Origin of the sequence: Collinsella sp. AM40-7AC (assembly GCF_003468125.1) — a bacterium.
Classification (GTDB): Bacteria; Actinomycetota; Coriobacteriia; order Coriobacteriales; family Coriobacteriaceae; genus Collinsella; species Collinsella aerofaciens_O.
The window spans coordinates 1-43268 of sequence record NZ_QSGK01000013.1 but is presented as its reverse complement, the minus strand read 5'-3'; the positions used below and the strand labels follow the sequence as shown (position 1 = coordinate 43268).

General features: G+C 62.0%; 32 protein-coding genes and 1 riboswitch. Of the genes, 17 read left to right on the top strand and 15 right to left on the bottom strand.

What is annotated here, in order from left to right:
- Positions 1 to 363 precede the first annotated feature (363 nt).
- A complete protein-coding gene (locus DW892_RS09525; RefSeq protein WP_187365022.1) occupies positions 364 to 1029 on the bottom strand; it encodes an HAD family hydrolase in 666 nt (221 codons plus the stop codon).
- Between the two features lie 412 nt (positions 1030 to 1441).
- Here DW892_RS09525 and DW892_RS09520 point away from each other — a divergent pair, with 412 nt between their 5' ends.
- Together DW892_RS09520 and DW892_RS09515 are read left to right on the top strand one after the other, a co-directional pair.
- Positions 1442 to 3586 carry a C69 family dipeptidase gene (locus tag DW892_RS09520; protein WP_117767197.1) on the top strand — a complete coding sequence of 715 codons (2145 nt, stop codon included), beginning with the start codon at positions 1442 to 1444 and terminating at the stop codon, positions 3584 to 3586.
- A gap of 223 nt (positions 3587 to 3809) precedes the next feature.
- A riboswitch (cobalamin riboswitch) is annotated at positions 3810 to 3937 on the top strand.
- A 167-nt stretch (positions 3938 to 4104) separates the two neighbouring features.
- Positions 4105 to 8658 (top strand): FIVAR domain-containing protein, encoded by a 4554-nt coding sequence (locus tag DW892_RS09515; RefSeq protein WP_117767195.1) that lies wholly within the window; start codon positions 4105 to 4107, stop codon positions 8656 to 8658.
- 181 nt (positions 8659 to 8839) lie between these two features.
- Here DW892_RS09515 and hypE read toward each other — a convergent pair whose 3' ends face one another.
- The 7 genes from hypE to trxA all read right to left on the bottom strand — a co-directional run bounded on the left by hypE (position 8840) and on the right by trxA (position 15303).
- Complete coding sequence (gene hypE / locus DW892_RS09510; RefSeq protein ID WP_117767193.1) at positions 8840 to 9874, bottom strand: hydrogenase expression/formation protein HypE; 1035 nt, start codon at positions 9872 to 9874, stop codon at positions 8840 to 8842.
- A 48-nt stretch (positions 9875 to 9922) separates the two neighbouring features.
- Positions 9923 to 11035, bottom strand: a complete 1113-nt coding sequence (gene hypD / locus DW892_RS09505; RefSeq protein WP_117767191.1) for a hydrogenase formation protein HypD — start codon at positions 11033 to 11035, stop codon at positions 9923 to 9925.
- Complete coding sequence (locus DW892_RS09500; protein WP_117637955.1) at positions 11035 to 11295, bottom strand: HypC/HybG/HupF family hydrogenase formation chaperone; 261 nt, start codon at positions 11293 to 11295, stop codon at positions 11035 to 11037. The genes hypD and DW892_RS09500 overlap by 1 nt, the downstream gene beginning before the upstream one ends.
- Before the next feature lie 131 nt (positions 11296 to 11426).
- Positions 11427 to 13880 carry a carbamoyltransferase HypF gene (hypF, locus tag DW892_RS09495; protein WP_117767189.1) on the bottom strand — a complete coding sequence of 818 codons (2454 nt, stop codon included), beginning with the start codon at positions 13878 to 13880 and terminating at the stop codon, positions 11427 to 11429.
- 118 nt (positions 13881 to 13998) lie between these two features.
- On the bottom strand, positions 13999 to 14511 hold the full coding sequence (nikR, locus tag DW892_RS09490) for a nickel-responsive transcriptional regulator NikR (RefSeq protein WP_118205863.1): 513 nt from the start codon (positions 14509 to 14511) through the stop codon (positions 13999 to 14001).
- Position 14512: 1 nt separating this feature from the next.
- On the bottom strand, positions 14513 to 14761 hold the full coding sequence (locus DW892_RS09485; RefSeq protein ID WP_006235225.1) for a hypothetical protein: 249 nt from the start codon (positions 14759 to 14761) through the stop codon (positions 14513 to 14515).
- Positions 14762 to 14982: 221 nt separating this feature from the next.
- Positions 14983 to 15303: a thioredoxin gene (gene trxA / locus DW892_RS09480; RefSeq protein ID WP_117767203.1), complete on the bottom strand. Its 321-nt coding sequence runs from the start codon at positions 15301 to 15303 to the stop codon at positions 14983 to 14985.
- Positions 15304 to 15439: 136 nt separating this feature from the next.
- Here trxA and DW892_RS09475 point away from each other — a divergent pair, with 136 nt between their 5' ends.
- On the top strand, positions 15440 to 16015 hold the full coding sequence (locus tag DW892_RS09475; protein WP_117767187.1) for a hypothetical protein: 576 nt from the start codon (positions 15440 to 15442) through the stop codon (positions 16013 to 16015).
- Positions 16016 to 16089: 74 nt separating this feature from the next.
- Here the strand turns inward: DW892_RS09475 and DW892_RS09470 are convergent, their stop codons facing one another.
- Both DW892_RS09470 and DW892_RS09465 read right to left on the bottom strand, forming a co-directional pair.
- Entirely contained in the window at positions 16090 to 17367 is a 1278-nt protein-coding gene (locus tag DW892_RS09470; RefSeq protein ID WP_117767185.1) for a GHKL domain-containing protein, read from the bottom strand.
- Complete coding sequence (locus DW892_RS09465; protein WP_117767183.1) at positions 17367 to 18089, bottom strand: LytTR family DNA-binding domain-containing protein; 723 nt, start codon at positions 18087 to 18089, stop codon at positions 17367 to 17369. Before DW892_RS09465 ends, DW892_RS09470 begins: the two co-directional genes overlap by 1 nt.
- A gap of 293 nt (positions 18090 to 18382) precedes the next feature.
- Between DW892_RS09465 and nadA the strand changes: the two genes are divergently transcribed.
- From nadA to DW892_RS09445, 4 genes are read left to right on the top strand one after another with little or no spacing between them, the layout of a single operon-like run.
- Positions 18383 to 19408: a quinolinate synthase NadA gene (nadA, locus tag DW892_RS09460; RefSeq protein ID WP_117767181.1), complete on the top strand. Its 1026-nt coding sequence runs from the start codon at positions 18383 to 18385 to the stop codon at positions 19406 to 19408.
- A 56-nt stretch (positions 19409 to 19464) separates the two neighbouring features.
- Positions 19465 to 20841: an L-aspartate oxidase gene (locus tag DW892_RS09455; protein ID WP_233540510.1), complete on the top strand. Its 1377-nt coding sequence runs from the start codon at positions 19465 to 19467 to the stop codon at positions 20839 to 20841.
- A gap of 3 nt (positions 20842 to 20844) precedes the next feature.
- Positions 20845 to 21705, top strand: a complete 861-nt coding sequence (nadC, locus tag DW892_RS09450; RefSeq protein WP_055250817.1) for a carboxylating nicotinate-nucleotide diphosphorylase — start codon at positions 20845 to 20847, stop codon at positions 21703 to 21705.
- Positions 21705 to 22250 (top strand): transcription repressor NadR, encoded by a 546-nt coding sequence (locus DW892_RS09445; protein ID WP_117767179.1) that lies wholly within the window; start codon positions 21705 to 21707, stop codon positions 22248 to 22250. The genes nadC and DW892_RS09445 overlap by 1 nt, the downstream gene beginning before the upstream one ends.
- Before the next feature lie 204 nt (positions 22251 to 22454).
- Here DW892_RS09445 and DW892_RS09440 read toward each other — a convergent pair whose 3' ends face one another.
- Positions 22455 to 22640, bottom strand: coding sequence for a DUF362 domain-containing protein (locus tag DW892_RS09440; RefSeq protein WP_006235216.1), 186 nt, complete (start codon positions 22638 to 22640; stop codon positions 22455 to 22457).
- A 658-nt stretch (positions 22641 to 23298) separates the two neighbouring features.
- On the opposite strand from DW892_RS09440, the gene dnaK reads away from it, so the two are divergent.
- From dnaK to DW892_RS09415, 5 genes are all read left to right on the top strand, one after another.
- Complete coding sequence (dnaK, locus tag DW892_RS09435) at positions 23299 to 25191, top strand: molecular chaperone DnaK (protein ID WP_117767177.1); 1893 nt, start codon at positions 23299 to 23301, stop codon at positions 25189 to 25191.
- Positions 25192 to 25193: 2 nt separating this feature from the next.
- Complete coding sequence (locus tag DW892_RS09430) at positions 25194 to 26036, top strand: nucleotide exchange factor GrpE (protein WP_117767175.1); 843 nt, start codon at positions 25194 to 25196, stop codon at positions 26034 to 26036.
- Positions 26037 to 26144: 108 nt separating this feature from the next.
- Positions 26145 to 27110, top strand: coding sequence for a DnaJ C-terminal domain-containing protein (locus DW892_RS09425; RefSeq protein WP_055285310.1), 966 nt, complete (start codon positions 26145 to 26147; stop codon positions 27108 to 27110).
- 72 nt (positions 27111 to 27182) lie between these two features.
- Positions 27183 to 27599 carry a heat shock protein transcriptional repressor HspR gene (locus DW892_RS09420; protein WP_006235210.1) on the top strand — a complete coding sequence of 139 codons (417 nt, stop codon included), beginning with the start codon at positions 27183 to 27185 and terminating at the stop codon, positions 27597 to 27599.
- Between the two features lie 393 nt (positions 27600 to 27992).
- Positions 27993 to 30293, top strand: a complete 2301-nt coding sequence (locus DW892_RS09415; protein WP_117767173.1) for a hydratase — start codon at positions 27993 to 27995, stop codon at positions 30291 to 30293.
- A 211-nt stretch (positions 30294 to 30504) separates the two neighbouring features.
- On the opposite strand, the gene DW892_RS09410 is transcribed toward DW892_RS09415, so the two are convergent.
- A complete protein-coding gene (locus DW892_RS09410) occupies positions 30505 to 31152 on the bottom strand; it encodes a hypothetical protein (RefSeq protein ID WP_117767172.1) in 648 nt (215 codons plus the stop codon).
- Between the two features lie 360 nt (positions 31153 to 31512).
- Here DW892_RS09410 and clpB point away from each other — a divergent pair, with 360 nt between their 5' ends.
- The 3 genes from clpB (at position 31513) to DW892_RS09395 (ending at position 36027) form a co-directional block, all read left to right on the top strand.
- Positions 31513 to 34140: an ATP-dependent chaperone ClpB gene (clpB, locus tag DW892_RS09405; RefSeq protein ID WP_117767170.1), complete on the top strand. Its 2628-nt coding sequence runs from the start codon at positions 31513 to 31515 to the stop codon at positions 34138 to 34140.
- 126 nt (positions 34141 to 34266) lie between these two features.
- Entirely contained in the window at positions 34267 to 34467 is a 201-nt protein-coding gene (locus DW892_RS09400) for a hypothetical protein (protein ID WP_233546911.1), read from the top strand.
- A 207-nt stretch (positions 34468 to 34674) separates the two neighbouring features.
- The gene (locus tag DW892_RS09395; RefSeq protein WP_117767166.1) at positions 34675 to 36027 is read left to right on the top strand and encodes an ATP-binding protein; all 1353 of its coding nucleotides are present in this window, start codon (positions 34675 to 34677) and stop codon (positions 36025 to 36027) included.
- Between the two features lie 44 nt (positions 36028 to 36071).
- Here the strand turns inward: DW892_RS09395 and DW892_RS09390 are convergent, their stop codons facing one another.
- From DW892_RS09390 to DW892_RS09380, 3 genes are all read right to left on the bottom strand, one after another.
- Complete coding sequence (locus DW892_RS09390; RefSeq protein ID WP_117767164.1) at positions 36072 to 37553, bottom strand: hypothetical protein; 1482 nt, start codon at positions 37551 to 37553, stop codon at positions 36072 to 36074.
- A 231-nt stretch (positions 37554 to 37784) separates the two neighbouring features.
- Positions 37785 to 38792, bottom strand: coding sequence for a DUF5692 family protein (locus tag DW892_RS09385; RefSeq protein WP_117767162.1), 1008 nt, complete (start codon positions 38790 to 38792; stop codon positions 37785 to 37787).
- A 63-nt stretch (positions 38793 to 38855) separates the two neighbouring features.
- Positions 38856 to 39518 carry a TetR/AcrR family transcriptional regulator gene (locus DW892_RS09380; RefSeq protein ID WP_117767160.1) on the bottom strand — a complete coding sequence of 221 codons (663 nt, stop codon included), beginning with the start codon at positions 39516 to 39518 and terminating at the stop codon, positions 38856 to 38858.
- A 188-nt stretch (positions 39519 to 39706) separates the two neighbouring features.
- Here DW892_RS09380 and DW892_RS09375 point away from each other — a divergent pair, with 188 nt between their 5' ends.
- Both DW892_RS09375 and DW892_RS09370 read left to right on the top strand, forming a co-directional pair.
- Positions 39707 to 42484: an FAD-dependent oxidoreductase gene (locus DW892_RS09375; RefSeq protein ID WP_187365021.1), complete on the top strand. Its 2778-nt coding sequence runs from the start codon at positions 39707 to 39709 to the stop codon at positions 42482 to 42484.
- A 34-nt stretch (positions 42485 to 42518) separates the two neighbouring features.
- The gene (locus DW892_RS09370) at positions 42519 to 42947 is read left to right on the top strand and encodes a hydrogenase maturation nickel metallochaperone HypA (protein WP_117767158.1); all 429 of its coding nucleotides are present in this window, start codon (positions 42519 to 42521) and stop codon (positions 42945 to 42947) included.
- Positions 42948 to 43268: the final 321 nt, after the last annotated feature.

Genomic DNA, 43268 nt, shown 5'->3' with positions numbered 1-43268 from the left:
CTCCTATCTTTTTAGTGCCCTCGGATTGGGTCATAGTGTCTGTCCGTCCTCTACCTGCGGCGTTCTCGTTGCTGGAAGGTGGCAGTTGGGGACGTTCCTTTTCTGCCGGCAGTTGGGGACACTCCTTGTGCCGACGTTGCATCGAGTGGTCGGGAAAATGCGACCCGGTTTTTGGCCGAATAATGGGTCGCGGTTTCCGGATGGGGTGGGTTGCGGAAACCGCGACCCGGAATATTGCTCTGAAACGGGATGCGGTTTCCCCGATGGGGCTCAACCGGAAAATGCGTCCCAGTTTGAGGCATCAAAACGGGACGCATTTTCCGCGCGGCAGCATCGCCGCGACCGAGCAGCGCGCCAGCTTCGCTACTCGCCCAAGATTAGCTCGGCGAGTTCGTCCTGCGTATCTACCACGTAGTCGGCGCCGGCGGCCTCCAGCTCTGCGCGGCCGCGGAAGCCCCAGCTGACGCCGGCGCTCTTAAGGCCGGCGTTGTGGCCGGTCAGGACATCGACATTCGAATCGCCCACATAGAGCGTGGTTGCCGGATCGGCGCCCAGCTCTTTCATCACATGCAACGTGGCGGGTGCCTCGGGCTTGGGCGGAAATGCGCCCACACGGCCCTGTACCAGCGCAAAGCGATCGGGGCCAAAGTATTTCTCGATAAGCGGGGCTGCCGAAATATGATCCTTGTTGGTGAGCACGGCAAGCTGAACGCCCGCTGTGCGCAGACGGTAGAGCATCTCAATCGTGCCGGCGTAGGGTGAGGTGTGGTCCTCCTTGTGCTCGCCGTAATAGGCCCTAAACTCGGCAAGCGTCTGCTCAAACATACGGCCGTCGCCCGCGTACTCGGCGGGCATAAAGCGCTCGACCAGCTTAAGCATGCCGTTTCCCACCTTGTAGCGGTACTCGTCCACGGCAAACGTGGGCCAGCCGTGCATCTCGCAGGTGTGATTGCCGGCGGCCGCCAGGTCCTCGAGCGTGTTGAGGATAGTGCCGTCAAGGTCAAAGATCACAGTGGAAAAAGCTGCCATAGGTACGCTCCCATCTATATAGCTCACGCAAACGGCAACCATAATAGCGCGTGCCGTTCCAGTCGGGCATGAGCGGGCCGAGTGTCCCCCGTGGGACTGAGGGGGCCAAAAGTCCCCGTTAAAACGCTTAAATGGCCTCTAACAGGTACATTCGGCCCCCTCAGTCCCACGGGGGACACTCGGCCCGCTCAATCTTGCGCACGGGGCTTATCGGCCTGTTCAACCCTGCGGGGAATGCCGCCTGCCAGATGCAAACGACCGGTCACGGGTTGTTACGAGTGCCGTGTCCATACTTCCTTAACACATAAGATAAGCTGATTACTGCATATTCAATCCGATTTACCCAGCTAAAGTGTTTTCATTACGCATATTGTTGGTGGGTAGTTCGGGCTCCGTGTGGAGGGGGGAACGTATGAGGTTACCGGCTTTTGCTAAGAAGGCGTTTAGGGGGGGGGTAGTCGCGGCGCTTGTGCTTGCCATGCCCGCGCCCGCGCTCGCCTGCACGCAGGTTTACATCGGTAAGAACCAGACAACGACGGGCGATACCTATGTCGGCCGCGCCGAGGACTATTCACCTCGCTACTGCAAGACCTTTGGCGTGCAGCAGCCGATCGACAACCCTGTCTTCCGTTCTTTCGAGAACGATTCTGTGCCGGGGACCGGCTTTGAGTACACCTATCAGGGTCGCTCGTATCGTTACACCTATGTTCGTGACAATCCCGATGAGTGGGATGCCCAGGACGACGAGGCAGCGTCCCGCGTGTATTCCGAGGCCGGCACCAACGAGCGCGGCGTCTCCGTTTCCGCGACGCTCACAACGGATTACAACGACGGAATCGATGCTATCGACCCTCTTGTCGACACGGGCATCGGCGAGTATAACCTGGCCGACTACCTGTTGAGCGTTTCGTCCACGGCGCGCGACGGCGTGGAGAAGCTCGGCGCCATCGTCGATCAGTATGGCTCTCAGGGCTGCAACCAGATCGTCATTGCCGACAATACCGAGACCTGGATTTTCGCTCAGCTTTCGGGCCATCAGTGGATTGCCGTCAAGATGGGCGACGACGTGGCGTCCGTTAATCCCAACATCGGCGGCCTGCAGTATAAGGTCGATCTTGACGATGCGAGTCAGTGCCTGCACTCGGCCGATGTCGTGACGCTGCCCGAGTCCAACGGCGTTCTCGTAACCTATGACGACGGCACGCCGAACATCTTCAAGACGTATGGCAAGGAGAATTCGGGTTCGTCGCAGAATACGCGCCTGGCCCAGGGACGTGCTTACTTCGGTGCTGCCCTTGCGCCTCAGACGGACTATACCGTTGATGAACAGGGTCGCGTCACCTCGCTCATCGACCCGCAGCTGACGTTTACGCCGGGCATCAAATCCGATACGTTCACGGCGTTGCGTTCCCTCGCTGCCCGCGGTGAGCAGGATGACAGCCTCAACGCCAATCTCAACAGTGCCCTGTATGCCATCGGCAACAACAGGACGACCGAGAGCAATATCTTCCAGATTCGGTCCGGCCTTTCCAGTGATATCGCCACGATTCAGTGGGAAGCGCTTTCGCGTTGCGAGTTCAGCGTGTACCTGCCCAGCTACTCTGCGCTGTTGACGGAAGTTCCGGCTGACTACTTCCCGGCGTGGAACACGGTGGACGGCACTTATACAGGACGCAAGGACGACGTCGCGCAGGCTTTGGTCGAAAAGGACGGCAAGAACCTCGACTACGTCTTCATGGACATCAACACGCTCGCCTACAACAACCGTGCCTCGATGGGTGAGAACGTGCGCGCCTACCTCGATGTCCTTCAGAAGCAGGTTATCGCCCAGCAGGACGTTGTTGACGGGTTGATGCAGGCAACCCCTGCCGATCAGCGCACGGACCTTGCCAACAAGGCGTTTGCCGCAGTGAGCGAACAGGTCTACAACAAGGCGGCCAAGCTTCTCGATGAGATGCGCGCCTACGTGAATGCGGGAGATACCTCGAGTGCGTTTATGCCGAGCGACTATGACGCCGAGAATGGAACCTCCCGGACCCCGATTATGTACGCGTCCGCTTTTGTTGCTCCCAGCATCACGGCTCAGCCGCAGTCGGTAACGTGTGCTCAGGGCGCTGAGGCCAAGCTGAGCGTTGCCGCGACGGTTGATGACAGCGTGGATGGCTCGGATGCCCAGCTTACCTACCAGTGGTTCGTCAAGGGCGAGGACGGTAACTTCTCTGCCATCGACGGGGCGACGGCGGCTGAGTACGTCGCCGCGACGACCGAGGTCGGTTCAAAGGTGTATCGCGTTGAGGTGACGAGTGCTGCCGGGCTGGTTTCCACGTCCGATGAAGCGACGGTGACCGTGACGCAGGCTGCGCAGGAGGAGCCTGGGCAGAAGCCCGGTCAGAAGACGGATGTGAAGACGGACGTCAAGACCGATACCGCCAAGAAGGCGACCAAGGGAGGGCTTGCCAAGACCGGTGATTCGTCTGTGGTGACCGTGGCGCTTCTGACGGTGGCTGGAGTTCTGGCCGTTATAGGGGCCGTGCTTATCCGCAAGCGTGCGAATTAACCGGAGCGGGTCATAGACGACAGCCCTAACTAAAAACGGTCCCGTACGAGTAATCGTGCGGGACCGTTTGCTCAATCTTGCGGGCAGGGACGGCTCGGTGGACGGCTGGCGATATGGGCTGCCTATAGGCGGTTATCCGGGAGCCATATGGCTCGGATATGGCGGTTTTTGTGTAGTGCATTGACCGATTTACCTGCGGTAACGTACACTTCCTCCGTTAAAAAATAGAAGCCGGAGCACGGGTGCGCGCGAGCGCATAAAGGGGAATCGGGTGAGAATCCCGAGCAAGGCGGTTACTGTGTGCGGGCGTGCCCGCGAGTCAGATTACCTGCCCGTGCTCTTCTCGAAACCGAGGGCCTCTCTGCTTGCCGCTGGATTCCGGTCTACAAGGGGTGCTGCTGAGCGTGCGTTTTGCTGCTGATAGGGTGGCTGGCGTGCGCTTTTGTGCTGCCGGGGTATCGCCTGTCCCGCCTTCTTCGCCACGGCTCTATTGCAGGTTCGCGAAAGAAGGAGAACGGGTGACGCGAAACAACATTATGCTCAAGCGCCTGGGGGCCGCTGCTTTCTCGGTGCTGCTAGTCTGGTCGATGCCGGGTACGTCGGCATTTGCCGAGGGCGTGGCAGAGATCGCTGTGCAGGCGCAGGCCCAGGCCTCGCAGCAGGCGGATGCTGCCGAGAATGCCGACGAGTCGAGTTTCACTTCGGACGAGCAGGCGGGTGCTGAAGGCGCCGAGGCGTCGGCGGACGAGGCAAGATCCGACGTTGCTCCGTCTGCCGATGAGGGGCTTGCCGCCATGCTGAGTGCGGACGAGCAGAACGCCGCCGCGGTGAACGTCGACGATGACGACGCCGATGTTCAGCAGGCACGTGACGTGCGTGTCGCCAAGGCCGGCAAGACTGTGATGGTCTCTTCTGCCGATGAGCTGCCCACCACCATCGAGGCCGGGGCTGTCGTGAAGCTCGCGGCGAATATCAGCCTTGAGGCTGACCAACAGATCGAGACCGTGACCGGTACGCTCGATGGCCAGGGCCATAGCATCGTGCTCAACGGCAAGGCGTTGGCGAAGAGTGTGACCGGTACAGTGCAGAATCTGGGCGTGACGGGTTCGATGTCGATTTCTGGCACCGACGGTCCTATCGCCACCACATGCTCGGGTACCGTGCAAATGTGCTGGTCGACGGCAAGCCCCTCTGACGACAATTGGACTTTCGCTGACGCTGCCGGTCTCGTAGGCACGCTCGATGGCGGTTCGGTGCTCAACTCGTATTACGCCGGCAGCCTCAGCGGCATGCCCCTTGGCGGCTACGGCCTCGTTGCCTGGTATAAGTCTGGCACCGTGGCCAACAATCTGTTCACTGCGGGCGATCAGGCGTGCGGCTACAAGGTTGATGCTTCCTTCGGCAGCAAAATCTCAACCGGCGAGCTCAAGACCCAGGCCTCGGTCGATAAGCTCAGCACCGATGCCCCTGCCACCGGCTTTATCTGGTCTGCGCAGGGCGGCCTTCCCGTGCTGGTTTCGGGCAGCGCCGTGGTCGTCGTGAACAAAGATGCCCTCAAGGCCGCCATCGACGACGCCAGCGCCAAGGTCGAGAGCGACTACACGGCCGAGAGCTGGTCGAAGCTCGCTGAGGCCCTTGTGAGCGCTCAAGACGTCTACGCCAACGATGACGCCAAGCAGGCCGAGGTCAACGCCGCAACCAAGACGCTCACCGATGCCATTGCCGCGCTCGAGAAGCCCAAGCCCACCGAGCCCGTGGCTCAGCCACAGAACGTAGTGCACCTGAGCTCGCAGAGCGACCTCGGAAACAAGTTCAAACCCGCCGACGCCGACGCCTATTACGTTCTCGACAACGACATTACCATCGATGACGAGTACTTCTTTGCCCCCATGGGCATACTCGCGGGCACACTCGACGGCCAGGGCCACATCATCACCTTCGCCAACGGCGGTGGCGTGAAGTCGCTCATGGGCGGAGTTGCCTCCACGGGCGTGGTGCAGAACATCTCATTTGCCGGCAAACTGAAGCAAGCGACGGACGGCAAGGCGTTCGGCCCCCTGGGCAACAAGGTTCAGGGCGCCGTGCTCAACTGCTCCACGAGCGTGACCGGCAAGGGCGTAGCGGGCTTTGCGCGCACGCTCGACGGCGGCATCGTGTCCAACTGCGTTTCGACCTCCAAGGGCACGGCGGGCGCGCTGTTCGCGACCTATAGCGCGGGCCAGCTCGTCAACACCTACTGGGGCGCATTCCTCACCAACAAGATGGGCGCTCCCGCCTCGGCGCTCGTCAACTCCTATGCTGTCGACCCCGCTGACATGGCCACCGATGCCTTCGCCGATCTTATCAACGCCAACTGCGGCGCCAACGGCAGCAGCTGGGGTATCGATAAAAATGGCACGCCGGTCTTTGGCTCGGGCAACAGCTACCAGGCGCCCGAGGACACCACGCCCGAGGACGCCTACACCGTGAGCTTCACGGCCAACGACGGCACCAGCCAGACGGTTGCCGGCCATATGCTCGAGGTTTCGCCTGATGCTGTGGACGCCTACCGCAAACTTGGCGTCTTTGCACTTAAGGGCGTCCCGGCCACGAGCACCATCACCTGGGGCACCGATGACGCCAACCGCGGCAACATCGGCATCAACGAGTCCACGGGAGAGCTCTATGTCTACGACAACGCTACCGGCACGGTGACCGCCACCGAGCACAAGGCCGATGGCTCCGAGCAGACCGTGGCTACCATCAAGATCAAGGCCAAGGCCAAACAGTTCGACGACTTTGAGCTGTGGTATCGTGCCTCCGACGGCACCGTGAGCAACGTGACCGATGGTGCGGCTACCGTCCAGGGCTCCGAGGTGCGCAACCTCGAGATTCGCGTGCATTACGTCGACGCCGATAAGGGCGAGTACGTGCCCGTCTCGTTCAGCCGCTTCCACTTTGCCTCGAGCGATCCTACGACCATCTACAGCAACGACTACTCGGCCTGCTTTTACTTCAAGCATGCCGGCAGTGCCACGATCACCGTTACCCCGCGCGACGCCGCATCTGCGGGCGCCGGCTCCAAGAGCGTGACGCTGACGTCAGAAGCCGTGGCCGCCACGTCCATCTCGATGGGCTATAACGAGGACGGCGCCACCGTCTACCTGCAGGGCCGCAGCCCACTCTCCGAGCGCGGCGCGTTTTTGACCGATCACGCGCGCCCGGTGGTGACGCCCGACAACGCCACCAACCGCGACAACTTTACCGTGACGAGCAGCGACCCTGCCGTGGCAGCCTACACCACCGCGGGCGAGATTGGCTACACGGCGTACAAGGCCGGCGCCACCACGTTTACCGCGACGCTGCCCGACACGGACGCCGAGGGCAAGGCCATCAGCGCGTCGTGCGACGTGACCTATGCCTACCAAAATCCGCTTACGAGCGTGACGGCCGGTACGGGCAGCCTCTACCTCAAGGCCGGCTCGGCGCAAAAGCTCGACCTGACCTTTACCGGTAAGAACGACGCGGATGGCTGGAGCGTGACCGAGCCCGGCCTCACCTGGTCGTTCAAGACGCTCGACGACAAGGACGCCACGGGTATTGTGAGCATCGACCGCAACGAGAAGGGCGCCTGGAAGCACGTCGACGGCGCTCCCGATGACGGCCTGTACGTGGCCTCGAGCGACTACATGGTGACGGCGCTTTCGGCCGGCACGGTGGTCGCGACGGGTACGCCGGTGGACACGACTGCCGGTGCCGAGCCCGTGACGCTTACCATCACCGTGGCCGGTGTGGCCGCGAGCCCCGCCACGAGTGAGTCCGCCTCGGCGGGCATCGATGCTGCCGCTGCGTTCATCGACGCGCGCCGCAGCTCCGACGCCTTCCAGTATGGCGACGAGTGGGAGATCTACGACTTTGCCAAGGCGGGCCGCAAGATCGATTCCAAACTGCTCGATAACTACCGCGCCTCGCTGGCCGAGCACAAGGCCGAGTGGGGGAGTGCGACCTGCGCTCTGACTGAGACCGAGCGTGTGGCGCTTGCTCTCTCCGCCATCGGCGAGGACATCACCGACTATGACGGCGTCAACCTGGTCGAGCTCATCTGCGGCCGCACCGATATGACGCGCGCCAACGAGAAGATCTTCGCACTGATGGCGCTCAATGCGAGCGGCTCGGATGCGCCCGCCGGTTCCGCCTGGACGCGCGCGAGCCTCGTGGACGCCGTCTGTGAGCTCCTCGGTAGCGGCGACGCTGTGGAAGGTACGCGGCTGGGCGACGTGGACCTGACGGCCATGGCGATCCAGGCCGTGGCGCCCTATGCGGGCGACACCAAGGTCGATGCTGCCATCGAGAACGGCCTCTCCTACCTCAAGGGCAGGATGAGCGCGGGTACCTGTGACTTCGGCTCTGCCGAGGCCAATGCCCAGGTGATCCTCGCGCTGCTTTCGCTCGACCGAGACCCGGCCAACCCCGTCAACGGGTTTGCAAATGCTGTGACCAACGTGGTCTGCGCGCTGGACCTGTACCGCGTGGACGGCGGCAACGGCTATGCGCACAGCAAGGGCGGCGCGGCCAACGCCATGGCGACCGAGCAGGCGCTCCGCGCGCTCACGACATATCGTGTCTCCTCGGGAGAGACGATTGCCTGGAAGACGGCCGTGACGGCGGGCAAGGGCTCGAGCAGCAAGGACCCGCAGAAGCCCACGGTGGCGCCGGGCGTCCTGACGCCGGGTGCCGGGTCGGACGGCGGTGCCGGCAACGGGACCGGCGGTTTTGCGGGCGTAATGGCTCCTGTGGCCGCCAAGATGGCCGGTGCTTCCTCGCGCGAGGGCGCCAAGGCAGCTGGCGATTCCAAGGACGAGGCTGAATCCGGCAAGAAGGATTTGACGGAGTCTTCCGTCGCCGGTAAGACAGACAAGAGCGGCAAAAAGTCGGGTACGTCCGGCAAGACCGCCGCGTTGAGCGCCGGCGCCGCCAACAAGGCTGCGGACGCGGGTCCAAACGGCTTTGCCATCGCTGGCGTTGCCGTGGGCATCGTCGGTATCGGGGCCGTCGGCGGCTGGTTTGTCTACACCAAACGCCGCGCGGCGTAGCGAGCCTCTGCCTACCAGGTAAATACTGCAAGGAGTATGGTCTTGCAAAGCGAAGGGCCCTCCTACCGATCAGCTCGGCAGGAGGGCCCTTCCATCTCCCCGCAGTTTGAGTGGGCCAACGTCCCAGTGAAAATGGGCGGGCCGATTGTGGCCGGATGCTGAGCAGCTTGCAGAGCAGCCGCTAGCAAATTCTCGGCAGCTGCTCTCCTACGAGCATGTCGAGGATGCGGGTCGATCCCCAGCCGGTGCGCACGCGCACAGCGGGGCGGGCGTCCTCGGCAAGCGGCAGCACGCGACCGATAATGGCGGCATTCTCGCCGTAGCGGGCGGCGCGCATGGCGGCCAGCGCGGCATCGGCCTGTTCAGCAGGCACCACGGCGACCATCTTGCCCTCGTTTGCCACCTGCAGCACATCGTAGCCGAGCATCTCACATGCCGCCTGCACGTCGGGGCGCACGGGCACGGTATCCTCGTCGATCTCCATAGCAACGCCGCTGGCCTGGGCAAACTCGTTGAGCGTGGATGCCAGGCCGCCGCGCGTGGGGTCGCGGAAGCAGCGGGTGTCGGGGGCAGCGGCGAGCACGTCGGCAATCAGATGATTGAGCGGCGCAGCGTCGCTTCCGATGTTGCTCGAAAACGCCAAGCCCTCGCGCTGGCTCATGATGGCGATGCCGTGGTCGCCTAGCGTACCCGACACCAGGATGACATCGCCGGGCCGACAGTTGGCACCGCTGAGCGCTACGCCCGCGGGCACTTCGCCCACGCCGGCGGTATTGATGTAGACACCGTCGGCCCCGCCGCGCTCAACCACTTTGGTGTCGCCGGTGATGATCGCCACGCCCGCCTCGCGCGCTGTTTCGGCCATGGTTTGCACAATCTGGCGCAGCTTATCCATGGGATAGCCCTCTTCGAGGATAAAGCCGCATGAGAGGTAGCGCACGTTAGCGCCTGAGGTCGCGACGTCGTTGACGGTTCCACATACGGCGAGGCGGCCGATATTGCCGCCGGGGAAGAACTGCGGCGTTACCACAAAGCTGTCGGTCGACATGGCGATTCGCCCGCTTGCGGGCAGTGCGGCGACACCGGCATCGTTGCCTGCAAGCAGCTCGGGCGACCCAAAGGCATCCAGAAAGACCTCATCGATAATGCGCTTCATCATCTGGCCGCCGGAGCCGTGGCCCAGCAGGACGGTGCTATCGGTAACGCTATGGGACATATCGAAAACTCCAATCGTGGGTGGTGCCGGTACGCGGGGGCGTCCGGGCTAGTCGCGGTATCTAAAGTACGCCGCGCAGCTGCCTTCGGAGCTCACCATGCAGGGGCCGACGGGGTGTTCGGGCGTACATGCGTGGCCGAACAGCGGGCAGTCGCTCGGCGTGATGGCTCCGCGCAGCACGTCGCCGCAGCGGCACCCGCGTGGCTCGACCGTCGCCTCAACGGGCACATCAAAGCGGGCGCCGGCATCAAAGCGCGCGAATTCGGGTCGGATGGAAAGACCCGAAGCCGCAATCGGTCCCAGTCCGCGCCACGTGGTGTCGCACGGCTCAAACACCTGCTCGACCAGTTGGCGCGCCACGGGATTGCCGTCTGCATTGACGCCGCGGCGGTAGGCGTTGTCGATTGCGGGCCTGTTCTCGACAACCATCTGGACCAGCGTGCAGATGCCCTGCAGGATATCGACCGGCTCAAACCCGGTGACTACGCCGGGGGTCTCGAACTCATCGACCAAAAACCCAAAGGGTGCCAGGCCTGTGATGGTAGCGACGTGACCAGGCAGGATAAAGCCGTCGATGGTCGTCTCGGGGTCGTTGGAGATCGCACGCAGAGCCGGCGGCGTGGTCTTGTGAGCACAGTAGACCGAGAAGTTCTGGAGCCCGCGCGCGTCAGCCTCCAGGATAGCGGCGGCAATGGTGGGCGTTGTGGTCTCAAAGCCAACACCCATAAAGATGACCGGGCGTTCGGGATTTTGCTCGGCAATGTCGAGTGCGTCGAGCGGAGAGTAGACGATGCGGATGTCGCGCCCCGCTGCCTTTTGCGCGGCAAGCGAGGTGGACGATCCGGGCACGCGCATCATGTCGCCAAAGGTGGTGATGATGGCACCGTCCATGTTGGAAAGCGCGATTGCGTGATCGATGTCGCGGTTGGCGGTGACGCAAACGGGGCACCCCGGGCCGCTTAGCAGTTTGAGTCCCGTCGGCATAATGGAGCGAAAGCCATAGCGGCCAATGCTCACGGTATGCGTACCGCAGACTTCCATAAGGTTGATGCTGCGGTTGCCGACAAGCTCATGAATACGATCGATGAGCTCGCGAGCCAGCTTGGGGTCGCGAAATGCCGAAAAGTCGATACCGGAGCGAACCGGCTGCGCCGCCGCCACTAGTATGCCTCGGCCGGGTTGGTGGCGAGCTGGTCCTCTTCGGCCAGCTCGGTCATGGTATTGACGAGCTCGAGTGTCTCTTGGGCTTCCTGCTCGTCAACAATCTGAATGCCAAAGCCGGCGTGCACGAGAATATAGTCGCCTACCCGTGCCGTCGGCACGAGGCGCAGCGAAACGGGGCGCTCGATGCCCATCATGTCGACGGTCGCCTTAAGGTCGTCGTCGCGTTTGACCACTTTACCGGGAACGGCAAGGCACATAATGTTCCCCTTTTATACGTTTTGCGCTGGATAGGCGCCTAATTATCCATCAGTTGATGGTAGCGCTCGCGGGAGTCACGAGCAAACGCGTTACACCTGTGAGACGGCGGCGCGCAGGCTGGCAAAACAGCCTATCGCAACGCCGTCTGCGCGAGGCGAGCGCGAGCGATGGCGGCCTGACCGTAGGCGATGCAGCCGTCGTTGGCGGGTACAGCGTGGGGGACCAAGACGGCAAGACCGGCGTCTTTGAGTTCGTGGGTAAGGAGCTGAAGCAAAAGCCGGTTCATGAACACACCGCCCGAGAGCGCGACGGTATCGATGCCTTCGTGATCACAGATCTCGCGTGCGATGTGGGTCGTAGCGTGCGTAATGGCGATGTGAAACCCGAGGGCGAGCCGGTCGGCCGGCGCGCCTGCCTCGATTCCATTCAGAAGAGCTTCGATGAGCGGTTGGGGGTCCAAGATGGGGGAGTCGTCGGCAGACGTGAATACGCCTGTATGATTGCCGTCGAGACGAACGGTCTTACCGTCGAGCGCGCGCCAGGCGGCGGCTTCGAGTTCTATGGCGGGTTCGCCCTCGTAGGTTGCCTTGTCGCAGATGCCCAGAATTGCTGCCGCGGCATCAAAGAGACGCCCCATGCTGCTGGTACGCGGGCTGTTGATACCGCGCTCGATCATGGTGGCTGTCACGCTGCGCGTTTGCTCGTCGAGGCTGTCCAAAAGTCGAGCGGTGCCTGGGTGCTCGAGTAGGCCAAGTTCGCTGAGCAGGGCAAAGGCGTTGCGTCGAGCGTCGCGTACGGACGCTACGCCACCGGGTAGGGCCCAGGCGCGCAAATGCGCGGCGCGCTCAAAGCCGCCAAGGCTGGCGACAAGGAACTCGCCACCCCAAATGGTCCCATCGGTACCGGCGCCGGTGCCGTCAAAGGCGATGCCAAGGACGCGCGCGTCGGTTGTAAGCTGGCCCGCGGCGATGGCCTCGGCCATTACGCTCGCGATATGCGCATGATGGTGCTGGATTTCGATAAGCGGCAGACTGTGCTCCCGTGCTCGCTCACGCGCCCACTGGCTCGATAGATAGTTGGGATGCATGTCGCATGCCAGGGCGGCAGGCGTCAGGTCAAAGAGGTTTTCTAGACGTGCGCGGGCGGCGCTCCAGGCATCGAAGGTCGCGCCGTTTTCGACATCGCCGATATGCTGCGACACAAAACAGGCCACATGGCCGTCGGCGTCCTCGCGCGTGAGCGCGATCGTGGCTTTTTGCTGCGGCCCGCAGGCGAGCACGCAGGGTGCAGTGCCGTCGAGCGCCGGCAGCGACAACGGTTGCGGCGCATATCCGCGTGCGCGACGCACAGGCATGACGGTGCCGTCGACCACACGTACCACGGAGTCGTCGTAGCGTGAGAGAATCGCACGGTCGTTGCCAAGTAGCGCGTCGGCGATGCCGGCGGCAACAAGATGTTCCCATGCAAGGGCATCGTCGGTCTCGATAGGTTCCTCGCTCAGGTTTCCGCTGGTCATGACCAGCGCGTGCATGCCATGCGACGAGGCAGCTGCAAGCAGCAGATGCTGAAGCGGTGTATAGGGGAGCATGACGCCGAGCTCGGGTAGATCGTGCGCGACGGATGGCGCGAGTGTAAGGCCGTCGGGGGAATCTCCCTCGCCAACAACACGGCGGCGCAGCAGCACAATGGGGCGGATGCTGCCGGCCAGTAAGTCGCGCTCGGCATCATCGACATGGCACAGGCGTTCAGTATCGGCAAGGCTGCGCACCATAACGGCAAGCGGCTTGTTGCTGCGGCGCTTGCGACGGCGCAGCTCGACCACCGCCTGCTCATTGGCGGCGTTGCAGGCCAGATGGAATCCGCCCAGCCCCTTGATGGCGACAATACCGCCGCTGGCCAGCAGCTCGACACAGCGGTCAATAATGGCATCGCTGGTTTCGCGCGTGTTGCCGACGGCCGGCATCGCCCCCAGACCCTCGAGCCCCATGTCGCCCGCCGCCTCGCGCCAGGTAATATGTGGCCCGCAGTCAAAGCAGGCATCGGGCTGCGCATGAAAGCGCCGGTCAAGCGGGTCGCCATACTCTGCGGCGCACTCGAGGCACATAGGAAAGCAATCCATCGACGTGGCCGCTCGGTCATAAGGCAGCGATCGGATGATGGTAAAGCGCGGCCCGCAGTTGGTGCAGTTGATAAAGGGGTAGTGATAGCGACGGTCGGCGGGGTCGAACAGTTCGCGCAGGCAGTCGTCACAGGTGGCGATATCGGGGGAGATGAGCGTCGTGTGCACGGTCTGATCCTGCGACGCTACAATACGAAAGACCTGCTCATCGTCGGCATCCCAAGCGTCGGGCTCCAGGTCTGCAACAGCGACATGCTCAACGCGGGCCGCGGCAGGCGCGTGCTCCGACAGCGCGGTGACAAATTCGTCGAGTGCCTCGACTGAAGCATGCGCCTCGATGTGCACGCCATCGCCCGCGTTGAGCACCCAGCCGCAAATGCCATGCGCCATAGCCTCGCGATACACAAATGGCCGCATGCCAACGCCCTGCACAATGCCCGTCTCATGAATATGCACATGCCGCATGTGGCTTCCCCTCGTCAAAACCGACCAAAAAGGGACAGGTTTATTTTGGTCGGTAAAACTTCTAAACCTGCCAAAACAAACCTGTCCCTTTATGGCAGGTGCGCTGTGGGAAATCCCGCTACAGCCCCAGGCTCTGCTTGGTGGCGGCGCACGTGAGCTCGCCGTGCTTAACGCCGCGCAGCCCCAGCAACCGGTCGGCCAGCTCGTAGACACGCTCGCCGCGACCCTTGAGCGCCAGAATCTCCAGGCAGTTGTGGTGATCAAGATGCACGTGCATGGTCGATACGATCTCGTCGGTGTAGTCGTGCTGCACTTCGTCCAGACGGCGCGTCAGGTCGCCGGTATGGTGGTCGTAAATCATGGTGAGCGACCCGATAACATGCTCATCGGGCGTACGCATCTGCTCCTTGGCGATCGAGGCGCGAATCAGGTCGCGCACGGCCTCGGAGCGGTTGGCCACGTCGCCGCGGCGCGCGATCTGCTCGTCAAAACGGCGCAGCAGGTCGTCGGGTGCGGTAACCGAAAAACGGACCAGCTCAGAGCCGGAGCCACTACAGTGGCAGCCCGCGTCACCGTCCGCCCCGTGCGGATGCTCGTGCTCGTACCCGCAGCCGTGCTCGTGTTCGGCCACCTTACACCAGCTTCACGGAGCCGACGGAGTTGTGGTCGGCCTCGATGGCTTCCTCGTAGCCCTCGAGCGCGTCATGCGCCTCGTGCAACGCGGCCATGGCGGCCTCGAGCTTGGCGCCGATGCGCTCCATGTCAAAATTCTCGGTCGCATGTAGCAACTGATGGCTCCATTCGTGAGCGAGCTCGATGGTGTCGTCGACCTGTTTGACGCTCATGGCAAGCTGGCTCATGTTCATTCCAACATCATGCATGGGAAATCTCCTTATGCTCGGGGCAATCCAGTGGCTCAGATTCTACTACGCCCGCGCGGGGCGCTACCGCATAAGAAAACGGGTGCGAGTCTGTGTGACCCGCACCCGTTCACTGGGGGCTGTTTGTGACTACCATACTATCCGTGGTTGCACTCGGTGCATCCAGAAGTCCGGCGAGCGGTGCAAAAGCGCTCATAGACGGCGGGTAAGTAACAAGCGTATTACAGATGCTTCTCCAGCAGCGCCTGCAGCCTCGCCTTGGGCAGAGCGCCAACCGAGCGGTCGACCTCCTCGCCGTTCTTAAAGACGATCAGCGTGGGGATGCTCATGACGCCAAACTTCATGGCCAGGTCCTGGTTGTCGTCGACGTTGCACTTGGCCACAGCCAGCTTGCCGGCCAGCTCGTCGGCAACCTCGTCTACGATGGGCGAGAGCGAGCGGCAGGGGCCGCACCACGGTGCCCAAAAATCGACCAGCACGGGCAGGCTGTCGCTAACGACGGAATCGAAGTTCTCGGGGGTAATCTGCTTAATGTCAGCCATGGTGACCTCCATAATGTGACGCGGCTTGGCCGCGTAAAACTCAGTACGACCGTGCTTATACCCAGCCGTCCGCAAAGCAACCACTCGCAGGCGGCTCTTTTATATAATGGTTGGCACGCAAACGATTGGAGAGCGCATGTCCACGTCACAAAGCCAGAAAAAAGAAGCCATCGCCCAGGCGGCCGAGCAGGAGCTCGCATCGCTCGTGGGTCGCGGCGTGCGTATCGCGGGCAACGCGTGCTCGCCGATCGTGCTGGTAAAAGGCGATTTGGACGAGGCCGAGCGTTCGGGTGGCGAGCTTGCCGCCGGCCCGGATGGCGCGGCGTTGCGCAAGGCGCTTGGGGCCATCGGCTACGCGCCCGAGGATTTTTGCGTGCTGGCAAGCGTCGCCGGCGTGGGTGACGGAGCGGTCGCGGTGGGCGAGACGCTGCCGTGCGAGCTGTTCCGTGAGGCGCTTGAGGCTTTGGACCCCGAGGCGGTGCTACTGCTCGACAACAACGCGGCTGACGCCATGCGCGAGACCTACGCCGATATGCTCGTGGCGATCGATGACTTCGACACCGCCATGCTCAAGCCCGGCTTGGTCGCCCATGTGCAGGGTCGCCGCGTGCTCGCGCTCGACGGTTTTGAGGCGGCGCTCACTGACAAAGCCGCTAAGCAGCGCATGTGGGCCTACATCAAGCAGCTGACTCCGGCGGCCGCTCCGCTGTAGCGAGCCCGCGTCGACAAACGACCCCGAGCGGGCGAGCCGTACCCGCGGAACGCAAATCCGTCGCGCCCGCGCCCTTACATCACAGCGCGCAGCTCAAACCGATCGCCGTTAATGCGGAACTGGCAGTTGCCGTTCATGCGCTCGACGGCAAGTTTAATGCTCTTGGTGCCAAAGCCGTGCCCAGTGTGCTGGGCCACGGGCATGCCGTCGACCATGTGCGGCGCACGGCCAAACGTGTTGGAAACTAACAGCAACAGCTGGCCGTCCTCAAGTCGCAGGTCAAGGTCGACGAATCGCTTTCCTTGGGGTGCGGCGCTTGCGGCGGTGATAGCGTTTTCCAAGGCATTTGAGAGCACGCTAAACAGGTCGGCGTCACCTACGTGGACGGTTTCGGGTACGGCGGCGCGCAGGTTGGCGGTAATGCCGTTTCTATTGATATCTGAGTTGAATGACGAAAGCGCGATGTTTACGGTCTCGTTGGCGCAGAAGCGGCGTACGGCGGTGCGGTCGCCGGCTTCGCAGAGCTCATCGATGCGTTTGAGCGCCTCGTCGGTGTGGCCCTCCTCAATTAAAGTGGCCAGGCCGCGTAGGAAGTGGCGCATATCGTGGCGAAGAATCGACAGCTCGCGCCCAGATTGACGCCAAGCCTCGAGCTCTTTGATGGCGGCGCTGTCGCGGGTTTCGAGCATCCAACGCTCTCGCTCGGCGGTTTCCTTTTCTTCGTATTCGCGCAGGTAAACGGCAAGAAACATAAGATAGAAGGCACAGAGCGCAAATGCCAAAAACTCAACTGTCACCACCGAGCCCGAGTGGAACAGCGTGGTGTAGACGTTGGTGGCGTAGTCAAAGATGTAATAGACGAGCGGCAGGATGAAAAGGATGCTCAGCTCGGTGGGGCTTTTAATCGCCAGGCGGGGTCCAATGTCGCCGGCCCAATGCAGCAGGACGGCAAAGACGCCGAGCGTGGTCGCGATGCGCGCCAGATAGTACGCGATCTGCGAATCGGTTGCGGCAAAGGCGGCGATGCCCATCCAGTTGCTGAACTGACAGCTCAGATAGGCGCTGGTGACGCCCAATGCCGCGAGCAGCGGGCTCAGACGGTAGCGCGCACACAGGTAGACGGTAAGCGGCAGGTGCACGACGAGCGGATAGACCTGACGGGCAAAAAGCTCTCCGCCAACGACATTGGCGATCGAAAAGGCAGCGCCGGTTGCGGCTCCGACCCCCACCAACTCGAGTGCATGGCGTCGATTGATTTCGATACCGCATAGCGCCGCCGAAGCAAAGACGCCAAAGAGTAGCGTTGTGGCGTGGTGGATTGCCCAAAGGACCATTTCGACCGAGGAGATCATCAGCGCCTCCCGCCCTCGAAGCGCACCGCAAAGTAGGCGTCTTGGAACCCCTGCTTGCTGCTGCGCGACAGCGGAATGCACGCGCCGGAGCGCATGACGATGTCCGTGCGATCGAAGTGGTCGATGTTGCGCAAGTTGACCTGGTAGCTACGGTGGCATTTAAAGAAGGTGGCATTTTGCGCCAAACGGTCCTCGACGCTGCGGAACGACTCGAGTGCCTCGATATCGCGTCCGTCGCGCAGGTGGAAGACCACGTGCTTGTTGCGCGCCTCGGCATATTCGATGTCGGACAGGCGCAGGGCGTGGTAGCCAAAGGACGTTTTGATCACGAGCTCGTCGGTTGCCGCCGGGCGCATGCTCGAAAGTTCGTCGAGTAACTGCGCCAGGCGTTCGTAAGTCACGGGCTTGAGCAGATAGTCGAAGGCGCGGACCTCGTAGGACTCCAGTGCAAACTCGGGCGACGAGGTAAGGAACACCAGGCGCACGGCGGTGTCGGCCTGGCGCAATTCGCGTGCGGTGTCCATGCCGTTGACGAGCGGCATGATCATGTCGAGCAAGATGATGTCGGCGCGCGACGCGGCATGGCGCGCCAGCAGGTCCTCGCCGCGCGTGACGAGCGCAACATCGACCGCCGTGCCCGTCTCGATCGACCAACGGTCGATCATCCGGTGCAGTCTATCTAGAAAAGCGACGTCATCGTCGCAGGCAATAATCTTGAGCATTCTGAGCCCCCTTAGTAGTTCGATTTTGCCACATTGGGTGCGGACCGCTCGCGGAGGCGTGTCCCGTTTGCGCCCCACGGCGTGCAACTCGCGCCGAGCGGAATTGCGGTGGCGAAAGATGCCTCCTGCGCTATCGAGAGCTCGGCTATCCTCAGCTTGCCAGTTCGAATATGGACTTGCCGCATGGTCGAATCTTTATTTCAACTTTACACCTAGGTTTACAGCTGTCTTGTCAGCTGTAAACCTAGGTGTCATACTAAAGCCCCAAGATTCGCCAAAAGAGAGGGGCCTTGATGGCACAGAGCGCGAACATGGATGCGTCGGAGCTTGCACGCGATATCGCGGCCGGCCTAGCATCGGCAACGACGGCAGCGGAGCGCGCGGCACTGGTGCCCGCAGAGCTCGTCGAGGCCATTCAGCAACTTAAAACCCAACGCGACGCGGTGATCCTGGCGCACTATTACGTGGCGCCCGAGGTTCAGGCTGTGGCCGATTACGTCGGCGACAGCTTCTACCTGGCAAAGCTTGCCAAGAGCCTGCCGCAGCAGACCATCGTGCTGTGCGGCGTGGAGTTTATGGGCGAGAGCGCCAAGCTGCTCAATCCCACCAAGACCGTGCTGCTGCCCGAGCCGGGCGCGGACTGTCCCATGGCGCACATGGTCAAGCGCGAGACGGTCGATGCGGCGCGCGCCGAGTACGGCGACGACCTGGCCGTGGTCTGCTACGTCAACTCCACGGTCGAGATCAAGAGCTGGAGTGACGTGTGCGTTACCAGCTCAAACGCCGTCAAGATCGTCTCCGAGCTGCCGCAGCAGCACATCTTGTTCATTCCCGACCAGAACCTGGGCCGCTTCGTAGCCGAGCAGGTGCCCCAAAAGCACGTCATCCTCAACAACGGCTACTGCCCGCGCCATCACATCATCACCGTCGAGCAGATCGTTGACGCGACGGAGGCCCACCCCGACGCGCTCGTGCTGGCGCATCCTGAGTGCAAGGCCGACGTCTTGGCCGAGGCCGACTACATCGGCTCCACCGCCGGCATCATCAAGTACGCCGAGGAGTCCGACGCGAGCGAGTTCATTATCGTGACGGTCCGCGGCGTGCTCTACGAGCTCGAGCGCCGCTGCGAGGGCACCGGCAAAAAGTTCTACTTCCCCGCGGTGCAGCCCACCTGCGTCAACATGGATCTCATCACGCTCGAAAAACTCGTGCGCTGCCTGGAGACGGGCGAGGGCGAGGTGCAGATCGGCGTGTCGGACGAGGCCGCCGACCAGGCCAAACTTACGCTCGACCGCATGCTCGAGTACGCGGCGCGCTAAGCCAATGTGACATGAGGGACAGTCCCTTATGTCACATAACAAGGGAGAGGATTCCTGTGGAAACCAAACAATACCCCGACATGGAGTGCGACGTTGTCATTGCCGGTTGCGGCGTGGCGGGCCTGTACGCGGCCCTCAATCTGCCGACGAGCACGCGCGTGATCATGCTCTCCAAGGGCGCTGTCGACGAGTGCGATTCGATGCTCGCGCAGGGCGGCATTTGCGTGCTGCCCGAGGGCTCGGACTACGATGCCTTCTTTGAGGACACCATGCACGCCGGCCACTACGAGAACCGCCGCGAGAGCGTCGACATCATGATCCGCTCGAGCCGCTCGGTCATCAACGACCTGCTGGCGATGGGCGTGGACTTTGAGCGCAAGGCCGACGGCAGCCTCGACTTTACCCGCGAGGGTGCGCACAGCCGCCCCCGCATTGCCTTCCATGCCGACATTACGGGCAAGGAGATCACGACCAAGCTGCTTCAGGCCGTTCGCAAACTGGATAACGTGCAGATTTTGGAGCACGTGGCCATGACCGACATCCTGACGGGCGAGCGTGACGGCGCCACGGTGTGTGCCGGTGTCGTCGCCGTTCCCGTGGACGAGGACAATTCGGTCCGCCCCGCCGACGAGCTGATAAATGCCGCCGAGGGCGCGCATGCCGGCGAGCCGTTTAAGATCCATGCCCGCCACACGCTGTGGGCAACGGGCGGCATCGGCGGCATATACGACCACTCGACCAACTATCCGCAGCTCACGGGCGATGCCTGCTACATCGCTCAGGAGCATGGCATTAAGATGGAGCACCTGGACTACGTGCAGATCCACCCCACGGGACTGTTCTCGCCGCAGCCAGGCCGCACCTTCCTGATCAGCGAGAGCTGCCGCGGCGAGGGCGCGATTTTGCTCAACGCCGCCGGTGAGCGCTTTACCGACGAGCTTCAGCCGCGCGATGTGGTCGCTGCCGCTATTCGCGAGCAGATGAAGCGGGACGGTACCGAGCACGAGTGGCTGAGCTTTGCCCCCGTCGAGCGCGATGTAGTGACCGGGCACTTTGCCAACATTCGCGCACGCTGCTTGGAGGACGGCCGCGACATCTTGGACGAGCCCATCCCCGTTACGCCTACGCAGCACTACTTTATGGGCGGCGTGTGGGTCGACAAGGACGGCCGCACCTCGATGCCCGAGCTCTACGCAGCCGGTGAGACGGCCTGCAACGGCGTGCACGGCAAGAATCGCCTGGCTTCCAACAGCCTGCTCGAGGCGCTGGTCTGGGGTCGTCGCGCCGCGTGGTACATGCGCACCGGCGAGTCGCTCGCCGTGGAGCAGGCGGGCGAGCCCGCGCTCGACGGGCGTCATCGCGCCCTGAGCGCCGACTCCCTGGCAATCGATGATTTGGCCCGTGCCGCCGGCACGCAGGCCGTGGAGGAGTAGACCATGAATCCCATTACCATGAAGCTCGTCGTCGATGATCTGATTCTGCAGGCTCTACGCGAGGACATTACGTTTGAGGACGTGAGCACGGCGAGCGTGTGCCCCACGGCGCGCCCCGCCACGGTGGAGCTCATCGCCAAGGCCGATGGCATCATCGCGGGCTTGGATGTGTTCGCCCGCACCTTTGAGCTGCTGGATTCGCAGAGCTCGGTGCTGTTTGATGTTGCCGACGGTGACGAGGTGCACGCCGGCGACCACGTGGGCCAGGTGCGCGGTGATGCGCGCGTGCTGCTTTCGGGCGAGCGCGTGGCGCTCAACTACCTGCAGCGCATGAGCGGTATCGCTACCTATACGCACAGAATGGCAGCGGCGCTCGAGGGTACCAAGACCGTGCTTGTCGACACACGCAAGACCACGCCGGGCATGCGCGTTTTCGAGAAGGCGGCGGTTGAGATCGGCGGCGGCAGCAACCATCGCTACAACCTGTCGACGGCCGTCATGCTCAAGGACAACCACATCGACGCCGCCGGTGGCGTGGCGCGCGCGATTGAGATGGCGCGCGCCCACGCGTCGTTTACCACGACGGTCGAGATCGAGTGCGAGAACCTGGACATGGTGCGCGAGGCCGTGGAAGCCGGCGCCGACATCATCATGTTCGACAACATGACCCACGACGACATGGCTGCCGCGATTGAGCTTATCGCCGGTCGCGCCAAGACTGAGTGTTCGGGCAATGTGGACGCCAGCAATATTCGCGCCCTGGCCGATCTGGGCGTCGACTTTATTAGCTCGGGCGCGCTGACACACTCCGCCCCGATCCTCGACCTCTCGCTTAAGCACCTGCGTCTGCTGGACGGTAAATAATGAACGCCCGCGAGCGCCGTCGTGCCATCATGGGCGTGCTCGAGGGAGCCAGGGAGCCCGTTTCGGGCAGCGCACTTGCCCGCGAGGTTGGCGTGAGCCGCCAGGTCGTGGTTCAGGATATTGCCCTGTTGCGCGCCGATGGGCACGATGTCGTGGCAACCAACCGCGGCTACGTGCTGCAGGAGGCCCCCAGCAGCCCCGCCGTGCCCACGCGCTTGGTCAAGGTTCGCCACAGCGTGGAGCAGGCAGGCGATGAGCTCACGAGTATCGTCGACGCCGGCGGCGCCGTGCTCAACGTGATCGTCAATCACCGCGTGTACGGTAAGATCACGGCCGACCTGGACATTCGCAATCGTCGCGATGTTGAGCGCTACCTAGAGGGCATCGCCAGCGGCAAGAGCTTTCCACTACTAACGGTGACGAGCGGCTACCACTTCCATCGCATCGCGGCGGAGGACGAGCAGACCCTCGACGAGATCGAGGCCATACTCAAGGAGAAGGGCTACCTTGCCGATTTAATGCCCTACGAGGATGATTTGTCCTAACCCGATACTGTCTTTATAAGTTGCGGTGAAATAGTTCCTACAATCGGCACCTAAGCAATGAGCCAGGAACTATTCCACCGCAACTGCCAAGGTAGCCCCGTCCCCAATTAGCTGCCTGTACAAACAAAAGGAGGCCTCCGCGGCGATGCGGAAGCCTCCTTTTTTGTGCACGGTGTACTCTTGAGTGTGCAAGTGGGGGAGTTGTTACTCCTCGACGATCTCGGTGATCGCGCCAGCGGGGCAAGCGTCCTGGCAAGCGCCACAGGCGACGCAGGAATCCTCGTCAGCGACGGTAGCGACGTCCTGGAGCTCCAGAACGCCAGCGGGGCAGGAGTCGACGCAAACGCCACAAGCGATGCACTCGTCGGCATCAATTACGGGATGAGCCATGGTAGTTTCCTCTCTGTTGACCGACGCTACAGGCGATGCGCGCCGGTTTGATTCGGGCAAAAACATACCACGGGAGCGACCGTTTGCAATACCCTCTGGCCGGCATCTTCATACCGTTCGCCGAGTATGCCAAGGTTTACTAAAAAACGCGCAGGTGGGGCCGTTGAGCTGCGCAAATGTTAGCTATAGGTGACTTGTAATATTGACCTATTGAGCGCGCCTGCGGAAAGGGCATCCCGTTATTTGGCCGAAAACCGGGTCGCAGTTTCCGGTTGGGCCCGCTAGCGGAAACTGCGACCCGGTATCAGCTCTCAAAACGGGATACGGTTTCCGGTTGAGCCTTCAGACGGAAACTGCGACCCGGAATCCACGCTCAAACCGGGATGCGCTTGCCGCAAGACGGCCCCCAGGCACCCCCGGACCCAAGCCTCAGCCATCTCTACATAGATCTCAATAGATTTGCCGAGAACTCATTCAGCGCATCTACCTGCGCATTTAAGAACCTAAACTCTCAGCAATAAGAAATCTTATATGAATTGACTTAGATTTTGTATATTCCGGCCCATAAGGGGATACACTACATCCTGAAAGACAAGCCGAAGCGCCGCGCGACAGATCGTCGAGGCGGCGCGAACGCAAAAGAGAGAGGGAATTTCTAATGAGTAAGATTCTTGGTATCGACCTTGGTACTACTAACTCCGCAATGGCCGTTCTCGAGGGCGGTTCTCCGACCATTATCGTGAACGCCGAGGGCGACCGCACCACCCCGTCCGTCGTGGGCTTCCGTGCCGACGGCGACCGCGTCGTGGGTAAGGCCGCTAAGAACCAGGCTGTCACCAACCCCAAGAACACCGTGTTCTCCATCAAGCGCTTCATGGGCCGCAAGTACTCCGAGTGCACCTCCGAGATCAAGACCGTGCCGTATGAGGTCAAGGAGGGCCAGGGTGGCCGTGCCGTCGTCGATATCGAGGGCAAGGATTACACCGCCGAGCAGGTGAGCGCCATGACGCTCGCCAAGATGAAGGCTGACGCCGAGAAGTATCTGGGCGAGACCGTCACCGACGCCGTCATCACCGTCCCGGCCTACTTCAACGACGCCCAGCGTCAGGCCACCAAGGACGCCGGTAAGATCGCCGGCCTCAACGTCAAGCGTATCGTCAACGAGCCGACTGCTGCTGCTCTTGCCTATGGCCTGGACAAGCAGGGCACCGACCAGCGCATCCTGGTCTTCGACCTGGGCGGCGGCACCTTCGACGTCTCCATCCTCGACCTCGCCGACGGCGTGTTTGAGGTTCTGTCCACCTCGGGCGACAACCACCTGGGCGGCGACGACTGGGATCAGCGCGTCATCGATTGGATGGCCGATAAGTTCCAGCAGGAGAACGGTGTCGACCTGCGTCAGGACCCCATGGCCCTGCAGCGTCTGAAGGAGGCCGCCGAGAACGCCAAGAAGGAGCTCTCCGCCGCCCAGCAGACCACCATCAACCTGCCGTTCATTACCATGAACCAGTCCGGCCCGCTGCACCTCAACTACACGCTGACCCGCGCCGAGTTCGAGAAGATCACCCGCGACCTGCTCGAGCGCTGCAAGCAGCCTGTCACCAACGCCCTGCGTGACGCCAAGCTTAAGCTCTCCGATTTGACCGAGGTCATCCTCGTCGGCGGCTCCACCCGTATGCCCGCCGTCCAGGAGCTCGTCAAGACCATGACCGGCAAGCAGCCCAACATGTCCGTGAACCCCGACGAGGTCGTTGCCGACGGCGCTGCCGTCCAGGGCGGCGTGCTCACCGGCGACGTCGAGGGCATCCTGCTGCTCGACGTTACCCCGCTGTCGCTGGGCGTCGAGACCATGGGCGGCATCATGACCAAGATGATCGATCGCAACACCACGATCCCGACCTCCAAGACCGAGGTCTACTCCACCGCTGCCGACAACCAGACCAGCGTCGAGATCAACGTGCTCCAGGGCGAGCGCGAGCTTGCTCGCGACAACAAGTCGCTCGGTAAGTTCCAGCTGACCGGCATCCCGGCTGCCCGCCGCGGCGTGCCGCAGATCGAGGTCACCTTCGACATCGACGCCAACGGCATCGTCAAGGTCTCTGCTAAGGACAAGGGCACCGGCAAGGAGCAGCAGATCACCATCTCCGGCTCCACCGCGCTTTCCGATGACGAAGTCGATCGCATGGTCAAGGACGCCGAGGCCCATGCCGAGGAGGACAAGAAGCAGAAGGAGGAGGTCGAGGTCCGCAACCAGACCGATAGCCTGTGCTACTCCACCGAGCAGACCCTCAACGAGCTGGGCGAAAAGGTTTCCGCCGAAGTGAAGTCCAAGGCCGAGACCGCTATCGCCGACGCCAAGAAGGCGCTCGAGGGCTCTGACGTCGAGGCCATCAAGGCCGCCGGCGAGTCCCTGCAGTCCGTGGCCTACGAGCTGGCCCAGGTTGTCTACGCCGACGCTCAGCAGCAGACCGACGGTGCCGCCGGCGCCCAGCCTGCCGACGATGACGTGGTCGACGCCGACTACGAGGTTGTGGACGACGAGGACAAGTAATCATGTCCGCCCGTAAAGCTCGCACGGAGGCGGCTGCCGCTGGCGCCGCCCCCGTTGACTCTGAGGAGAAGGACGTGAAGATTCCCGTAGAGGCCGTCGACGATACCGAGGCCAACGAGGCCGAGGCCGCCGAGGCTGCCGAGAACCAGGTAGAGGATTCCAACAAGGAGGCGACGATGACCGAGGACGAGATGGTGGAAGCCGCTATCCGCGCCGGTGAGGAAGCCGCCGACAACGACTTTAAGCTCAAGTTCGAGCAGGCCCAAAAGGAGCTTACCGACGTGCGCAGCGAGCTCGATGCTGCGGCAGAGGCCCAGAAGGCCGCCGAGGACAAGGCGAAGGACGCCACCGAGCGCACTGCCCGTCTACAGGCCGACTGGGAGAACTTCCGTCGCCGCACCGCCAACGAGCGCATCGCCGAGCGCGAGCGCGCGACCGAGAAGCTTGTCACCGCGCTGTTGCCGGTGATCGACGATATCGAGCGCGCGATCGACCATGCCCGCAGCCAAGAGCTTTCCGACGACTTTAAGCAGTTCGTCGACGGCGTCGATGCGGTTCATGCCAAGCTGCTCGATGTGTTTGCGCACGAGGGCGTTGAGCCCATCGACCCCAAGGGCGAGGCGTTCGATCCGCTCGAGCACCAGGCTGTGGGTCGCGTCGAGGACGCATCGCAGTATGACGAGACCGTCAACGACGTGTACCAGAAGGGCTACCGCATGGCGGATCGTATTCTGCGTTCCGCGATGGTGACGGTGACCTACGGTGGCGAGAAGCGCCCCGCACCGGAGCCCGAAGCGGCGCCCGAGGATGCTACGGCCGATACGGCCGAGAGCACCGAGGAGTAATTGAGAAGGGCCCCGGGGCAACACCCGGGGCCCTTTCTGACCTAGTGCCATATGAAAGCATGAGCCGTCGTCTGCATGGACGGCGGACGTAACAGGAGAGGAGCTACGATGGCTGCAGGCAAAACCTTCTATGACATCCTGGGCGTATCCAAGAGCGCCTCCGACAAAGAGATCAAGAGCGCGTTTCGCAAGCTCGCGCAAAAATATCACCCCGATGCCGGCGGCGACGAGGCCAAGTTCAAGGAGATTAGCGAGGCCTACGAAACGCTTTCGGACGAGAAGAAGCGCAAAGAGTACGACCAGATGCTCATGTTTGGCGGCATGCCGGGCGCGGGCGGCGCGTATGGCGGCGGCTACGGTGCCGGCGCGGGCGCCAGCGGCTGGGGCGACATCTTCGACAGCATATTTAGCGGCAACGGCGCCTGGGGCAGCGATTGGGGCTCGGGCTTTGCCGGGGCCGCGGGCGCTGCCGGTGCCGGCGCGGGCCGCAGCCGCGCGCGCAAGGGCGGCGACCTGTCGCTGACTGTCGACGTAACGGCCGAGGACGCGTTTCGCGGCGTGACGCACAAGGTCACCTATCGCATTCCCTCGACAGGCGAGCAGCAGACCATCACGGTCTCGGTGCCCGCGGGCGCGGTCGATGGCGGCAAGCTACGCTACAAGCGTCGCGGCGAGTATGGCGTTGCGGGTGGCGAGCGCGGCGACCTGGTCGTGACCACGCATGTGGAGGAGCACCCGCTGTTCAAGCGCAAAGGCGCCGACGTGACCATGGAGGTACCGGTCTCGGTCTACGAGGCGGCGCTCGGCTGCACGGTGGATGTGCCCACGCCCGGCGGCGCGACGGTTCGTCTGAAGGTGCCCGCTGGCACCCAGACGGGCAAGAAGTTCCGCTTTAAGGAGATGGGTGCGCCCGACGTTAAGCACCGTGGCCGCACAGGCGCGCTGCTTGTCGAGATCAAGGTGCAGGTCCCCACGAACCTATCCGATGACGAGCGCGATGCCATGACCAAGCTGCGCGAGGCCGACACGCGCGACTATCGCGAGAAGGTCAACCGTTACAAGGCGACGTACTAGGGCGGTCGCGGCGCGCGCCCGCGCCCGCGGGCTTATGATGGACGATAACGAGACGGAAAGGGGTCAGGTAGCATGGCCGAGGACAATAGGAACAAACCGCTGTACATGATCAGCGTGGCGGCCGAGCTGACCGGCATGCATCCGCAGACTCTGCGCGTCTACGAGTCTAAGGGCCTGGTGAACCCCCAGCGCTCGGGCGGTAACACACGCCTGTATTCGCGTGCCGATATCGAGCGTCTGGAGCTCATCAACCAGCTGACTGACGAGGGTATCAACCTTGCCGGCGTGGTGCGCATTCTCGATATGAAGGAGCGTGCCGAGGAGCGCGAGCGCGAGAACGAGAAGCTCCGCGCTCGCGTGCGCCAGCTCGAGGATGAGCTGCACGAGTACAAGATGCAGAAGAAGATCACCGCCCTGGCCCCGCGCGATGGCTCGGTTAACCCCGAGCAAGTCATGCGCAAGCTACTGGGCGCCGGCGGAGATCTCTAGGTTCCGCCGTTCTGACGAACGGCGGACCAGTTGACGCTGCGCGCCGTCCAGAGCGACAATTTGTCATTCAAAGGGCAAGGCATGACCAGAAGGTCTATGCCTTGCCTTTTTCATGCCAACTTGTTCGCTCTGGACGGCGCTCGCTGTCCGTCCTCTGCCTGCGGCGTTGCCTTGCTCCGGATGCGGTAGGGTAGTCATTGGGGACGTTCTTAAATGACTAGTCGAAAGGGACGCTCTTGCACAAAATCTTCCGGCCCTCGACCGGCACGTCCTTTACTTTACCTAGATAAAGTGAACGTGCAGATTCGTAACCAACTCGCAACCGTTCTATGGCACGATATTGAACGAATGTATGCTATGCGCCCAAATCTTTTGGGCAGAGTGGGAGACAGTATGGTCAAGCTGTACGAGGACGGCATCTACCTGCGCGGCGGCAGCGAGGTCGTGCCTGCGGCCGAGGCTGCCGAGCGCGGCATTACGCAGGCGCCCGAGGATGCCAAACGCGGAACCATCGCGTATTCGATCCTCCAGGCACACAATACGTCCGGCGACCCCGAGGCGCTCAAGATTCGCTTCGACGCCATGGCGAGCCACGACATCACCTTTGTCGGCATCATCCAGACGGCGCGTGCCTCGGGCATGGAGCAGTTCCCGCTGCCCTACGTGCTCACCAACTGCCATAACTCGCTGTGCGCCGTGGGCGGCACCATCAACGAGGACGACCACGTCTTTGGCCTCTCCGCGGCCAAGAAGTACGGCGGCATCTTCGTCCCGCCGCACATCGCCGTTATCCACTCCTTTATGCGTGAGAACTTTGCCGGTTGCGGCAAGATGATCCTGGGTTCCGACTCGCACACCCGCTACGGCGCCCTGGGCACCATGGCCGTGGGTGAGGGCGGCGGCGAGCTGGCCAAGCAGTTGCTGCGCGACACCTACGATGTCGCCTATCCCGGCGTCGTTGCCATCTACCTCACGGGTGCCCCGCGCCCCGGCGTCGGCCCGCACGACGTGGCGCTCGCCATCATCCGCGCCGTCTTTGCCAAGGGCTACGTTAAGAACAAGGTCATGGAGTTCGTGGGCCCCGGCATCTCGAGCATGACGACCGACTACCGCAACGGTGTCGACGTCATGACCACCGAGACCACCTGCCTGTCGAGCATCTGGGCAACCGACGAGGACACGCACGCGTTTTTAACCATGCACGGCCGCGGCGACGACTATCGCGAGCTCAAGCCCGCCGATGTCGCCTACTACGACGGTTGCGTCGAGGTCGACCTGTCGAGCATCAAGCCCATGATCGCCCTGCCGTTCCATCCTTCCAACGGCTTTGAGATTGACGAGCTCAACGAGAACCTCGAGGACATCCTTCACGAGGTGGAGCTCGAGGCCGCTAAGATCGGCGAGGGCAAGACGCACTTTAGCCTGCTCGACAAGATCGTCGACGGCAAGCTGCACGTGCAGCAGGGCGTTATCGCCGGCTGCTCGGGCGGCAACTACGACTCCGTGGTCCAGGCTGCCCGCGTGCTCAAGGGCGCCAACACCGGCTGCGGCGAGTTCTCGCTGTCGGTCTATCCCACAAGCCAGCCCGTGGCGCTCGAGCTCACGCGTCGCGGCTATATGTATGACCTCATGGAGGCCGGCGCGATCGTGCGCACGGCGTTCTGCGGCCCGTGCTTTGGTGCCGGCGACACGCCGGCCAACAACGGCCTGTCCATCCGCCACACCACGCGCAACTTCCCCAACCGCGAGGGTTCCAAACCGGGCAACGGCCAGCTGAGCGCCGTGGCCCTGATGGACGCCCGCTCCATTGCGGCGACCGCGGCCAACGGTGGCGTGCTCACCCCGGCGACCGATCTGCCCGAGGACACTTGGGACGAGGCCTGCGAGTACATCTTTGACGACGCTCCCTACAAGAAGCGCGTGTACTGGGGCTTTGGCAAGGCCGAGCCTGCAGACGAGCTGGTCGAGGGCCCCAATATCAAGCCGTGGCCTGCGATGGAGCCACTCGGCGACGACATCCTGCTCAAGGTGTGCTCCAAGATCATGGATCCCGTCACCACGACCGACGAGCTCATTCCCTCGGGCGAGACGAGCTCCTTCCGCTCCAACCCGCTGGGCCTGGCAGAGTTTACGCTCAGCCGCCGCGACCCGGCCTACGTGGGTCGCTCCAAGGAGGTCGACGCCGTGGAGAAGCGCCGCGTTGCCGGCGAGTCCGCGGGCGATCTGACGGCGCTCGATGCCGAGCTTGCTGGTGTGTTCGAGGCACTGGCCGGCGCGGGTGTCGCGGCCGATGCCAAGGCGACCGAGTTCGGTTCCATGATTTACGCCAAGAAGCCTGGCGACGGCAGCGCCCGCGAGCAGGCCGCGAGCTGCCAGCGCGTAATTGGCGGCCTGGCCAACATCGTCCACGAGTACGCCACCAAGCGCTATCGCTCCAACGTGATGAACTGGGGCATGGTGCCCTTCCAGATGGAGGCCGAGCCCAACTTTGAGGTGGGAGACTACGTCTTTGTGCCGGGTATCCGCGCCGCGCTCGATGGCGACCTGAAGAACATCACTGCCTACGTGGTGCGCGCCGACGGCGCGGTCGAGCAGATTGAGCTCTACATTGCCGATATGACGGCAGAGGAGCGTGCCATCGTCAAGGCCGGCTGCCTGATCAACTACAACAAGTTTAAGGCCGCTGCCGAGTAACGCACTTAATTGTCCGCCCGGGGCTTACCCTTTCCCGCCCGCTCACGCGCTTCGCGAGGGTCGCGTTCGGGAAAGGGTAAGCCCCGGGCTACATTTCTGCGTTCTCGTTGGGTCTTGAGGGACGCTAATAAATAGACTTACTTGATGCCGCCCCTTTTTATTGGGGCGGCTTCTTTTTGGACCACCACAAAGGTGCCTGTCCGGCGGGTTCTTATTTCGATGGGGTCCAGGTTATCTCATCGTCAAATAGCCAAGTGCGTGCTGAGCCGCTGTCGCGCGCTGTCTGTGGATCGGGCTCGCAGGTTTGTTCGTAGGCATCCTCGGTACACTGATCCATAAAACTGACGACTGCCGTCTGGTCGCCCTCCATGACGTAGATTACGTCGCCATCCGAGATATAGACCCCCGGCCCTTCATTGTCCACATAGCCGGGGTCGTATGAGACGTTGCACAGTCTGCTCCCGTTTGCTGCATCGAGTTCAAGGGTCGAATGATACCCGCCATTCATTTGGCTATTCTTGACTCGATATATTACGGCGCCGTACCACCGCTTAAACGTCTTGCCTTTGAGCAACTTGGCTGCCTTACCGATAAGCTGCTCATCTTTGGTATAGCGCGTGGCCCCAAGTTCGATACGGGGATAGTTGCTGACCCCAAGCGCTGCGGGCGTACCGTCAAAATCGACGGTGATCGAATCGGGTTTGACGATATCGGTGAGGATTTCGATGGGATAGCTTACGGTCTCAATCACCGCCTGCGTTGCAGAGGCGGGGAGAAATGCGAGATAGATAATGCCCACGCCGACTGCGGTAATCGCAAACGCTAAGACGAGTAGGCCGATATAGGTGGAGCGTTTCACGGTGGGGCACCTCGCTTACAATATGCAATCATTAAAATAAATGATATCAGCTTGCGACAATATTCAAAAGAAAGCGATCGTTCGAAATGGGGGGCTAAAAGGCCCTATTGGGCTTCGATTTGGGATCGCCAAACGTAGACTGGGCTTGATGCCGCCTCTTTTAATCGGGGCTGATTCTTCTCTGGACCACCACAAAGGGGACAGGCGCCTTTGTGGTGGTTTGCATGTCATGAGAGCACTCAGAAAATCTTATATATAGAGACTTAGATTTATGTATATAATCGCGCAAAGCTGGCAACAATACTTCTCGAACAACGTGAAGCCGCCCCGTAGGGCGGCCGCCCCAAGAGAGGTGATTCCATGAGAATCGATAAGCTAGCAATGACGTCGCGCGAGGCGCTGCAGACCGCCATGAGCACGGCTGCCGATGCGCAGGCCGGCGCGGTGGAGCCGATTCACCTGCTGTCCGCCCTGCTCGGTGCCGGCGAGCGCAATATCTCCGTGATCATCGAGCGCATCGGTGCCGACCCGGCCCAGCTCGTACGCTCCACACAAGATGCCATCGACCACGCGCCCAAGGTTTCGGGCGAGGGCCAGCAGATGGGCCTGTCCAACGAGCTCGTTCGCGTCATCGAGAAGGCCGAGAAAAAGGCCACCAAGATGGGCGACAGCTTTGTGGTGACCGAGCATCTGCTGATGGCGCTTGCCGAGGACAAAGGCGAGGCTGGTCGTGTACTGCGCGATGCCGGCGTGACCAAGGAGCGCATCGAGCAGGTCTACGAGGAGCTGCGCGGCGATGACCGCGTGACGTCTGCCGAGGACAAGACCCAGTTTGAGGCGCTGGAGCAGTACGGCCGCAATATCTGCGACCTTGCCCGCGCCGGCAAACTCGACCCGGTCATCGGCCGTACCGACGAGATCCGTCGTACCATCCAGGTCCTGTCCCGTCGCACCAAGAACAACCCGGTGCTCATCGGCGAGCCGGGCGTCGGCAAGACGGCCATCGTCGAGGGCATCGCCCAGCGTATCGTGGCCGGCGACGTGCCGAGCACGCTGCGCGACCGCGACCTTATCGAGCTCGACATGAGCGCGCTGGTCGCCGGCGCCAAGTACCGCGGCGAGTTCGAGGACCGCTTGAAGGCCGTGCTCAAGGAGGTACAGAAGTCCGAGGGCAAGGTCATCCTGTTCATCGATGAGCTCCACACCATCGTGGGCGCGGGTGCCACCGAGGGCTCCATGGACGCCGGCAACATCCTGAAGCCGGCGCTTGCCCGTGGCGATCTGCACGCGATCGGCGCGACTACGCTCGACGAATACCGCAAGTACATCGAGAAGGACGCGGCGCTCGCGCGTCGTTTCCAGACCGTGATGGTCTCCGAGCCTACCGTCGAGGACACCATCTCGATCCTGCGTGGCCTCAAGGAGAAGTACGAGATCTTCCACGGCGTGCATATCACCGATAGCGCGCTCGTGGCCGCCGCCGACCTCTCCGATCGCTACATCGCCGACCGCTTCCTTCCCGACAAGGCCATCGACCTGGTCGATGAGGCCGCAAGCCGCCTTCGCATGGAGCTCGACAGCATGCCGGTCGAGATCGACGCCACCACGCGTCAGCTCACCCAGCTGCAGATCGAGGAGCAGGCGCTCATGAAGGAGACCGATGACGCCTCCAAGGAGCGTCTGGAAGCCCTGCGCCAGGAGATTGCCGAGGTCCAGGAAAAGCTCAACGTGCAAAAGGCTGGCTGGCTCAACCAAAAGAACGCCATCGACCACGTGCAGGAGCTTAAGGGCCAGCTTGACGAGGCCAAGAGCGAAGAGGAGCGCGCGACGCGCAACGGCGACCTGGGTCGTGCGTCCGAGCTGCGCTTCTCCGTGATTCCGGGCCTGCAGCAGCAGATTCAGGAGTCCGAGGCTGCGCTCGAGGCGCAAAAGGAGCAGGACGGCGAGGGCCTCAACGAGCAGGTGACCTCCGACGAGATTGCCGAGGTCGTGAGTGCCTGGACCGGCGTGCCCGTGTCCAAGATGATGCAGGGCGAGCTCGACAAGCTCAAGGGCCTGGAGGGCGAGCTGCATAAGCGCGTCATCGGTCAGGATGAGGCGGTCTCCGCTGTGGCCGCGGCTGTGCGTCGCAGCCGCGCGGGTCTCTCCGACCCGGACAAGCCCATCGGCAGCTTCTTCTTCCTGGGCCCCACCGGCGTGGGCAAGACCGAGCTCGCCAAGGCGCTGGCCGAGTGCCTGTTCGATGACGAGCGCGCGCTCGTGCGTATCGACATGTCCGAGTACATGGAGAAGTTCAGCGTCCAGCGTCTGATCGGTGCGCCTCCGGGATACGTAGGCTACGACGAGGGCGGCCAGCTCACCGAGGCCGTGCGCCGTCGTCCGTACTCCGTGATCTTGCTCGACGAGATGGAGAAGGCTCACCCGGATGTCTTTAACGTGCTGTTGCAGGTGCTTGATGACGGCCGTCTGACCGATGGCCAGGGTCGCCAGGTGTCCTTCAAGAACACGATTATCATCATGACGTCCAACGTGGGCTCCAAGGCCATCGCCGATCTGTCCGGTAAGGACGAGGAGGAGATGCGCCATCAGGTCGACGCCGCCATGGCTCAGACCTTCCGCCCCGAGTTCCTCAACCGTATCGACGATATCGTGGTGTTCCATCCGCTCGGCATGGCGCAGATCGAGAAGATCGTCGACATCCAGCTTGCCGACGTTCGCGCACGCCTGGCCAAGGAGCGCATGACGCTTGCCATCACCCCGGCGGCCAAGCAAATGCTCGCCGTGGGTGGCCTGGACCCCGTGTTCGGTGCCCGTCCGCTCAAGCGCCTGGTCCAGCGCGAGGTCGTGGACGCCATCGCCGCCGCCATCATCGACGGCACGGTGCGCGAGGGCGATCAGGTGACGGTCGATGCTGACAAGGACGGCGGCTTTACCGTCGTGTGCGACAACACGCCGGCGGCCACCTACGAGGTCCCCGACGCCGAGTAGATTTTGGGCCATGCCTTAAAATCTGCCTTTAGAGCAAAACGCCAAGGGCGGCGGATCCGATTGGGTCCGCCGCCCTTTTTCGTGCGACAATCGATGGTGTTGAACGTGAGCACATGGCAAGGAGCTATGCAGATGATGGACAAGAACAAAACGAACACGCCGGCGACCGATGCCGTACCCGCCGCACCCAAGCCTGCGCCTAAGCCGGCACCCAAGCCGCGCGACCCCTATATCCGTGCCGAGAACGAGGATGACGACGGCTACGATCCTTATAGCGATCGTCGCCCCGAGCGCGAGCCCCTCTTCGAAGCCGACCCCTGGCGTTAAGTAGCTCATTTGGGACGGGGCTTTTTTAGCTACTTTGTTTTCGGCTAGAGGCGTTCATGCCTGCCCCCTCGGCCGCTCGATATCCTCCGGGAGGGGCCACTAATAGAAAACTTGCTTATCCATTAATCAAGATACGCATAATCTTGCTCTCCTGCTAATCAAGAATCGTTATAATCTTGATTAGCAGGAGAGCAAGATTGGAGAATTATGGCATTCAACGACTTGGTGGCTCAAAAAATAAAGGACTTTGAGCAACAGGGGATTCCGCAGGTCTTTGAGCGCGACCTTGATCTGGGCAACCCGCAGGAGCCAAAGCGCGACAACATCGTATATGTGATTGTGGGCGCCCGTCGTTGTGGAAAGACGTATCGCCTGTATCAGGAGATACGGCGGCTTCAGGGCCAAGGCGTCGAGCTTGACCGGATGCTATATTTCAATTTTGAGGATGAGCGCTTGCGTCCGTATGAGCCATCGCTACTAGCGGACGTGCTCGATACATTCTATGCACTATATCCTGCTGCTCGAGGCGAGGGCGCCTACCTTTTCTTTGACGAGATCCAGGAAATACCCGAATGGGGTGCGTTTCTGCGACGCGTGGTCGATACGGAGAAGGCGACCGTTTACGTGACGGGATCTTCTTCTAAGATGCTGTCCTCAGAACTTAAGAGCGAGTTCAGGGGCCGTTCTCTTGTGCGAGAGCTTTTTCCGTTGAGTTTTTCGGAATACGTCCGATATAAGACGGGGGGCGTTCCTGAGTCGAACGCGCCCTTCTCCTCAAGCGCTGCAGCGTTGCTCCGACACCATCTGGTCGGATATCTCGAGCGAGGGGGATTCATCGCGACACTTGAGCAGACGCCCGCAGACGCGATTCAGCTGCTACAGGAATATGCGTCGCGAACGGTCGCCATGGACGTCGTTGAACGTTACGACGTCAAGAACCCCCGTTTGGCCTCGCTGTTTCTGGCGCGGTGCATGGCATCTTCGGGACGAGAGCTGTCAGTGAACAAAGTGTACAACGAGTTCAAGAGCAGACAGATATCCGTCAGTCGAAATACGCTCAGCGACTTACTTGAGTATTACGAGGACGCCTACCTGCTGTTTTCGGTGCCGGAGTTCACGCGTTCGCTTGCAAATAATACGCGGTCTGCGTCTAAGGTCTACGCCGTCGATCCTGCGATGTTCGGAGCGTTCTCCCCCGCATCGGCATTGGATCATGGTCAGAGGCTCGAGACCGCGGTGTTCAATGCGCTCAGAAGAAGGACCCCCGCCGTGCGGCCCGGTTCGGTTTGCCGCCTGCTGATTAAAGATAAGAATAAAAGCCATGAGGTGGACTTTGTGGCTGGGGATGCACTGCTCATGCAGGCTTACGGCCTGATTCAGGTAAGTGTGGATATGACAAGCGAGAAAACGCGCGAGCGCGAAATTGCCGCGCTCGATGCCGCGATGGCCCAGTTTGATCTTGGCGAGTCGGTAATCGTTACCATGGATGAGCAGGCCGATATTCCATGCAAACACGGCGTGGTACATGCTGTGCCCGCATGGAAGTGGCTCCTTTCCTAATCGTCTATGGATTTGCGAGGCCAGGACTCAGGTGTCATGGTCCGCTAGTCCTGGGCCTTGATGCTCGGCAGGAGAATCTGGGCGAGGTAGTCGGTCTCGAGTTTGGTCGCGGCGTCTGCCTTGCCGTCTTTGCCGACCAGTACGTTCTTGATCTGGCTATAGGTGTAGCGGTTACCGGTCGTGAGCTCGACAAGCTCAATGGCCGTGTCCATGGGGTAGGTTGACACGGGATTCTGCGTCCGTCCGTTGATGGTCTGGGGCACCACGTACGGATAGACGGGGCCGCTGGCGTAGACGGTATAACCGTTGCCTAGATTGGCCGCACCCAAAACCGTATCGCCCTCATCGGGCGTAAAGCTCTCGCCCTCGCGCACCGCGACGAGCGTCACAATCGGCGTATCGCTGTCGCCGGCAAGATAGATGCATAGCGTGCTGCCATTTTGCCAAGTCTCGACCTTGCCGTACCACTCGACGGGGATATCGAGCTGGTAGAGGTCGGTTGCCTTGTGGCGAGCGTCAGCATCGCGGGCTGCCTGTGCCTTTTGCGCGCTCACGGCATTGACGGCGGCGTCGCGCCGCGCGGTTGCCGCCTGCTGGAGCACCTTGGCGGTGGCGGCGGAGCTCGCGCCTCCCTCCTCGGCATATTTGGCGGCGGCATCGATCTGGTCGTCGGTTACCGTGTCGGCCGAAGGCACCTTGAGCTTAAAGGTGACCTGGGCACTTAAATCCTGTCCATCGCTCTTAACGGTGACCTGCGTCTTGGTGGTCGGGACGGTATAGATGGTGCCGTCCGCCGCGATGGGGGAGGCGGCGATGGAGAACGTGTAATCGCCGGGCAGCAGCTTAATGCCACGACCGTGCTCATCAACGTAGAGTGTTTCGCTCACGGAAGAACCGTCGGAATCCTGCCCGCTCACCTGCACGGGAATCTTGGAGCCAGTTGAGCAGTCGAGGCCCGCGGCATGCACGCCAATTTGCACCGACATCATCGTGTGCGCATTGGCGGCGACAGCGGTAGCCTGCTCTTGCTGATATCCGTTCCAGGCAGCATAGCCTGCGCCGCCGGCGACGAGCGCGACGGCCACAACGCCGGCAACCATCAGGTTGCGGCGCTTGGGCGACATCTTACGATGACGAACCTCGGCCTCGCGTGCCGAGGGAACGGACGGCAGGGGAATATCGCCCATGGCGATGGTCTCGTCCACGGCTGGTGCGGAACCTAGGCCAGGAAGCTCACGGGTCAGCGAATCCTCGGCCGGCAAGCTGTCGAGCAAGACGGTTTCCTCGCCCGTGTCGGATCCGGGCTGGTCGTCGGCCTCGCTATCGTCCTCTTCGGCTTCGTCAGGAGCGTCTTTGGCGTCGCTGCCTTCGTCCTCAGTGTCTTCGTGCACCTCGTCCTGCGCGTCGACGACCGAATCGCTAAACGAGAGCTCGTCCAGCGCGATCCGGTCAAGGCTCTCCAGGGCTTCGGCACATGCTTCCGCATCCTGGGCCGCATCCTCGCGGCCATACGTCTCATCGCTCATATATCCCCCAATGCAATATCGGCTCAACACTGTACCCAAAAATGGAGCCATATAAAGCGCATACGAAATATAAGATCCGATTTAACCTGAGCGCATCGTTCGGCCGCATCCTCGCGGCAGCAAAAAGCCCCCGGAAAGCGGACAAATCGCTTTCCGGGGGCATGCAATACGTTGCATTGCGCGGAGTCGGCCAGGCGACTTCACATTCAAGCGGCATGTGCACCGGGCATGTTACTCGGCGTGCGCGTAATCGACCTTGGAGCGGCGAGCTGTGGCCTTCTCCCAATCGCTGGTGCCCTCAAAGACATCCTGCTTATAGGGGTTGCGGCCGAGCTTCTTGGCACGGTAGGCGATGTAGATGATTGCGGCGACGTTGGCGATCAGCGCGGCGATCGAGACCGCGGTGGCGGCGACGGGGTCGAGCGTGGAGTGGGTCACAAAGATGGACTCCTCCTGGAAGAACGGGAACACCTGGGCAAACATGCACCAAATGGCCAGCGTAAAGGCGCGGTTCTGAATCCAGCCGCCCTTGTTCCAGATAAAGGCGGCGACGGTGGGCGCCAGCAGCAGCGCAAAGCCGCAGAACCAGGAGTGGGTGGGCAGGCAGTTGTAGGTGTAGCAGAAGTTCCAGATATCGTAGGCGATGATGTAGACCCAGGTCATGTCGGGCCACAGCATGTCGGTCTTGTCCTCGGAGGCGTAGACGCTCCACCAACCGGTCATGCAGAAGATGTTGATGATACCGGCGATGCCGTTGAACACGTTGTTCCAGCCGGCCAGCTGCGTAGCACCTTCGGAGGTGACCCAAGCGGACTGGCCCAGGACAAAGAAGTGATAGGCGCTCTCAAAGTCGGACACGACGGCGATCATGATGTTGATGGCGACGATCACAAACGGCCACGCGCGGAACCAATGCGCCTTGCCGATCTTTCCCCACTGGTACTTAATGGCAATGAAGCCCCAGCAACCGGCCAGTGCCGCGTATACCTTGGCGTAGTGGAACCAGCTGTTCTGGTACACATGGGTGGGGTTGGTGAGCGCCCACTCGGCACCCTGCGAAACGCCGATGGCGATGGCGACGCAGTAGATGGTCATGGCCAGCGGAGCCACGCCAAAGATGATTGCCGCGCCCAACTTAGTGCGGCGGCCGACCTCGTTGAGCACGATGAGGCCAATAAAGACCATGGCCCAGCCGGCCCAGTGGATAAGGGTATCGCTACCCCAAACATCGAACAGCATGCTGCTCTCCTTTCACACGCCCGCGGCCCCTCTTCCGATCGCGGGCAGTTTGGCCAAATGTCGTCAGTTCCGGGGCTTGCGCTCCGGATACTTGGCGGTATAGCCCTCGATGTGGAGTGTCGAGGCGATGATTTCCTTGACCGTCTCGTCGGGCACATCGGGGTGCGTGCGGATATACATCAATAACCCCATGATGAGGGTGTAGAACGTCTCGTAGACATGGTCGATGCGTAGCTCATGATGGGCGACAAAATCCACCACGGTGGTGTCGCAGATATACTGCGCCACGCGCTGGACCACGTTGTGCAAAAAGCCGCCGTAGAGCGCGCCGCTGCTTGAGGTGAGCGTGCTCGGCAACTCGTGGCCGCTCACGACCAGGCGCTTAAAGAGCGGAGCGACGGTGTCGAGTGCGCCTTCGATGTCGCCAACCGTGCGGCTGGCGTTCCACTGCTCGAGCTCGGCGATAAAGCCGTCGATCGCCTCGTCCATAACGGCGGTGACGGCGGCGTCCATATCGGCAAAGTAGTGGTAGAACAGCGAGCGCGTGCAGCCAGCCCGCTTGGTCACGGCCGATACCGAAAGATGGGACACACCCAGCTCGGCGCTCACGGCGCGCACAGCGGCGAGGATCTCGCGACGGCGCTCGTCGCCCGTCAGGCGTTTCGCCGCGCTGTCAGGCGCGGGGACGGCGTCGACCACAGAGATGTTTGCTATGCCATCGCTCATGCGTTTGCCGCCTTTCGTCCGTTTGGGCCCGACCGTTCGCCTAACAGTCTTGAATATTGTTGACGGTTCGTCAATACTGTTTTTGACACAATGTCAACAATAGCGGGTGAACGGCATGGGGGCATGTCGAACCCGTACAAAGAGGGGCGCCGCGGTCTCGCCGGGCTGTGGCAAGAGAAGGGACAACCATGATTCTCAACGGACCGGGGATTAGCTATACCGAGCCCGATATCGGCGCGGAGTTCGTGCCGCCGATACCGGAGCATCCGCGCGAGGCCATCGTCAAACTATGCGAGCACTGCACCAACCGCCTGCTGCACCGCGATGAGCTGCTGGGCTACGAGTACTGGTCGTTTGCCGAGGCCGCGACCGACGAGCAGGCCGAAGTGCTCTGCAAGATGAAGATGCGCCGCCCCTACACGCTGCCCGAGATGGTCAAGATCACCGGCATGCCCGAGGCCCAGATCGAAAAAATGCTCGACGACATGAGCTACACGGGTCTGCTCGAGTACAACTGGGAAAACCCCGAGCGCGCCAAGCAGTGGGTGCTGCCCATGCTGGTGCCGGGTTCCGCCGAGTTCCTCAACATGCGCGTGAGCCAGCTCGAGGAGCATCCGGTCTATGCCAAGTTCTTTGAGCAGGCGTCCAAGGGGCCGCTGTCCAAGGCCACGCCGATGGTGCCGCCCGGCGGTGCCGGCATCGGCATGCATGTCATTCCGGTCGAGAAGGCCATCGATGCCGCGAGCACCTCGGTGCCGATCGAGCATATCGAGCATTGGCTCGACAAATACGAGGGTAAGTATGCCGCCAGCACCTGCAGCTGCCGCGCGAGCCGTCGCGTGATGGGAGAGGGCTGCGCCGACGACCCGGCCGATTGGTGCATCGCCGTGGGCGATATGGCCGACTACGTGGTCGAGACCGACCGCGGCCATTATGTGACGCGCGAGGAGGTCTACGACATCCTGCGCCAGGCCGAGGACAACGGCTTTGTGCACCAGATCACCAACATCGACGGTGAGAACAAAATCTTCGCCATCTGCAACTGCAACGTCAACGTGTGCTACGCCCTGCGCACTTCGCAGCTGTTCAACACGCCCAACCTGTCGCGCTCAGCCTATGTCGCCAAGGTCGAGAAGGACAAGTGCGTGGCCTGCGGTCGCTGCGTTGAGGTGTGTCCGGCCGGCGCCGCCAAACTGGGCCAGAAGCTCTGCAGCAAAAAGGCCGGCGGCCGCGTGCCCGAGTATCCGCGCCAGGAGCTGCCCGATGCCACCAAGTGGGATCACACCAAGTGGTCGCCCAACTACCGCAACGACAACCGCATCGAGACGCACGAGTCTGGCACCGCGCCCTGCAAGACGGCTTGCCCCGCTCACGTTGCCGTTCAGGGCTACTTAAAGCTTGCGGCGCAGGGCCGCTACGACGAGGCTCTGGCGCTCATCAAGCGCGAGAACCCGCTGCCCGCTATCTGCGGCCGTGTGTGCAACCGCCGCTGCGAGGATGCCTGCACCCGCGGTCGCGTGGACGAGGCCGTGGCTATCGACGAGGTCAAGAAGTTTATCGCCCAGCGCGATCTGGATGCCGCGACTCGCTATGTCCCGCCTGTGGTGACCCCGACGCGTGCCGGCGGCTTCGACCAGAAGATCGCCATCATCGGCGCCGGTCCGGCCGGCCTGTCCTGCGCTTTCTACCTGGCCGAGAAGGGCTACAAGCCCGTCGTGTTCGAGAAGAACGAGCGCCCGGGCGGCATGCTCACCTATGGCATTCCGAGCTTTAAGCTGCAGAAGGACGTTATCGAGGCCGAGGTCGAGGTCATTCGCCTGATGGGCGCCGAGTTCCGCTATGGCGTGGAGGTCGGTCGCGATGTGACGCTCGACGAGCTTCGCGCGCAGGGCTTTAAGGCCTTTTACGTGGCCATTGGCTGCCAGGGTGGCCGCCTTGCCGGTATTCCGGGCGAGGATGCCGAGGACGTGACCGTGGCCGTCGACTTTTTGCGCGAGGTCAACAGCGGCAAGATCGACGCGCTGCCCGGGCGCACCATCGTGGTGGGCGGCGGCAACGTGGCTATCGATGTCGCCCGCAACGCCTGCCGTCTGGGTTCCGAGCACGTTGAGATGTTCTGCCTGGAGAGCGAGGCCCAGATGCCTGCCAGCGAGGAGGAGCGTCGCGAGGCCATCGAGGATGGCGCTCACATCAGCTGCGGCTGGGGCCCCAAGGAGATTCACCTGGACGAGGCCGGTCGTGTGTGCGGTATCACCTTCAAGCGCTGCACGCGTGTCTTTGACGACGAGGGCCGTTTTGCGCCCGAGTATGACGAGAACGACTTGCGCCGTGTCGATGCCGACCGTGTCGTCATGTCGATTGGCCAGTCCATTGTGTGGGGCGACCTGCTGGCTGGCTCCAAGGTGGAGCTCGGCCGCGGCCAGGGTGCCCTTGCCGATCCGCAGACGTACCAGACCGCCGAGCCCGACATCTTTGTGGGAGGCGATGTCTACACCGGTCCCAGCTTTGCCATCGACGCCATCGCCGCCGGTCACGAGGCTGCTGTGTCCATCCACCGCTTTGTGCAGCCGGGCTCCACGCTCACCATCGGCCGCAACCAGCGCCGCTACACCGCGCTTGACCGTGACGACGTCGTGATCGAGAGCTACGACAACGCGAGCCGCGAGGTTGCCCACGTGGACCGCGAGCGCGAGAAGGCCGCGCCGTTTAGCGAGTACGTCGAGACCTTTACCGAGGAACAGGTGCGCGCCGAGACCGCCCGCTGCCTGGGCTGCGGCGCCTCGATCGTCGACCCCAACAAGTGCATCGGCTGCGGCTTGTGCACCACCAAGTGCGCGTTTGACGCCATCCATCTGGATCGCGACCGCCCCGAGTGCTCCACGATGGTCAAATACGAGCAAAAGCTCCCAAGCCTGGGCAAGTACGCTTTGAAGCGTGCGATCAAGATTAAATTCGGTCGCAAGTAAGTGGCCATAACGGGAACGGCGGAAGGAACATAAAGTGCACGAGCTCGGGATTGTTTACCACATCATTCGTGATGTCGAGAATGTGGCGCGCGCCAATGGCGTGAGTCGCGTTTCGAGCGTGACGCTGCTCCTGGGCGAGGTCTCGGGCGTCGTTCCCGATCTGCTGCTTGATGCTTGGCACTGGGCGGCAGATAAAAAGCCTATCACGCAGGGCGCGGAGCTTATTGTGGAGCCTGTCGAGGCCGTGACGCATTGCGAGGCGTGCGGCTGCGACTACGCGACGGTCGAGCACGGCAAGACCTGCCCCCATTGCGGTAGCGGCGAGACCTATCTGCTGCAGGGCCAGGAGGTCATGATCAAGCGGATCGAGACCCCCGACGAGGACCCGACAGACGCTGTCCCCGACGGCCTATCCGATGCCCCCGACGCCGTCGACGCCGCCAACCCCCTCCACATCGCCTAACTAAGTCGTTGGGGACGTTCTTAAACGACTAGTCATTAAAGAACGTCCCTAACGACTACTTTGCTAGAGCATATTTCTTACCATTAGTCAAGCACCATCTGTTTAAACGAAATAGCCTCAACCCGAGCACATTTGTGTCTGTTTAAAACCGGCAATAATGAACAGCGTGCTCAATTCGGTCATGTAAATAGATCAGCTATCAATCCTCAGCAGCAAATCAGCCAAAATACTGGAATGTAATCAGCTTGTAACAAAACTAGACGTTTAAACAAATAGGTTGATTTTCAATCTCAACGCAACAGCCTGAACGGGCCCCGCGTT

What these genes read in the sequence shown, in the direction of transcription:
- DW892_RS09525 (WP_187365022.1), bottom strand. Translation starts at nt 1,029, where the DNA reads ATGGCAGCTTTTTCCACTGTGATCTTTGACCTTGACGGCACTATCCTC.
- DW892_RS09520 (WP_117767197.1), top strand. Translation starts at nt 1,442, where the DNA reads ATGAGGTTACCGGCTTTTGCTAAGAAGGCGTTTAGGGGGGGGGTAGTC.
- hypE (WP_117767193.1), bottom strand. Translation starts at nt 9,874, where the DNA reads ATGTCCCATAGCGTTACCGATAGCACCGTCCTGCTGGGCCACGGCTCC.
- DW892_RS09500 (WP_117637955.1), bottom strand. Translation starts at nt 11,295, where the DNA reads ATGTGCCTTGCCGTTCCCGGTAAAGTGGTCAAACGCGACGACGACCTT.
- hypF (WP_117767189.1), bottom strand. Translation starts at nt 13,880, where the DNA reads ATGCGGCATGTGCATATTCATGAGACGGGCATTGTGCAGGGCGTTGGC.
- DW892_RS09485 (WP_006235225.1), bottom strand. Translation starts at nt 14,761, where the DNA reads ATGCATGATGTTGGAATGAACATGAGCCAGCTTGCCATGAGCGTCAAA.
- trxA (WP_117767203.1), bottom strand. Translation starts at nt 15,303, where the DNA reads ATGGCTGACATTAAGCAGATTACCCCCGAGAACTTCGATTCCGTCGTT.
- DW892_RS09475 (WP_117767187.1), top strand. Translation starts at nt 15,440, where the DNA reads ATGTCCACGTCACAAAGCCAGAAAAAAGAAGCCATCGCCCAGGCGGCC.
- DW892_RS09470 (WP_117767185.1), bottom strand. Translation starts at nt 17,367, where the DNA reads ATGATCTCCTCGGTCGAAATGGTCCTTTGGGCAATCCACCACGCCACA.
- DW892_RS09465 (WP_117767183.1), bottom strand. Translation starts at nt 18,089, where the DNA reads ATGCTCAAGATTATTGCCTGCGACGATGACGTCGCTTTTCTAGATAGA.
- nadA (WP_117767181.1), top strand. Translation starts at nt 18,383, where the DNA reads ATGGCACAGAGCGCGAACATGGATGCGTCGGAGCTTGCACGCGATATC.
- nadC (WP_055250817.1), top strand. Translation starts at nt 20,845, where the DNA reads ATGAATCCCATTACCATGAAGCTCGTCGTCGATGATCTGATTCTGCAG.
- DW892_RS09445 (WP_117767179.1), top strand. Translation starts at nt 21,705, where the DNA reads ATGAACGCCCGCGAGCGCCGTCGTGCCATCATGGGCGTGCTCGAGGGA.
- DW892_RS09440 (WP_006235216.1), bottom strand. Translation starts at nt 22,640, where the DNA reads ATGGCTCATCCCGTAATTGATGCCGACGAGTGCATCGCTTGTGGCGTT.
- dnaK (WP_117767177.1), top strand. Translation starts at nt 23,299, where the DNA reads ATGAGTAAGATTCTTGGTATCGACCTTGGTACTACTAACTCCGCAATG.
- DW892_RS09430 (WP_117767175.1), top strand. Translation starts at nt 25,194, where the DNA reads ATGTCCGCCCGTAAAGCTCGCACGGAGGCGGCTGCCGCTGGCGCCGCC.
- DW892_RS09425 (WP_055285310.1), top strand. Translation starts at nt 26,145, where the DNA reads ATGGCTGCAGGCAAAACCTTCTATGACATCCTGGGCGTATCCAAGAGC.
- DW892_RS09420 (WP_006235210.1), top strand. Translation starts at nt 27,183, where the DNA reads ATGGCCGAGGACAATAGGAACAAACCGCTGTACATGATCAGCGTGGCG.
- DW892_RS09415 (WP_117767173.1), top strand. Translation starts at nt 27,993, where the DNA reads ATGGTCAAGCTGTACGAGGACGGCATCTACCTGCGCGGCGGCAGCGAG.
- clpB (WP_117767170.1), top strand. Translation starts at nt 31,513, where the DNA reads ATGAGAATCGATAAGCTAGCAATGACGTCGCGCGAGGCGCTGCAGACC.
- DW892_RS09400 (WP_233546911.1), top strand. Translation starts at nt 34,267, where the DNA reads ATGCAGATGATGGACAAGAACAAAACGAACACGCCGGCGACCGATGCC.
- DW892_RS09395 (WP_117767166.1), top strand. Translation starts at nt 34,675, where the DNA reads ATGGCATTCAACGACTTGGTGGCTCAAAAAATAAAGGACTTTGAGCAA.
- DW892_RS09390 (WP_117767164.1), bottom strand. Translation starts at nt 37,553, where the DNA reads ATGAGCGATGAGACGTATGGCCGCGAGGATGCGGCCCAGGATGCGGAA.
- DW892_RS09385 (WP_117767162.1), bottom strand. Translation starts at nt 38,792, where the DNA reads ATGCTGTTCGATGTTTGGGGTAGCGATACCCTTATCCACTGGGCCGGC.
- DW892_RS09380 (WP_117767160.1), bottom strand. Translation starts at nt 39,518, where the DNA reads ATGAGCGATGGCATAGCAAACATCTCTGTGGTCGACGCCGTCCCCGCG.
- DW892_RS09375 (WP_187365021.1), top strand. Translation starts at nt 39,707, where the DNA reads ATGATTCTCAACGGACCGGGGATTAGCTATACCGAGCCCGATATCGGC.